Source organism: Nocardia sp. NPDC004123, from assembly GCF_053603795.1.
In genome coordinates, this window is record NZ_JBSGGG010000006.1 from 227,170 (window position 1) to 283,715 (window position 56,546).

53 protein-coding genes, 1 tRNA gene and 2 pseudogenes (2 of these 56 only partly in view) are annotated in these 56,546 nt (G+C 68.2%); 36 read left to right on the top strand and 20 right to left on the bottom strand.

Going from position 1 to position 56,546, the window contains the following annotated elements; all coding sequences use genetic code 11:
• The 4 genes in view from ACWEQQ_RS10955 to ACWEQQ_RS10970 are tightly spaced (at most 16 nt apart) and all read left to right on the top strand, a layout consistent with a single transcriptional unit that may run on beyond the window.
• Positions 1–788 carry the 3' end of a nitrate- and nitrite sensing domain-containing protein gene (locus tag ACWEQQ_RS10955; protein ID WP_452348070.1) on the top strand. The gene continues 1,735 nt to the left of window position 1, outside the view, so only the last 788 of its 2,523 coding nucleotides appear in the window; its start codon lies off the left edge, out of view; its stop codon occupies positions 786–788.
• Between the two features lie 11 nt (positions 789–799).
• Positions 800–1,228, top strand: a complete 429-nt coding sequence (locus tag ACWEQQ_RS10960; RefSeq protein WP_354834451.1) for a roadblock/LC7 domain-containing protein — start codon at positions 800–802, stop codon at positions 1,226–1,228.
• On the top strand, positions 1,225–1,662 hold the full coding sequence (locus ACWEQQ_RS10965) for a DUF742 domain-containing protein (RefSeq protein ID WP_379382751.1): 438 nt from the start codon (positions 1,225–1,227) through the stop codon (positions 1,660–1,662). Before ACWEQQ_RS10960 ends, ACWEQQ_RS10965 begins: the two co-directional genes overlap by 4 nt.
• Positions 1,663–1,678: 16 nt before the next feature.
• The gene (locus ACWEQQ_RS10970; protein WP_354835302.1) at positions 1,679–2,239 is read left to right on the top strand and encodes a GTP-binding protein; all 561 of its coding nucleotides are present in this window, start codon (positions 1,679–1,681) and stop codon (positions 2,237–2,239) included.
• Between the two features lie 340 nt (positions 2,240–2,579).
• Here ACWEQQ_RS10970 and ACWEQQ_RS10975 read toward each other — a convergent pair whose 3' ends face one another.
• Entirely contained in the window at positions 2,580–2,900 is a 321-nt protein-coding gene (locus ACWEQQ_RS10975) for a hypothetical protein (protein WP_379400928.1), read from the bottom strand.
• A 461-nt stretch (positions 2,901–3,361) separates the two neighbouring features.
• Here ACWEQQ_RS10975 and ACWEQQ_RS10980 point away from each other — a divergent pair, with 461 nt between their 5' ends.
• Positions 3,362–3,988 (top strand): DUF4254 domain-containing protein, encoded by a 627-nt coding sequence (locus tag ACWEQQ_RS10980; RefSeq protein WP_452341829.1) that lies wholly within the window; start codon positions 3,362–3,364, stop codon positions 3,986–3,988.
• A gap of 129 nt (positions 3,989–4,117) precedes the next feature.
• Here ACWEQQ_RS10980 and ACWEQQ_RS10985 read toward each other — a convergent pair.
• The 3 genes and pseudogenes from ACWEQQ_RS10985 to ACWEQQ_RS10995 all read right to left on the bottom strand — a co-directional run.
• A pseudogene (locus ACWEQQ_RS10985) lies at positions 4,118–4,345 on the bottom strand (hypothetical protein); the annotation flags it as partial.
• Positions 4,346–5,494 carry a fatty acid desaturase family protein gene (locus ACWEQQ_RS10990; protein ID WP_452341828.1) on the bottom strand — a complete coding sequence of 383 codons (1,149 nt, stop codon included), beginning with the start codon at positions 5,492–5,494 and terminating at the stop codon, positions 4,346–4,348.
• 30 nt (positions 5,495–5,524) lie between these two features.
• Entirely contained in the window at positions 5,525–6,715 is a 1,191-nt protein-coding gene (locus ACWEQQ_RS10995) for a ferredoxin reductase (RefSeq protein ID WP_452348071.1), read from the bottom strand.
• Positions 6,716–6,937: 222 nt separating this feature from the next.
• Here ACWEQQ_RS10995 and ACWEQQ_RS11000 point away from each other — a divergent pair, with 222 nt between their 5' ends.
• Positions 6,938–7,549, top strand: a complete 612-nt coding sequence (locus ACWEQQ_RS11000; protein WP_452341826.1) for a TetR family transcriptional regulator — start codon at positions 6,938–6,940, stop codon at positions 7,547–7,549.
• 19 nt (positions 7,550–7,568) lie between these two features.
• On the opposite strand, the gene ACWEQQ_RS11005 is transcribed toward ACWEQQ_RS11000, so the two are convergent.
• Together ACWEQQ_RS11005 and ACWEQQ_RS11010 are read right to left on the bottom strand one after the other, a co-directional pair.
• Complete coding sequence (locus ACWEQQ_RS11005; protein WP_452341825.1) at positions 7,569–8,903, bottom strand: MFS transporter; 1,335 nt, start codon at positions 8,901–8,903, stop codon at positions 7,569–7,571.
• Positions 8,904–8,982: 79 nt separating this feature from the next.
• Positions 8,983–9,963, bottom strand: a complete 981-nt coding sequence (locus ACWEQQ_RS11010; protein WP_452341824.1) for a helix-turn-helix transcriptional regulator — start codon at positions 9,961–9,963, stop codon at positions 8,983–8,985.
• A 102-nt stretch (positions 9,964–10,065) separates the two neighbouring features.
• Between ACWEQQ_RS11010 and ACWEQQ_RS11015 the strand changes: the two genes are divergently transcribed.
• Entirely contained in the window at positions 10,066–11,490 is a 1,425-nt protein-coding gene (locus ACWEQQ_RS11015) for an MFS transporter (RefSeq protein WP_452348072.1), read from the top strand.
• Between the two features lie 16 nt (positions 11,491–11,506).
• On the opposite strand, the gene ACWEQQ_RS11020 is transcribed toward ACWEQQ_RS11015, so the two are convergent.
• Both ACWEQQ_RS11020 and ACWEQQ_RS11025 read right to left on the bottom strand, forming a co-directional pair.
• Positions 11,507–12,154, bottom strand: a complete 648-nt coding sequence (locus tag ACWEQQ_RS11020; RefSeq protein WP_452348073.1) for a response regulator — start codon at positions 12,152–12,154, stop codon at positions 11,507–11,509.
• A gap of 4 nt (positions 12,155–12,158) precedes the next feature.
• Positions 12,159–13,331 (bottom strand): sensor histidine kinase, encoded by a 1,173-nt coding sequence (locus ACWEQQ_RS11025; RefSeq protein ID WP_452348074.1) that lies wholly within the window; start codon positions 13,329–13,331, stop codon positions 12,159–12,161.
• A 108-nt stretch (positions 13,332–13,439) separates the two neighbouring features.
• Between ACWEQQ_RS11025 and ACWEQQ_RS11030 the strand changes: the two genes are divergently transcribed.
• A complete protein-coding gene (locus ACWEQQ_RS11030; RefSeq protein ID WP_452341820.1) occupies positions 13,440–14,381 on the top strand; it encodes an ABC transporter ATP-binding protein in 942 nt (313 codons plus the stop codon).
• Positions 14,382–14,383: 2 nt separating this feature from the next.
• Positions 14,384–15,127, top strand: coding sequence for a hypothetical protein (locus ACWEQQ_RS11035; RefSeq protein ID WP_452348075.1), 744 nt, complete (start codon positions 14,384–14,386; stop codon positions 15,125–15,127).
• Between the two features lie 98 nt (positions 15,128–15,225).
• Here ACWEQQ_RS11035 and ACWEQQ_RS11040 read toward each other — a convergent pair whose 3' ends face one another.
• Positions 15,226–15,429: a cold-shock protein gene (locus ACWEQQ_RS11040; protein ID WP_040813159.1), complete on the bottom strand. Its 204-nt coding sequence runs from the start codon at positions 15,427–15,429 to the stop codon at positions 15,226–15,228.
• A 394-nt stretch (positions 15,430–15,823) separates the two neighbouring features.
• On the opposite strand from ACWEQQ_RS11040, the gene ACWEQQ_RS11045 reads away from it, so the two are divergent.
• The gene (locus tag ACWEQQ_RS11045) at positions 15,824–16,258 is read left to right on the top strand and encodes a flavodoxin family protein (RefSeq protein WP_452348076.1); all 435 of its coding nucleotides are present in this window, start codon (positions 15,824–15,826) and stop codon (positions 16,256–16,258) included.
• 69 nt (positions 16,259–16,327) lie between these two features.
• Here the strand turns inward: ACWEQQ_RS11045 and ACWEQQ_RS11050 are convergent, their stop codons facing one another.
• Positions 16,328–17,293, bottom strand: coding sequence for a hypothetical protein (locus ACWEQQ_RS11050; protein ID WP_452348077.1), 966 nt, complete (start codon positions 17,291–17,293; stop codon positions 16,328–16,330).
• Between the two features lie 166 nt (positions 17,294–17,459).
• Between ACWEQQ_RS11050 and ACWEQQ_RS11055 the strand changes: the two genes are divergently transcribed.
• The 6 genes from ACWEQQ_RS11055 (at position 17,460) to lysA (ending at position 23,645) form a co-directional block, all read left to right on the top strand.
• The gene (locus ACWEQQ_RS11055) at positions 17,460–18,038 is read left to right on the top strand and encodes a PadR family transcriptional regulator (RefSeq protein WP_452341816.1); all 579 of its coding nucleotides are present in this window, start codon (positions 17,460–17,462) and stop codon (positions 18,036–18,038) included.
• Positions 18,035–20,062: an oxidoreductase gene (locus ACWEQQ_RS11060; RefSeq protein WP_452341815.1), complete on the top strand. Its 2,028-nt coding sequence runs from the start codon at positions 18,035–18,037 to the stop codon at positions 20,060–20,062. The genes ACWEQQ_RS11055 and ACWEQQ_RS11060 overlap by 4 nt, the downstream gene beginning before the upstream one ends.
• Positions 20,062–20,652 carry a VOC family protein gene (locus tag ACWEQQ_RS11065; RefSeq protein ID WP_452348078.1) on the top strand — a complete coding sequence of 197 codons (591 nt, stop codon included), beginning with the start codon at positions 20,062–20,064 and terminating at the stop codon, positions 20,650–20,652. Before ACWEQQ_RS11060 ends, ACWEQQ_RS11065 begins: the two co-directional genes overlap by 1 nt.
• 131 nt (positions 20,653–20,783) lie before the next feature.
• On the top strand, positions 20,784–21,206 hold the full coding sequence (locus ACWEQQ_RS11070) for a DUF4189 domain-containing protein (protein WP_452341813.1): 423 nt from the start codon (positions 20,784–20,786) through the stop codon (positions 21,204–21,206).
• Between the two features lie 165 nt (positions 21,207–21,371).
• The gene (cmrA, locus tag ACWEQQ_RS11075; protein ID WP_452348079.1) at positions 21,372–22,166 is read left to right on the top strand and encodes a mycolate reductase; all 795 of its coding nucleotides are present in this window, start codon (positions 21,372–21,374) and stop codon (positions 22,164–22,166) included.
• Positions 22,167–22,298: 132 nt separating this feature from the next.
• Positions 22,299–23,645, top strand: a complete 1,347-nt coding sequence (gene lysA, locus ACWEQQ_RS11080) for a diaminopimelate decarboxylase (RefSeq protein ID WP_452348080.1) — start codon at positions 22,299–22,301, stop codon at positions 23,643–23,645.
• A gap of 6 nt (positions 23,646–23,651) precedes the next feature.
• Here the strand turns inward: lysA and ACWEQQ_RS11085 are convergent, their stop codons facing one another.
• Positions 23,652–25,388, bottom strand: coding sequence for a helicase HerA-like domain-containing protein (locus ACWEQQ_RS11085; protein WP_452348081.1), 1,737 nt, complete (start codon positions 25,386–25,388; stop codon positions 23,652–23,654).
• 191 nt (positions 25,389–25,579) lie between these two features.
• On the opposite strand from ACWEQQ_RS11085, the gene orn reads away from it, so the two are divergent.
• The 4 genes from orn to ACWEQQ_RS11105 all read left to right on the top strand — a co-directional run bounded on the left by orn (position 25,580) and on the right by ACWEQQ_RS11105 (position 27,649).
• The gene (orn, locus tag ACWEQQ_RS11090; protein WP_452348082.1) at positions 25,580–26,203 is read left to right on the top strand and encodes an oligoribonuclease; all 624 of its coding nucleotides are present in this window, start codon (positions 25,580–25,582) and stop codon (positions 26,201–26,203) included.
• 66 nt (positions 26,204–26,269) lie between these two features.
• Positions 26,270–26,342: transfer RNA gene (locus tag ACWEQQ_RS11095), tRNA-His, on the top strand.
• A gap of 272 nt (positions 26,343–26,614) precedes the next feature.
• The gene (locus tag ACWEQQ_RS11100; protein ID WP_452348083.1) at positions 26,615–27,085 is read left to right on the top strand and encodes an excisionase family DNA-binding protein; all 471 of its coding nucleotides are present in this window, start codon (positions 26,615–26,617) and stop codon (positions 27,083–27,085) included.
• 3 nt (positions 27,086–27,088) lie between these two features.
• The gene (locus ACWEQQ_RS11105) at positions 27,089–27,649 is read left to right on the top strand and encodes a PIN domain-containing protein (protein ID WP_452348084.1); all 561 of its coding nucleotides are present in this window, start codon (positions 27,089–27,091) and stop codon (positions 27,647–27,649) included.
• A gap of 212 nt (positions 27,650–27,861) precedes the next feature.
• Here the strand turns inward: ACWEQQ_RS11105 and ACWEQQ_RS11110 are convergent, their stop codons facing one another.
• On the bottom strand, positions 27,862–28,797 hold the full coding sequence (locus tag ACWEQQ_RS11110; protein WP_452344059.1) for an undecaprenyl-diphosphate phosphatase: 936 nt from the start codon (positions 28,795–28,797) through the stop codon (positions 27,862–27,864).
• A gap of 393 nt (positions 28,798–29,190) precedes the next feature.
• Between ACWEQQ_RS11110 and ACWEQQ_RS11115 the strand changes: the two genes are divergently transcribed.
• The 3 genes from ACWEQQ_RS11115 to ACWEQQ_RS11125 are packed head-to-tail and all read left to right on the top strand — an operon-like array spanning position 29,191 to position 32,846.
• Positions 29,191–30,189: an SGNH/GDSL hydrolase family protein gene (locus ACWEQQ_RS11115; protein WP_452348085.1), complete on the top strand. Its 999-nt coding sequence runs from the start codon at positions 29,191–29,193 to the stop codon at positions 30,187–30,189.
• A gap of 58 nt (positions 30,190–30,247) precedes the next feature.
• Positions 30,248–31,804 (top strand): ArnT family glycosyltransferase, encoded by a 1,557-nt coding sequence (locus ACWEQQ_RS11120; protein WP_452348086.1) that lies wholly within the window; start codon positions 30,248–30,250, stop codon positions 31,802–31,804.
• 31 nt (positions 31,805–31,835) lie between these two features.
• Positions 31,836–32,846 carry an SGNH/GDSL hydrolase family protein gene (locus ACWEQQ_RS11125; protein ID WP_452348087.1) on the top strand — a complete coding sequence of 337 codons (1,011 nt, stop codon included), beginning with the start codon at positions 31,836–31,838 and terminating at the stop codon, positions 32,844–32,846.
• Positions 32,847–32,859: 13 nt separating this feature from the next.
• Here ACWEQQ_RS11125 and ACWEQQ_RS11130 read toward each other — a convergent pair whose 3' ends face one another.
• The 5 genes and pseudogenes from ACWEQQ_RS11130 to ACWEQQ_RS11150 form a co-directional block, all read right to left on the bottom strand.
• Positions 32,860–33,828 carry an SDR family NAD(P)-dependent oxidoreductase gene (locus ACWEQQ_RS11130; protein ID WP_452344063.1) on the bottom strand — a complete coding sequence of 323 codons (969 nt, stop codon included), beginning with the start codon at positions 33,826–33,828 and terminating at the stop codon, positions 32,860–32,862.
• 34 nt (positions 33,829–33,862) lie between these two features.
• Complete coding sequence (locus ACWEQQ_RS11135; protein ID WP_452348088.1) at positions 33,863–35,278, bottom strand: glycoside hydrolase family 27 protein; 1,416 nt, start codon at positions 35,276–35,278, stop codon at positions 33,863–33,865.
• A gap of 29 nt (positions 35,279–35,307) precedes the next feature.
• The gene (locus ACWEQQ_RS11140) at positions 35,308–35,892 is read right to left on the bottom strand and encodes an LppP/LprE family lipoprotein (protein WP_452348089.1); all 585 of its coding nucleotides are present in this window, start codon (positions 35,890–35,892) and stop codon (positions 35,308–35,310) included.
• Positions 35,893–36,014: 122 nt separating this feature from the next.
• Positions 36,015–36,284, bottom strand: a pseudogene (locus tag ACWEQQ_RS11145) (indolepyruvate ferredoxin oxidoreductase subunit alpha); the annotation flags it as partial.
• A gap of 44 nt (positions 36,285–36,328) precedes the next feature.
• Positions 36,329–37,360, bottom strand: a complete 1,032-nt coding sequence (locus ACWEQQ_RS11150) for a LacI family DNA-binding transcriptional regulator (protein ID WP_452348090.1) — start codon at positions 37,358–37,360, stop codon at positions 36,329–36,331.
• A gap of 141 nt (positions 37,361–37,501) precedes the next feature.
• Between ACWEQQ_RS11150 and ACWEQQ_RS11155 the strand changes: the two genes are divergently transcribed.
• The 10 genes from ACWEQQ_RS11155 (at position 37,502) to ACWEQQ_RS11200 (ending at position 50,764) form a co-directional block, all read left to right on the top strand.
• A complete protein-coding gene (locus tag ACWEQQ_RS11155) occupies positions 37,502–38,872 on the top strand; it encodes an MFS transporter (RefSeq protein ID WP_452348091.1) in 1,371 nt (456 codons plus the stop codon).
• 4 nt (positions 38,873–38,876) lie between these two features.
• Positions 38,877–40,562 (top strand): hypothetical protein, encoded by a 1,686-nt coding sequence (locus ACWEQQ_RS11160; RefSeq protein WP_452348092.1) that lies wholly within the window; start codon positions 38,877–38,879, stop codon positions 40,560–40,562.
• Between the two features lie 71 nt (positions 40,563–40,633).
• Positions 40,634–41,116, top strand: coding sequence for an Lrp/AsnC family transcriptional regulator (locus ACWEQQ_RS11165; protein ID WP_452344071.1), 483 nt, complete (start codon positions 40,634–40,636; stop codon positions 41,114–41,116).
• Between the two features lie 244 nt (positions 41,117–41,360).
• Positions 41,361–44,855, top strand: a complete 3,495-nt coding sequence (locus ACWEQQ_RS11170) for an indolepyruvate ferredoxin oxidoreductase family protein (RefSeq protein ID WP_452348093.1) — start codon at positions 41,361–41,363, stop codon at positions 44,853–44,855.
• 175 nt (positions 44,856–45,030) lie between these two features.
• A complete protein-coding gene (locus ACWEQQ_RS11175; RefSeq protein ID WP_452344117.1) occupies positions 45,031–46,101 on the top strand; it encodes a Glu/Leu/Phe/Val family dehydrogenase in 1,071 nt (356 codons plus the stop codon).
• A 34-nt stretch (positions 46,102–46,135) separates the two neighbouring features.
• Positions 46,136–47,662, top strand: a complete 1,527-nt coding sequence (locus ACWEQQ_RS11180) for an amino acid permease (protein WP_452344073.1) — start codon at positions 46,136–46,138, stop codon at positions 47,660–47,662.
• 110 nt (positions 47,663–47,772) lie between these two features.
• Positions 47,773–48,255, top strand: a complete 483-nt coding sequence (locus ACWEQQ_RS11185; RefSeq protein ID WP_354834347.1) for an adenosine-specific kinase — start codon at positions 47,773–47,775, stop codon at positions 48,253–48,255.
• An 81-nt stretch (positions 48,256–48,336) separates the two neighbouring features.
• On the top strand, positions 48,337–48,837 hold the full coding sequence (locus ACWEQQ_RS11190) for a hypothetical protein (RefSeq protein WP_452348094.1): 501 nt from the start codon (positions 48,337–48,339) through the stop codon (positions 48,835–48,837).
• An 88-nt stretch (positions 48,838–48,925) separates the two neighbouring features.
• Complete coding sequence (locus tag ACWEQQ_RS11195) at positions 48,926–49,777, top strand: thioesterase family protein (RefSeq protein WP_452348135.1); 852 nt, start codon at positions 48,926–48,928, stop codon at positions 49,775–49,777.
• Positions 49,778–49,810: 33 nt separating this feature from the next.
• Positions 49,811–50,764 (top strand): LysR family transcriptional regulator, encoded by a 954-nt coding sequence (locus tag ACWEQQ_RS11200; protein WP_452344074.1) that lies wholly within the window; start codon positions 49,811–49,813, stop codon positions 50,762–50,764.
• On the opposite strand, the gene ACWEQQ_RS11205 is transcribed toward ACWEQQ_RS11200, so the two are convergent.
• Positions 50,713–51,618 (bottom strand): serine hydrolase, encoded by a 906-nt coding sequence (locus ACWEQQ_RS11205; protein WP_452348095.1) that lies wholly within the window; start codon positions 51,616–51,618, stop codon positions 50,713–50,715. The two genes, ACWEQQ_RS11200 and ACWEQQ_RS11205, sit on opposite strands and share 52 nt — an antisense overlap.
• A 154-nt stretch (positions 51,619–51,772) precedes the next feature.
• Between ACWEQQ_RS11205 and ACWEQQ_RS11210 the strand changes: the two genes are divergently transcribed.
• Both ACWEQQ_RS11210 and bla read left to right on the top strand, forming a co-directional pair.
• The gene (locus tag ACWEQQ_RS11210) at positions 51,773–53,551 is read left to right on the top strand and encodes a penicillin-binding transpeptidase domain-containing protein (protein WP_452348096.1); all 1,779 of its coding nucleotides are present in this window, start codon (positions 51,773–51,775) and stop codon (positions 53,549–53,551) included.
• Positions 53,552–53,647: 96 nt separating this feature from the next.
• Positions 53,648–54,556, top strand: a complete 909-nt coding sequence (gene bla / locus ACWEQQ_RS11215; RefSeq protein ID WP_452348097.1) for a class A beta-lactamase — start codon at positions 53,648–53,650, stop codon at positions 54,554–54,556.
• A 27-nt stretch (positions 54,557–54,583) separates the two neighbouring features.
• On the opposite strand, the gene ACWEQQ_RS11220 is transcribed toward bla, so the two are convergent.
• Entirely contained in the window at positions 54,584–55,453 is an 870-nt protein-coding gene (locus tag ACWEQQ_RS11220) for a hypothetical protein (protein WP_452348098.1), read from the bottom strand.
• Between the two features lie 35 nt (positions 55,454–55,488).
• Complete coding sequence (gene sigI, locus ACWEQQ_RS11225) at positions 55,489–56,355, bottom strand: RNA polymerase sigma factor SigI (RefSeq protein ID WP_452348099.1); 867 nt, start codon at positions 56,353–56,355, stop codon at positions 55,489–55,491.
• A 16-nt stretch (positions 56,356–56,371) separates the two neighbouring features.
• Between sigI and ACWEQQ_RS11230 the strand changes: the two genes are divergently transcribed.
• A protein-coding gene (locus tag ACWEQQ_RS11230; protein WP_452348100.1) for a hypothetical protein crosses the window boundary here: on the top strand, positions 56,372–56,546 show its 5' portion. Its footprint extends 50 nt past the window's final position; 175 of the gene's 225 nt are visible here — the first part of the coding sequence; its start codon is at positions 56,372–56,374; its stop codon lies off the right edge, out of view.

Sequence of the window (56,546 nt, forward strand, 5' to 3'; positions counted from 1 at the left end):
AAGCCGACTTCCTCGTCGCACCCACCCGCTTCCTGGGCCACTACGTGGTCGGCCGGCTGGCCCGGCGCCTGGGGATCGAGGTCGAGCTCACCGTGTCCCCGACCAGTGGCGTGGTGGCCCGGCTGCTGCTGCCGGACGACCTGCTCGGCGACCCCGGGGCGGAACTTCCCGCCCCGCCCGAGGATTCGAAACACGCTGCGGGCGCGCAGCTTCCGACGGTCGCCGACACCATGCCGGACCCGAAACCGGGCCGCCACAGCTCGGGGCACACCCCCGGCTCCGGCGACACGGAACGCCCGCAGCGTGCGACACCCGTCCACGACGCCGCCGCCAATGGCGCACCCGCGAGCCCGAACTCGATCAAGCTCGTCCCGCTGCCCACCCCCACCCTGACCGTTGCGCCGCACACCCCGGCGGTGCCACCGCACGCCACCGCCGCCGAGCGTCTCTTCGGCGGGCCGACCACAGGTTCGTTCGCCATTCCGCTAGCGGCGGCGGGGCCCCCGGCGGGCCCGGTTCCAGCGAGCTCACCGGGAGCGGCGACCGAGGTTTCGGGAGCTGTCCCGGAGGTGCAACGTACGCGAAACGGTCTCGTCAAGCGGAACCGGAAGACTCGCGAGAATCCGGGCGTCACACCGGGCGGCGCCCAACCGGCGGCCGCACGGCCGGCCGCCCCGCCGGTCGCGGACCGCTCCCCCGACGAGATACGCAGCATGCTCGCCGGATTCCGGTCCGGCCATCAGCGCGGGCAGGCCGGCGAACCGCCGCGGCCCGGATCGACAGCATAGGAGGACACCGGGTGACGACCCACTACACCGACACCGATCCGCACACTTTCAACTGGCTGCTGGCCGACTTCGTGCGTACCACCGACGGGGTGCGCGACGCCGTGGCGGTGTCCTCCGACGGCCTACTCATGGCCATGTCCCAGGGCCTGGACCGGACCGCGGGCGACCGGCTCGCCGCGATCGTCTCCGGGCTCACCAGCCTGGGCCGAAGTGCCTCGCGCAGTTACGATTTCGACGGCCTGCGGCTGATCATGATCGAGATGGGGCGCGGATTCCTGCTGGTCTCGGCCATGAGCAATGGCAGCTGCATCGGCGTGATCGCCGACAACGGCGCCGATGTGGGGCTGGTCGGCTATCAGATGGCCGTGCTGGCCGACCGCGCCGGCGCGCTGCTGACCCCGGCCCTGATCACCGAATTGCGGGAGTCCTTGAGCCGATGAATGATTCGCATCGGCTGCCGGACGCGCGCATGATCGCGCCCGGCCGCCCGCGCGGCTGGTCCGGTGCCGCCGCGTCCGAAAAACCCACGCGAGATACGAGATTGGCCGACGATGAGGAACAGGTGGTGCGACCGTTCATGATGACCTCGGGGCGCACCACGCCGGTAGTCGACGGCCTGCGCATCGAAACCCTGGTGCGCGCCACCCCCGCAGCACTGTCCGCGCCGCTGCGGTTCGAGCTGGAACGGGTGGTGCGACTGTGCCAGCGCCCGCACTCCATCGCCGAAATCGGTGCGGCCCTGCGAGTTCCGATCGGGGTGGCGCGAGTGCTGGTGAGCGATCTGGTATCCGAAGGACATGTCTCGGTCGGCCGGACCGATGAACTCTCCACCGCTGCTCTGGAAAGGATCCGGGACCTTGTTCGGAACCTCTGACCCCGCCGACGTACCGCTGGCCTCCTCGGTGAAAATCGTGACCAGCGGTGGATTCGGCGTCGGCAAGACCACTTTCATCGGAGCGATCTCGGAGATCGAGCCGCTCGCCACCGAAGCCGCCATGACCGAAGTGTCGGTGGGACTGGACGATCCGGGCCTGGCCACCGGCAAGACGACCACCACCGTGGCCCTCGACTTCGGCCGCATCACCCTCGACCCCAGCCTGGTGCTCTACCTGTTCGGCACCCCCGGCCAGGAGCGGTTCGAATTCCTCTGGGACGACCTGCTCGACGGCGCGCTCGGCGGCGTCATCCTGGTCGACACCGGCCGCGTCGAGGACTGCTACCCCGTGCTGGACTTCTTCGAGCAGCGCGGCACCCCGTTCGTGGTGGCGGTCAACCGATTCGAGGCCGGACCGCGCTTCGCGCTCGACGAGGTCCGCGAGGCGCTGGACCTCTCGCCCACCATCCACCTCATGGATTGCGATGCCCGCGACCGGGAGTCGGTGAAACTCGTCCTGGTAGCCCTGCTCGAGCAGATCCTCCAGGCCCGCCGGGCTCCCGCCCTGGCCGTCTGACAAAAAATCGCCCCGGATGCGAACGCACCCGGGGCGATTGCCCGAAAACCCTTCGCTCTATTGCGAATTAACGGCCGAAGGATCCCGTCCACAGGGTGTTGAGCAGACCACCCAGGGCCGCACTACCGGTGTTCAGCACGCCGTTCAGCGCAGCGGAACCAGTCTGGATGATAACCGGGATCATGTTTCAACCTCTCTCTAGTGGACGCCGCCGCCCGGGATTTCCGTTCGGCGACCGGACCCACACTGCCGAGGGACACTGAGGCGAACCTTGCCGGTAGCTGAGAGGTCGCTGAGACGGGTTGTGCGACCCGTCACAAGGGAGAGGACCGTCCAGTTCCTACTGCGGCGGCGCCGCGCCCGCCGAATACAGGCTCACCTCGCCGTCCTCCCCCAGAAACGCGTTGACCAGCATCGTTCCGCTGGAACGCAATTCGTCGGGGTCCGGCGCCGCGGTCGTGACGGAGACCTGCGGCAGCGCGCCCCAGTTCACGACAAACCGATCGGGCGGTCCGTTGTCGCTGGACAGATGCGCGAGACGGAACACCGACACCGTCCGGCGAACAATCAGATTACGGACGACTTCGGCAATTCGCTCGGGGTCTTCCAGCGCGAACATGAAGCCGAATCGCAGTTCCGGCGACGACGCATAGGCGGGCACGAATATCGAGGCTAACGGACTACGGCGCGTCGCGCCCTCGGCACGCCGCACAGATAGCTATTCATAAGCCTTGGTAACCGACCCGCCGACGGGAAGCCTCGCCCCGGTCGAGCCCAGCCCTCGAACCTGTCTCACCCACCGCCCGCCGAGGTGTCGATCGGCCTTCAACCGCCGCGGCCATGTGACCGTCTTGTAATGCTGTATAACGATTTTCAGGCAGCTTCGCCGATCACGCGCCGGATGGTTGCGCCCCTCCAACTATCGCGCTTTCCTGAATATGTCCCGCATTATCGGACAGTCTTCTCATCGCATCGTCGCGGATTTCCCGGTTACTTCACCGTGTCGCTGGTGGTGGGCTGTTGCGTTCCGGGTGCGGGGCTGCGCCGGAGCCGAGGGGAGCCCCTCCCCGAAACCCCCTCGGCCCTGGCGCATCCACGCATGCGACGCCGAGGGTGGGAATCATGGCAATCGACTACACCGGAGCGGGTTTCGGGGCCGAGCTCCCATCGCCATCAACGCTGTTGCGCGCCTTCCGGGAACCGGTCAGCTCCGATCGTCGCGATCGCGACGTCCTCGAATCAGCCCACGAACTGGTGCGATGCCATGAGCATCGATCTCGCGCCCTGGACACGGCGCATGCCGCCGACGCCACCCCCGACGATGTCGCCGACAGCACTCACCGCGTCGACCGGATCGACGAGCGCCGGGCCGAACTGGTGGCCCGCATCGACGACTGGGTGGCGGTGAACATTCCGCACCGCGCCGGGGCCTCGCTGCACACCGAGACCCTCGGCGCGGTCATCGACCGCATGGCCGCGAAATGGGTTGCCGCACAACGGGCTCTGGGCAATACCGAGTCCGAGCCGGCACGGGCTCCGAAAGCAGGCGACGGGCGAGCGCGGCCCCACCATGGGGTGGAGAAGGAGAACCACCGCGCGGTGGCGCATCGCATCAGCGAGGACCGGCCCCGCCGCGGGGTGGATACGGAGGCCCACCTGCAGTGGTACCGGCTCGCCGAGCTCGCCGACGGCTATCGGGATCTGATCACGGAGGTCGCCCAGCATCGCCGGCGACTGCCGACCTGGTGAGGAGCCCAGCTAACGCGGGTCGATGACCTCTGCGTCGATGACGCCGGAATCGGTCACGCGCTCGCCATGGACCGGCATCGTCGCCGAATTATCCTGCGCGGGTGCGGGTTCCGGGGCTTCGTCGACCTCGTCGTCGAGGTCGTCGGTCAGGTTCGCGGCACGCTGGGCGGCCGCGTCCTGCGCGGCAGCGGCGGCGGCCTCACGCATCTCGATCGCGTCGGTGATCCAGTCACCGATCTCGCGGGTCACCTCGGCGACGGTGCCGGTGATGATCGAGGCGATATTGCCGACGTGTCGTGCTCCCGACGACGTCAATTCCTGGATCAGATCCTTGTTGCTCTCGAATTTGGAAATCATTTACACGCCCACTTCGCTCGCCTGCCCCCGGCGCATCACGATAACACCGGCCTGTGCTGAATTCTTGACCAGGAACGGCGGCAGCGCCAGCTTGAACAGCTTCAACCACACCGAACCGATCTGCCGGGAGAAGCGTCCGGTGTTGTAGGGCAGGCCGTGCTTTTCGCACAGCGCCTTCACCTCGGGGGCGATTTCCGGGTACCGGTTGGCCGGCAGATCGGGGAACAGGTGATGCTCGATCTGGTGCGACAGGTTGCCGGACATGATGTGGAAGAGCTTGCCGCCCTCGATATTGGCCGAGCCCAGCATCTGGCGCACATACCACTCGCCCTGGGTCTCCTCGGCGCACTCCTCCTGGGTGAACGTCTGTACGCCGGTCGGGAAGTGGCCGCAGAAGATGATCGAGAACGTCCACAGGTTGCGCACGATATTGGCGGTGAAGTTGGCCGCCAGCGTGGACAGGAACAGCGGTCCGGTCAGCGCCGGGAAGACCACGTAATCCTTGAGCACCTGCCGGCTGGCCTTGCGCCACTGGCCCTTGACCAGCGTCTTGACCTCCTGCCAGGACTTCTTGCCCCGGACGATGTTCTCGACCTCGAGGTCGTGGCCCATCACGCCCCACTCGAACGCGACCATTAGCGCGAAGGCGTAGAGCGGGTTGCCCAGCCGCAGCACATTCCAGCTCTGCGCCTCGTCCACGCGCAGGATGCCGTAACCGATGTCGCGGTCCATATCGAGGATGTTGGTGTAGGTGTGGTGCATGTAGTTGTGCGAGTGCCGCCACTGGTCGCCCGGGCAGACCGTATCCCATTCGAAGACACGGGAATTCAGGGTCGGCTCACGCATCCAGTCCCACTGGCCGTGCATGACGTTGTGGCCGATCTCCATATTGTCGAGAATCTTCGACACGCTCAGCGCGGCCACGCCGGCCAGCCAGAACGGCGGCAGGAAGCCCAGGTAGAGCAGGCCGCGACCGGCGATCTCCAGGCCGCGCTGGGCCTTGATCACCTGGTAGATGTACTCGCGGTCCCGGTCGCCCAGGTCCGTGGTGATGCGGGCGCGCAGCGCGTCGAGCTCGCGGCCGATCTCCTCGACCTGATCGACGCTGAGCACCAGCGGGCCCTCGGTGGTTTCGGTGAGGATCGCCATGATCCCTCCTGTTCAGATGGCAGAAATGAGTCAGAGAGCGAGGTCGACGTCCCCGACGGGGGCGTTGATGCAGATCTGGATGGGCTGATCCGGGTCGCTGTCGAGCTCCCCGGTGCGCAGGTTGCGGGTGCAGCCGCTGCGCTTGACGGCCGTGCAGGAGAAGCAGATGCCCATGCGGCAGCCGTACTCCGGGCTCAGGCCCGCAGATTCGGCCTGCTCGAGCAGGCTTTCGCCGGTGTTCTCGGCGACCACGCCGCTGCCGGAGAAGGTCACCTTCCCCTCGGCGTCGGCCGGGTCCACGACCGCGGTGGCGAGGGTGAACTCCTCGCTGTGCAGCCGATCGCCGAGCTGTTCGGCCTCGTAGACGGTGCGCACCGCGGCCATCAGGCCGGGCGGTCCGCACAGGTAGGTCTGCGCGGACGGGAACCAGGGCGCGAGGGACTCCAGCTCGTCGTAGCCGAAGCCGGCGTCGCGCTCTGCCTGATTCGCCCTACGCTTCGCTCCGGGCGGGTTCGCGGCCCCGAAGTCTCGATTCTTCCCTCCCTCCGCTCCTCCGCTTCGCTCCCCCGCTCCACTCAGTCCAGAATCGCGACGGCCGCGGACGGTCTCCGGGTAGCGGAATTCGATGCGGACATTGCCGTGCTGCATGGCGATCGCCTCGAGTTCCTGGCGATGCGGCACCCATTCCGGAGAACGGTTGTAATGCAGGAACAGGATGCGGCCACGGTAGCCCTCGTTGGCGAGGGTGCGCAGCATGGACAGCACCGGCGTGATGCCGCTGCCGCCGCTGATCAGCACGATCTGCTCGGGCCGCGGCTCGGGCAGGTGGAACGCGCCGGCGGCGGGCTCCAGGTCCACCACCATGCCGGGAATCGCGTTCTCGTGCAGGTGGTTCGAGACCAAGCCGTGCGGGTGGGCCTTGACGGTGAGTTCGATGTGCCGGTCGCGGCGTCCCTCGGCATTGACCGGTGAATAGCAGCGGGTGTGGCGGACGCCGTCGATCACGACGCCGATCTGCACGTATTGTCCCGCCACGTGCCCGGACCACTGCCGGGCGGGCTCGAGGGTGAGGGTGACCGAGCCGACCGCGCTGCGCCGCACGTGGGTGATCTCCGCGCGCATCGAGCGCCGGGTCAGGGTCGGGCGCACCAGCTCGAGGTAGCGATCCAGCGGGTGCGGGGTGGTCATTGTCTTCTGCACCAGGTCGAATAGTCCGACCATGTGAGCCTCCTGTCGCGTCGCCGGGCTGAGCGACGCCTCTTCGCAGTCGATGCGCCTCCGGCGTGACCTCGATGTCATACCGGACCCCGAAGGAATTTCGGTGCACATCTGTACACTGAGATAGTGTGCCGGGCGAAGCCACTCCAGTTCAACCGGCAGTTCGTGTGACCCACACGACATCTTGCGAATGGAACGAATGTGAACGCATGTATGGTGATCGAGATGAGCGAGCAGGCAGCTACCCGAGTCGAGCGCAAGGAACGCACCCGCGCGGCGCTACTCGACGGCACCCTCGCCCTGGCCGCGGACCGCGGCTTCGCGGCGCTGTCCCTGCGTGAGATCGCACGCTCGGCCGGCATCGTGCCCACCGCCTTCTACCGGCACTTCGCCTCGCTCGACGAACTCGGCACCACCCTGGTCGAGGAGGGCGTGCGCCAATTGCGCCTGGCGCTACGGGAAATGCGGCGCACCCCGAACGCGACGCTGGCGCAGACCGTGCGCTTCGTCTTCGATCAGGTCGACGGGAAGCGCGACCTGTGGGGCTTCCTGATTCGCGAACGCCACGGCGGCTCGGCCGCGCTGCGCGGGGCCATCGCGGTCGAAATGCAGCTCATCGAACGGGAATTGGTGGTCGACCTGTCGCGGGTGCGGGCGCTGGACGCATGGTCGCCCGACGATCTGGAGCTGGCCGCGGATCTCATCGTGTCCACGGTCGCCGACCGGATCGCCGACTACCTGATGGCCGAATCCCGGGAGAGCATACGGACCGTGGAGCGTGCGGTACTGCAGGTGCGGCTCATCGCGCTCGGCATGGGCGCGTGGCGGCCCGCCTAGGGATGGGTCGCCCCTGAAATCAGCGGCCGCGCACATCATCTCCGCGCACCGGCAGCAAGAGCATCAGGCCGACGATCAAGACGAGTAGCAGGCCAACGATTCCCGCCCGCTCGGCGTCGAACGCCCAGACGAAGAATCCGAAAAGGGTTGGGGCCAGGAAGGATACGGCGCGACCCGTGGTGGCGTAGAGCCCGAACATCTGCCCCTCGCGGCCGGGCGGGGACACCCGGGCCAGGAACGAACGTGCGGAAGCCTGTGCGGGGCCGACGAATACGGTCAGCGCCAGGCCGAAGATCCAGAACATGAGCGGACCGGACAGCACCAGCAGGAACGCTCCGCATACGATCATGCCCGCCAGCGAGGTGACGATCACCGGCTTCGGGCCGGTGCGGTCGTCGAACCGGCCGCCGACCAACGCACCCAGGGCCGCAACCACATTCGCGGCAATGCCGAACAGCAGCACATCCGAGTCCGCGATGCCGTACACCCGCACCGCCAGGATCGCGCCGAAGGTGAACACGCCGGCCAGGCCGTCCCGGAACACCGCGCTGGCCAGCAGGAACGCCACGGTGCGCCGATCGACGCGCCACAGTTCCCGGATGTCGCGGAAGAGCACCCCGTACGAGCGCAGGAACGACCGGCCCCGCACCGCCGCACCGGGGTCGGCCGTGGTGCGCGGCACCTCGGGAACGAACAGGAACAGCGGCACCGCGAATCCGGCGAACCAGACCGCCGCCAGCACGGCGACCAGTCGGATGTTCAGCCCATCCTCGATCGGCACGCCGAGCAGTCCGCGATAGTCGCCCTTGCCCGCGATGAAGCCGACATAGCTGATCAGCAGCAGGATGATCCCGCCGAAATAGCCCATGGCCCAGCCGAACCCGGACACCCGCCCGACATTGGCGGGCGTGGACACCTGCCGCAGCATGGCGAAGTACGGCACATGCGAGAGCTCGAAGGCGGCCGAGCCCACGCCCAGCAGGGCCAATCCCAGCCACAGGTAGTGGTGGTCGGCGTGCACGAAGAACATGGCCGCCATCACCAGCACCGTCAGCGAGGTCAGCAGTCCCAGCGCCAGCTTGCGTCTGGCGGTGGCGTCGAACCACTGCCCGGCCACCGGCGCGGTCACCGCCACCACCAGCCCTGCCGCTCCCAGCGCCCACCCGAGCCAGGCACTGGGCGAGATCCCGCCCGGCAGATCCTTGCCCACCTTGTCGGTCAGATACACCGAGAACACGAAGGTCAGGATCACCGCGTTGAACGCCGCGCCCGCCCAGTCCCAGAACCCCCACGCCAGCACCGTCGCCCGCCCGGTCGCCTGACCCACGGTGACGTCTCCCGAGCGCTCGCTCATGCAGCGCAGACTAGGCGACCCCACGGGCCTCCCGCGCGACATCCGCGCACCCCGCGCGTCCCGCACATGCGAGAATCGCTCACGCCCAGGCGCGGTCGTCGATCGTGAGGGTTCGGCCGTGAACTTGCTCGACGTGTTCGGACCAGGGGCGATGGCGCTCTTCGGTCGTCATGGACAGCAGGGCGTGGAGTTTGCCCCAGGCTTCGGGATCGGACGGCGTCCAGACCTGCATCCACGCGCCGGCGATCGAAGGCAGGGACATGCTGGTCATGTACATCTCGAGTTCGCCGACGGCGAGGTTGCGGATGATGCGGGTGCGGCCCAGCGGGAGGGCGACGTCGTTCCGCGCCCAGAGTTCCGCGAAATGCGGGCTCGCCGAGACCATGTCGTCGATGAACTCCACCCATTCGGGGTCGGCGAGGTTGCGGGCGTACGCGGAGCGCAGGTAGCCGACCATGCGGGCCAGGTGGTCCGGCTCCGAGTGGGGCGGGTAGGGCGTGCAGCACTCGTCGGCCAGGAAGACCTTGCGCAGCACGTTCCGGGAGCCGCTCATGAACATCGGATACATCGTCGCGTAGGCGGTATTGCGGGCCAGCACATCGTATTTGGCGCTGAACAGGGCCGCGGGCAGCGGATGCATGTGGTCGAGGATGATCTGCACCTCCTCGGGCACCAGCTCCTCGGTGATCGGCGTCGGCGCGGTGGGAACGTCGGCGAGCCGGTACAGGTGCGCGTGCTCCGCGCCGTCCAGGCACAGCGCCCGGGCGATCGCATCCAGCACCTGGACACTGCAATTGATGTCGCGCCCCTGCTCGAGCCAGGTGTACCAGGTGATTCCCACCCCGGCCAGCTGCGCCACCTCCTCACGCCGCAGCCCCGGGGTGCGCCGGCGCGCGCCCACGGGCAGGCCGACATCCTCCGGGCGGATGCGCGCCCGCCGCGACTTCAGGAAGGTCGACATCTCCTCGCGCCGGGCCTTGCGCACCGACCGCGAATTGCCGTTGCGCACGGCCGCTTCCGTAACCGTCTCGACGCCGCTGAAACCCGAGGCTGACACCATGACTCCATGGTGACGGTATTCGCTAGGGGTATCCAGGTGGTGCCAGTACCCGTATAAACAGACTCCTGTCCGCCGCTTCGGCCGCCGCGCACGCTGATTCCCATGACACAGAGCCTGACCCAGTCTCCCCCCGCGGCGGCTCCCGCCCCGGTAGCCGTCCGTCGACCCCTCGCAGTCCTGACCGTCATCCTGCTCGGCCAGTTCATGGCGGTACTCGACGCCTCCATCGTGAACGTCGCCATCCCCTCCATCCGAACCTCCCTGCACGCCACCGGTTCCGGGCTGCAGCTCATCGTCTCCGGGTACGTGATCGCGTACGCGGTGCTGCTGGTGACCGGCGCGCGGCTGGGTGACCGGTTCGGGCAGCGCACCCTGTTCGTCACCGGGCTGGCGCTGTTCACCCTCGCCTCGCTGGCGTGCGGGCTGGCCTGGAACTCCGGGGCGCTCATCGTCTTCCGGTTCCTGCAGGGCGTCGGATCGGCGGCCATGGTGCCGCAGGTGATGACCATCCTGCAGCGCTCCTTCACCGGACCCGCCCGGGCGCGGGCGCTGTCGGCCTACGCGACCGTCATCTCCGGCGGCATGGTCGTCGGCCAGATCCTCGGCGGCCTCATCGTGAGCAGCGATATCGCCGGAACCGGCTGGCGCGGTGTGTTTCTGGTGAATGTGCCGATCGGCCTGGCCCTGCTCGCCGCCGCCCCGCGCATCCTGCCGGCCGTCACCACCGGCGTGGACCGCAAACTCGACCTGGCCGGTCTGGCCGTTCTGACCGCCTCGGTACTGGCGCTGGTCGTGCCGCTGGTGCTCGGGCACGAACAGGATTGGCCGCTGTGGACCCGAATCGCCCTGGGCGCGTCCGCTTTCGGCTTCGCAGCCTTCGCCCTGGTCGAGCGCTGGGTGCACCGCCGCGGCGGGGAACCGCTCTTCGCCGACCGCGTGCTACGGGCCCCCGGCCTGGTGCTCACCGCGGCCACCCTGTTCCTGGTCATGTGCACCTTCGGCGGCTGGGTCTTCGTCCTCACCATCCATCTCCAGTCCACCCTCGGCTACAGCGCTCTGCACGCCGGACTCCTGTTCCTCCCCAATGGCGTGACTTTCGGCCTGGTGAGCCTGAATTGGACCCGCATCCCCGCCCGCTTCCACCGCGCGATGATCCCCACCGGCCTGCTGATCGCCGCGCTGACCACCATCGTCATGGGCCTGCAGATGCGCGGCGGCCGCGACATCGGCCCGCTCGAACTGACCGTCTTCGGCGTGATGGGCATCGGCTACGGCCTCGCCTTCAGCCCCCTCATGGCCCGCGCTACCAGCAGGATCCCCCTCGCCCTGGCCGCCGACGCCAGCGGCATACTCGTCACCTGCGTCCAATTGGGCGTCGTGATCGGCGTGGCTGCCTTCGGCACCGCATTCCTCACCCTCGCCGGTTCCACCGCCCTCTCCGCTGCCTACGCCGTCGGCGCCACCGCCACGGCCGAGGGCATCACCGTCCTGGTCGCCGCGGCCCTCGCGGTCAGGGCCGCCCGCTGACGGCTCGGGATTCGAATCAGCGCTCGACGAAGCCGGATTCGTAGGCCAGGATCACCGCCTGGGTGCGGTCCCGGGCGTCGAGTTTGGTGAGGATCCCACTGACGTGGGTCTTGACGGTCTCGGCTCCGATGTGGAGTTGGTCGGCGATTTCCCGGTTCGACAGTCCGCGGGTCATCAGCAGGAGGACGGTTTCCTCACGGTCGGTGAGACCGGCGCGATCGAGTTGCTCACGGGCGCGGGGATTCCCGCGCCCGTGAGCGAGCGCGCGGACGGCGGCGGGGTACAACAGCGAATCCCCGGTTGCGACAGTCCGTACCGCGTTGGCGATTTCGGCCGGGCGGGCACGTTTGAGAAGGAACCCGTCGGCGCCGGCGCGCAGGGCGGCGTAGACATAATCGTCGTTCTCGTACGTGGTGATCACCAGGATCTTCGGTGGCCGCGCCGTGGAACGCAGGATCGCGCGGGTGGTCTCGATGCCGTCCAGCAACGGCATTCGCACATCCATGGCGATCACATCGGGGTTCAGCTGTCTGCACAGCGAAACGACGGTCACGCCGTCGGCGGCCTCGCCGATCACCTCGATGTCGGGCTGAGCGTCGAGGATCGCGCGCAGGCCCGCGCGAGCGAGTGGTTCATCGTCGACGAGCAGAACTGTCACCGGCATTCGATCACCCTCGAGCCTGGACCGGTAGCTCGACCCGTACCCGCCACCTGCCGCCCTCGGCGCCGAGCCGCACCGATCCGCCCAGCAGTTCGGCACGCTCGCGAATGCCGCGGAGCCCGGTTCCGGCGCCGGCGGATATCGGGCCGATCAGCTCGTTGGCGATATCGAGGTCGAGCCGATCCGGCCCGGACAGCACCCGAACCTCGATCGGCACCCGTCCGGCGTGGCGCATGGCATTGGTGATGGCCTCCTGCAGGATTCGGTAGCCCTCCCGCGAGACCGGACCCGGAATCCGATGCAGCGGACCGATTACCGCGGCGTCGACCGTCGCACCTGCGGACCGGGCTGCTTCGAACAGCCGCTCGGCGTCCGCGAGGGTCGGTCTCTCATGGATCGGACGGTGGGGCTCGCGCAGCACGAGCAGGACCCGATCCAGATCCTCCAGTGCGGCGCGCCCGGTGTCCTCGATGGCGGTCAGAGCGCGTTCGGTGAACTCGGGGTCACCGGCCGCTCGCGCGGCGCCGGCCTGCAGGACCGCAGCGGTCAGGGCATGGCCGATCGAATCGTGCAGTTCGCGCGCGATCCGATTGTGTTCCAGCAGTCGCTCGGTGCTCTCCTCCAGGGCTCGCAGCCGCTGCGCGGCGGACGGCGCCAGCAGCGTGCGCGCCGCGACGGTGACCAGGTCGCCCAGGCCGATGACGACGATGCCGAGCAGGGCGATGGTCACCGGTATCAGCAGCCCGAACCACCAGTGCGGGTGCGTGATTCGCACGATGGCGTCGTGGGCGGGCTGGCTCCCGGTCGCCGCGCGCACCAGGTCCCGGGTGAGCAGCACGACCGGCACACACGTTGCCAGCAGGATCACACTCAGCCCCAGCCGGACTTCCAGCCACAACACGGTCCGCCATCGATCCGACCGGTCCACCGAACGGGCGGCCGTGATCGAACGCTGGGGCGCACCGTGTTCGCGGTTTATCAGGAACAGCTGTGCCTGCAGACCCTCCGCCAAGCGTGTCGCAGGGATCAGCCCGACCGGCACGGCGAGCGCCGCAGGCAGGTACCAGTGGGTGCGGTCGATGTACAGCCACAGTGCCACGATGGCGAGCGGCAGCGCCAGATGCAGCCCGCGCGAGTACGTCACCGGATCGGAAAACCGTGACACGACCGAACTGATCATGGCTTCATCGTGCCAGCCGCCTCCCGAGCCTCGGCTCCCCCGAATTGGGGAGACGGTTCACCCGGCAGCGGGAGGACACGATCCCCATACGAAACCAGGCTGAGGTCCATGACCACCATCGACCTTCACGAGCTCACCAAGGACTACGGCCCGAAGCGGGCGCTGGACCGGGTCACCTGCTCGGTGCGGCCGGGCCGGGTCACCGGTTTCCTCGGTCCCAATGGCGCAGGCAAGTCCACCACGATGCGGCTCGTGCTCGGCCTGGATCGGCCGACCTCGGGCCGTGCGACAGTGGCCGGTCACCCATTCACCGCCGCGCGCCGGCCACAGCGTCTGATCGGCGCACTCCTCGACCCCTTCGCGATGCATTCGAGCCGGACCGCGTTCGCACACCTGTCGGCACTCGCCGCCGCGGAAAGGATTCCCCGGCGGCGCGTGGACGACGTGCTGGGAGCCGTCGGTCTCGAGACGGTGGCCGGCAAACGGATCAAGACATTCTCGCTGGGTATGCGTCAGCGGCTCGGGATCGCCGCCGCCCTGCTGGGCGATCCGCCGGTGCTGATGCTCGACGAGCCGTCCAACGGGCTCGACCCGGAGGGCATCATCTGGCTGCGCAGTACGCTGCGCAGCTTTGCCGACGAGGGCCGGACAGTGTTCGTCTCCAGCCATCTGATGAACGAAACCGCTTCCTTCGCAGACCATCTCGTGGTGCTGGGTCGGGGCAGGGTCCTCGCCGACACCGGCCTCGACAACTTCATCGATCGCCATGCCCGGCCGCGGGTCCGGATTCGTACCGACTCCCCCGAAATGTTGCGCACCGTGTTGACCGATGCGGGCTTCGATTCGGTCGCGGGCGATTCGGGGCGCTGGTATGTCGAGGGGACCCGGGTCGGCACCGTCGGCCCACTGCTCGTCCGAGCCGGCGTTCCGGTCCTCGAACTTGCCGACGAGTCGGGAACTTTGGAGCAGGCATACCTCGCTCTGACCACGGACGCCGCCGAGTTCGCGTCCGCCACTTCGACCCCGACGACACCGGAAAAGGTGATGTGACAATGTCTTTCACAGCAATCCTGCGCTCCGAATGGATCAAGGCCCGATCGCTGCCGGTGCTGAGTGGCCTGGTCGCACTGATGTTCGCGGCCACCGTGGGATTTTCACTGACCGGGACCGTCAGCCTCGGCAGGCACGATGCGGGCAAACCGGGTTTCGATGCGCTGCTGATCTCGTTCTACGGAATCAATTTCGGTCAGCTCGCCGCTATCTGTGTCGGAGCCGTCTGTGCGGCAGCACAGTTCAGGAGCAACGGAGCGCGCATCTGGTTCGCGGCGGTACCGCGCCGGGGCCTGGTGTATTCGGCGAACCTCCTGGTGATCGGCGCCGGCACGCTACTGGCCGGTCTGCCGACCGCGGCGCTGTGTTTCTTCGTCGGGCAACCACTGCTGGGGGAGCAGCGGGTGCGGGCCGAGGATCCGGCGGCGTGGCGCGCGATCATCGGCTGCGCACTCTATCTCGCACTGATCGCCCTGTTCGCCGCCGGCCTGGCGACCGTATTCCGAAACGCCATGGCAGCCATGGGAATTCTCGTACCCGTGGTCCTGCTGCTGTCGTTCACTCTCGGCGACGTCACCCACGACGGCGGCCTCATCCAGTTTCTCCCCGACCGGGCGGGCAGACAGGCACTCGTCCACAACCCGTCGGGAACCCTCGGCCCCTGGACCGGCCTCGCCGTCACCGCCATCTGGGCGGCCGCTGCGATGTGGGCCGGATGGGAAAGCCTGCGCCGCAGAGATTTCTGACTTCGCCAAGTCTCCGGAAGTGCGCGAGCAACAACGCAACGCCTCCGAAAAGCACGAAACCCGCGCCGGTCGGCGCGGGTTAGGTGTTGTGTCGGCTCCTAGATGGCGCGGACGTTCTGCGCCTGCGGACCCTTCTGGCCCTGGCCGATCTCGAACTCGACTCGCTGGCCCTCGTCGAGGGACTTGAAACCGGAGCCGGCAATCTCGGAGTAGTGGACGAAAACGTCGGGACCGCCGCCGTCCTGCGCAATGAACCCGAAGCCCTTTTCGCCGTTAAACCACTTCACACTGCCTTGCGACATTCTTTTTAAATCTCCCTGTTGCGAGCCGAGCGATCACATCAACAACCCGTGCTCGCTACCAGCATGTCACACTCCCGCAAGCTGGTCAGCAACGCCCCGATCAGCTGCGTCCCGCGTGCCGACGGCGACGGCCTCCGCACCCGGCACGGGAAGCAACATGACAGTGCACTCGACCTGCGGTCCGCTCCGAATTGACATCCCGACATATATGAAATGCCATAGTTTCAAAGTGATCGACGGAACCATGACCACCGGAATTGGCCGTCGCCACACCGACACCGGTCCAAGAGTGCGAGCCCTATGACGGCCGACACAGCGCTTCGATGTCACGGTCGAGACTCGGGTGGTGTCTCCGGGCATGTCCGATCGATGCGGGTAGCGAAGGAGCGTTGTGATGAAGGTCCTGATCGTGTGTGTTTCGGTGTTACATGGCAATACGCGGCGGGTGGCGGAGGCCATGGGCGAGGTGCTGGAGGCCACGGTCCTGGAGCCCGAGCAGGTCGAGGTGAGCTCGCTCGGGGAGTACGACCTGGTGGGGTTCGGATCGGGGATCTTCAACCAGATGTTCCACCCCCGGCTGCGCGGGTTCGTGCGGTCGCTGCCGAAAGCGGAGCGCGGCAGGGCCTTCGTGTTCGCCACCAGTGGGTTTCCGCCGCAACTGTGGCCGATGGCACGGCTGGTCCGGCGCGCGGGGTTCGAGGTGGTCGATACCTTCTCGGTTCGCGCGTTCGACACCTGGGCGCCGCTGCGAGTGGTGGGCGGCGTCAACAAGGGGCGGCCGGATGCCGGTGATCTCGAGGCGGCGCGGGTCTTCGCCGCCGGGCTGTGAGCACGACAACGCTGAACACGCGCGCCCGAGTGGCTGCCGGATCTGGAGAGACCGGGCGCGCAGGAGTTTTCAGCTGACCGTGAAGGAGTAGGTGGGGGCAGTGCTCGCACCCTTGGTCGCGTCGTAGCTGACGACGTAGGAGCCGGTGGCCGGCGCGGGAACCACGAACACGACGACATTGTCCGCCTTGTCGATGGTTTGGTCGCGGTTGAGCAATTCGTCGATGGGGCCGCGGATATCGGCCACCACGTTCTGGCCGTCCGGCGTCTTGATGCTGAAGTACTCGTAGAAGACGTTCAGTCCGCCCGCGGCGATGCCGGAGCCGCCGACCAGCCTGATGTGCAGGGCGAGATCCATCTTGTTGCGCTCACCCTTGGTGTAGCTGGGTGTCAGTGTGCCGCCGGTGATTTCGACGGTGGTCTGGTCCTGCACCAGCTTGCCCGAGACGTTCAGCGTCCCGGGAGCGACGCTGTCGGCCTTCGCGTCGGTCTTCAGTGGGATCAGGGTCTGATTGTCCGCGGAGGTGCCGTAGACGATGGTGATGGTGTCGAGCAGGTGCTCGGCATTGTCCAGCTTCTTCACCGAGGTGGTGACATCGCCTGCGGCCGAGCCCTTTCCGGGCACATCCGGATTGTCGAATCCGGCCCCGGCATCGAGTGCGCCGTCGATCTGCACGCCGGGAACGGTGCTGAGCGTCTGGTCCTTCGTGGTGGTGTTCTTGTAGGTGATGTCCACCCGCACCTTCGCGCCGCCGAATTCGTCCGGCGTGACGGTGGCCTTGTCGACGGTGATCTCGAAGCCCTCGTACCAACCGGTCTTGCCGATAGTGCGCACGGTCGCCTGGGAGTTCGTGCCGCCGGGCCCGAGGGTGCCACCCGGAGCGGCAGTGTCATTCGGCTGCCCGGCGCCCTGTGCCGCGGCGCTCACCGAAGTCGGCGTGGCCCCGGTGGTGTCCTTGTCATTGCAGGCCGTCATCAGCACCGCGGATGTCGCGATGAGCACCGCGGCCCCCACCGTCGTGAATGCCGAACGCATGTTTCCTCCCCTGAGTCCACCCCCGCCCAGCACCCCGGGCGGGTGATTTGCTCTGAAATCCGGTTCGCTACCGGCCGCGTTAACCGACACACCGGCGAATCCGCACCACGCCGACACCTTATGCACTGAATTGCATAGTACGTCTCGTCTCAGTTACCCTGGCGGCATGGCCCTCGAACACGCGCTGCTGGTATCGCTGACCGAACGCGCCAGCTCGGGATACGACCTGGCGCGCCGTTTCGACAAATCCATCGGATTCTTCTGGAACGCTACCCACCAGCAGATCTATCGCGTGCTCAAGCGCATGGACGAGCAGGGCTGGGTCATCGCGGAGACCGTGCCCCAGGAGGGCCGCCCGGACAAGAAGGTCTACACCGTCTCCGACGCCGGCCGGGCCGAACTGATCCGCTGGATCGCCGAACCCGCCGATCTGGAACCCATGCGCAACGAACTCGGCGTGAAGCTGCGAGCCGCCTCCCTCGGCGATGTCGGCGCGCTCACCGCCGAGGTGCAGCGCCACCGCGACCAGCACGCGCACCGGCTCGACCTGTACCGCACCTTCGAGAAGAAGGACTACCCGGCGCCGGATCAGCTCACCGGCCCCAAGCTGCACCAGTACCTCGTCCTGCGCGGCGGCATCCGCGTCGAGGAGGGAATCGTCGACTGGTGCGAGGAAGTACTCGACGCCCTCGAGCGCGACTCAGCCCGGTCGCAGGCGTCCGAACCGAAAGGCACTCAGCGATGAGCGCGTACCCGCACCTGTTCGAACCCCTGGACCTGGGATTCACCACGCTGCGCAATCGCGTGGTCATGGGTTCCATGCACACCGGCCTCGAGGATCGGGCCTGGCACACCAACCGGCTGGCCGCCTACTTCGCCGAGCGGGCCAAAGGCGGTGTCGGGCTGATCATCACGGGCGGTTACGCCCCCAACCGCACCGGCTGGCTACTGCCCTTCGGCGCCAAGCTGACCAACAAGACCGAGGCCTACCGGCACCGTGCCATCACCAGGGCGGTGCACGCCGAGGGCGGCAAGATCGCGCTGCAGATCCTGCACGCGGGCCGCTACTCCTACATGCCGACCAGCGTGTCCGCCTCCGCCATCAAGGCCCCCATCAACCCGTTCAAGCCCCGCGCGCTCTCGTCCAAGGGCGTCGAGGACACCATCGACGACTACGCGCGCTGCGCCTACCTGGCCAAGTTCGCCGGGTACGACGGCGTCGAAATCATGGGTGGTGAAGGCTATTTCATCAACCAGTTCCTGGCCGAGCGCACCAACAAGCGCAAGGACAAGTGGGGCGGTTCGCCGGAGAACCGCCGCCGCATCGCGGGCGAGATCGTGCGCCGGGTGCGCAAGGCGGTCGGGCCGGACTTCATCATCGTCTTCCGACTGTCCATGGCCGACTTCGTGGAGAAGGGCCAGACCTGGGACGAAATCGCCGCCGTCGCACGGGATGTGGAAGCCGCCGGCGCCACCATCATCAATACCGACATCGGCTGGCACGAGGCCCGGGTGCCCACCATCGTCACCTCGGTGCCGCGTGCGGCGTTCGTGGAGTGGACCGCGAAGGTCAAGGACCTGGTGAGCATTCCGGTGTGCGCGTCCAACCGCATCAATATGCCGGAGACCGCCGAGGAGATCCTCATCCGCGGCGACTCCGACCTGGTGTCGCTGGCCCGCCCGCTGCTCGCCGACCCGGACTGGGCGCGCAAGGCCCAGGACGCGCGGGGGGACGAGATCAATACCTGCATCGCCTGCAACCAGGCCTGCCTGGACCACGCCTTCCAGGCCAAAACCGTGTCCTGCCTGCTGAATCCGCGCGCCGGCCACGAGACCGAGCTGAAGCTGCTGCCCACCCGCCGGACCCGGAAGTTCGCCGTGGTGGGCGCGGGACCGGCCGGGCTCTCGGCCGCGGTCAGCCTGGCCCAGCGCGGGCATCACGTGGACCTGTTCGAGTCCGACGACAAGATCGGCGGGCAGTTCGACATCGCCCGCCGGATCCCGGGCAAGGAAGAGTTCAACGAGACCCTGCGCTACTACACCCGGCAGCTCGAAATCACCGGTGTGCGTGTGCATCTCGAGACCCGGGCCACCGCCGAGCAGCTCATCGCGGGCGGTTACGCCGAGGTCATCCTGGCCACCGGCGTGAAGCCGCGCATCCCCGATATCCCCGGCATCGACCACCCGAAGGTGCTCACCTACGCCGAGCTGGTGCGCGACGGCAAGCCGGTGGGCAAGAAGGTGGCCGTCATCGGCGCCGGCGGCATCGGCTTCGACGTGAGCGAATTCCTCACCGTCGAAGGACATCCCAGCCTCAAGCTCGACGAGTGGAAGGAAGAGTGGGGCGTCTCCGACGATCCCACCGTCCCCGGCTTCGTCACCACCCCCAGGCCCTCCCCCGCCGCCCGGGAAGTCGTACTGCTGCAGCGCAAGTCGTCCTCCTTCGGCAAGGGACTGGGCAAGACCACCGGCTGGGTGCACCGGGCCGCGGTCAAGGCCAAGGGCGTCGAGCAGATCGGCGGCGTCAACTACGAGCGCATCGACGACCGGGGCCTGCACATCAGCTTCGGCGAGAAGCGCCAGCGCCCGCAGATCATCGAATGCGACAACGTGATCCTGTGCGCGGGCCAGGAATCCGTGCGCGACCTGCACGAGCCGCTGCAGAACGCGGGCGTGAAGGTGCACCTCATCGGCGGCGCCGACCTGGCCGCCGAACTCGACGCCAAGCGTGCCATCAACCAGGGCACCCGGCTGGCGGCGGCCCTGTAATGCCGAACCTCACCCGCCTGGGACTGCCCGGAGACGAGCAGTCCTGGGCGGCACTGGGTTTCACCGTCAGCGGCGGCCGAGTGCAGATCGGCCGCGTCGCCTGCACCCTGGGCGAGCCCGCCTGGGGCTTCGACGAAACCCATGCCGCCCCCGAATCACTCGGCATCCCGTACCTGGAATCGACGAGGCCCGAAGCTGATTCCATGCCGATGCATCCGAACGGCGTGATCACCGTCGATCACGTCGTCTACTGGGTGCCCGATCTGGACGACGCCGTCGCCGATCTGACCGCCGTCCTCGGCGTCCCGCCGCGCCGGCGCTTCTTCCCGCGCGGCCCGGAGGGACCTGAAATGGCCTTCTACCGGGTCGGCGAACCGTTCATCGAGGCCGTGTCCTCCGGCCGCGCGCCCGCCCTGACCGGCGTCGCCTTCCTGTCCCCCGACCTGGACGCCACCGTCGCCGCCGTCCGCGCCGCGGGCGGCCCGATCGGCGACCCCAAACCCGCCGTCCAGGGCGGCCGCATAGCCAGCGTCTGGCACGGCCACCTGAACTGGGGCATCGCCTTCATGGAGCCCAAGCCCGGCAATTGACCGGTCCCGACATTTCCGGCCGGAATCCGAAATGACCGATACACCAACCGATTCAGATGGTCGGGAATGTCGTACCACCCTGCCATGATCGCGGAGCACTTGCTTCAACGATCCTGGGGGAGAAATTCTCTATGCATCTGTCTCGTAAGGCCGCCGCCGGTGCGGCGGCCTCCGCCGCCGCCGCGCTGATGAGCACCGGCATGGGAACGGCGCACGCCGACTACGACTACTACGGCTCCTTCGCTGTCGCCGACCGGGGCGACCAGTGGTCCATCGGCTACGCCTACAACGCGCCCGACCAGGGCCGCGCCGACGCCGACGCCATGGACCAGTGCGGCTACTCCAACTGTGTGGTGGAGCTGCGCTGGAACAACGGCTGCGCCGCCCTCGTGGACCGCGACGGCCGCCTGTACACCGGCCTGGGCAACAACCTGGCCGCCGCCGAGCGCAATGCTCTCGCGGCCAGCGGCCCGGACCCGAACCCCCTGATGGTGAGCCTGGGCAGCGCGGATCCCTCCCAGGCCAGCGTCCTCATCTCGAAGTGCACCGCCTGATCTCGACGTGCACCGCCTGATCCGGGCAGGCACTTCCTGATCCGCCCGCCGGACACGCGCTGAACGGCGCGAACGCGGGCGTGCGGGTGGGGTGGTTTCCCTTTCGTGTACCCCACCCGCACGCCGAGCGCACCATCCGCGCGAACATCGGTAGGCTCGGGTCCCGTGAGCCTGCCTGTACCCACCGCCGACAATCGTGCCGTCGTCACCGGAGCCTCCTCCGGGATCGGCACCGCCCTCGCCGAAGAGCTTGCCTCGCGGGGCTACTCGCTGATCCTCGTCGCCCGCCGCGGCGACCTGCTGGCCGAGCTGGCACAGCGGCTGACCAAGCGGTACGGCATCACCGCCGAGGTGCGCGCGGTGGACCTGTCCGACCGCGATCAGCGCGCGCCGCTGGCCAAGGAGCTGGCCGCGCGGGACATCGCCATCCTCTGCAACAACGCCGGTGTCTCCACCTTCGGCCCGCTGGCCAAGCTGGACCTGGACTACGAGCGCGACATCATGGAACTGAATGCCGTTGCCGTGCATGATCTCACGCTGGCCGTGCTGCCGGGCATGCTGGAGCGCCGGGCGGGCGGCATCCTCGTCACCGGCTCGGCGGCGGGCAATATGCCGATTCCGAACAACACCACCTACTCCGCGAGCAAGGCGTTCGTGAACACCTTCTCCGAGTCGCTACGCGGTGAGCTCAAGGGCACCGGCATCAATGTCACCCTGCTGGCTCCCGGCCCGGTCCGTACCGACAACCCGGACCAGGAGGAGATGGGCAACAAGATCCCGGAGTTCATCTGGGTCACCGCCGCCCACACCGCCAAGATCACCATCGACGCGCTCGCCCGCAACAAGATGCGCGTGGTCCCGGGCCTGATCAGCAAGGGTATGAGCCTGGCCGGGCAGTTCGGCCCGCGCTCGATCACCTCGGTGGTGGCCGGCGCCGCCTACAAGAAGCTCGGCAGCTGATCAGCAAACCGTCAAGATCGGCGGGACGCTCGTAAAGGGGACGTTGCCGGACATTCCGGACCACGGAATCCGGCGTAGTCCTGGTGTCGGCCCCGCATGAGAGAAAGCGGGGAGCTCTCACCAGGAGACGTCTTGACGCTGCTCGAGATCTTCCCGTCGCTGCGTGACGGGGGCATGGTTCCCCGGCTCGATCCGGCGGTCTGGCCACGCGAAACCCACTACGACGCCGACGGGCGCATCACCGTCGGCGGCGTGGCGCTGGCCGACATCGCCGATCAATACGGCACGCCGACGTATGTGCTCGACGAGGGCGAGGTGCGCACCCGCTGTCAGGCCTACCGCACCCGGTTCCCCGACGCCGAGATCATCTATGCGGGCAAGGCACTGCTCACCCGCGCGGTGGCCGAATGGATCACCGACGAGGGACTGTCGCTGGACGTGTGCTCGGCCGGGGAACTGGCGGTGGCACTGTCCAGCTGGGCCGATCCGGAGCGGATCGTGCTGCACGGCAACGGGAAACCCTTCGCCGAACTGGAGACGGCGGTGAACTGCCGGGTCGGGCGCATCGTGATCGACTCGCTCACCGAGATCACGCTGCTCTCGGCGCTGGCCGAGCGGCCGCAGCGGGTGCTGCTGCGCGTCACCCCCGATATCGACATCGACGGACATCCGGCGGTCCGCACCGGCGTCACCGATCAGAAGTTCGGTTTCCCGATCGGCGGGCGGGCGGTGCTGGAAGCGGTGGATCGCATTGTGCGGCAACCGAATCTGACCCTGGCCGGGCTGCACTGCCATATCGGGTCGCAGATCTACAACACCTTCCCCTACGGCGAGGCGGTGCGGCGCATGATCGCCGAGATGGCCCGCATCCGCGACGAATTCGGCGTCACCCTGACCGACCTGGACCTCGGCGGCGGGCACGCGGTCGCCTACCGCAGCGGCGACGCCGAGATGAACCTGGCCGAACTGGCCGACATCATCGAGGATTCGCTGGACGCCGCCTGCGCCCGGCACGGCTTCCCGCGCCCCCGCATCGCCCTCGAACCCGGCCGCGCCATCGTGGCACGGGCGGGCGTCACGCTGTACCGCGTGCTGTCGGTCAAACACGTCGAGCACGGCCACACCTACGTGACCGTGGACGGCGGTATGAGCGACAACCCGCGGGTCGCCCTCTACGGCGCGCGCTACGACGCCGTGGTCGCCAACCGGCATCCCACCGGCCCGCACATGAGCGCCACCATCGCCGGACGCTACTGCGAGGCGGGCGACATCCTGGCCCGCGACGTCCGGCTGCCGGCCGACCTGCGGCCCGGCGAGGTGCTGGCCATGCCCTGCACCGGGGCGTACCACCACAGCCTGGCCTCGTCCTACAACGGCGTCGGCCGCCCGCCGATCGTCGCGGTCCGCGACGGCCGGTGCCGGGAGCTGGTCCGGCGCGAAACCATCGACGATCTGCTCAGCCGCGATATCGGGCGCTGAGCCGAGCTACCGCTTCCGGGTGCCGAAGATGCTGCGGCTGATCTCGCGCCCGGCGACGGTGGCCGCCGATCGCAGGAAGTTCTTGAAGGCGGGATTCTTGACGATCTTCTCGGCCATCGAATCCTCCTGCGGGGCGGGCCTGGCCGCGCGCGAGCCCTTGGCCGCCGCCTCGTCGGCCTGCCGCTGCGCGGTCGCCTGAATCTTCGCGGTCAGGATCTCATAGGCCGATTCCGCGTCGATGGTGGTCCCGTACTTGCCGTACAGCGCGGACTGCTGTGCGCGGGAACGGATTCCGTCGTCCCCGATGGTGTCCATGAGCGAGCGCGGCGGCTGCATGCGCGCCCAGGCGACCGGGGTGGGCGCGCCTTTCTCCGACAACACCGTCACCACGGCCTCACCGATACCCAGCGAGGTGAGCGCCTTTTCGAGATCATAGGTGGCGGTCTTGGGATAGGTGCGCACCGTCTTCGACAGTGCCGCTTGATCTTCCGGCGTGAATGCGCGCAGCGCGTGCTGGATGCGCGCACCCAGCTGGGAGAGCACCGGATTCGGGATGTCGGTGGGCAGCTGGGTGCAGAAGAAGACGCCGACGCCCTTGGAGCGGATCAGCTTGACCGTCTGCTCGACCTGGTTCAGGAACGCCTTGGAGGCGTCGTTGAACAGCAGGTGCGCCTCGTCGAAGATGAACACCAGCTTGGGCTTGTCCATATCGCCGACCTCGGGCAGGGTCTGGAACAGGTTGGCCAGCACCCACATCAGGAAGGTCGAGAACATCTGCGGCCGCGCGGCCTGCGCGCCCAGCTCGAACAGGGTGATGACGCCCTGCCCGCCCGCGGTGCGCATGAGATCGGCGGGCTCGAGCTCGGGCTCGCCGAAGAAGGTGTCACCGCCGTCGGCCTCCAGATTCACCAGTGCGCGCAGGATCACACCCGCGGTCTGCGCGGAGACCCCGCCGATGCCCTTGAGATCTTCCTTACCCTCCGGGCTGGTGAGGTATTGGATGACCGCGCGCAGATCCTTCAGATCCAGCAGCGCCAAGCCGTTCTGGTCGGCCCAGTGGAAGATCAGGCCGAGGGTGGATTCCTGGGTTTCGTTGAGCCCCAGCGCCTTACTGAGCAGGATCGGGCCGAACGAGGTGATGGTGGCGCGGATCGGCACGCCGATCCCCCCGGTGCCGAGGGAGACGAACTCACACGGGAAGCCCTGCGGCCTCCAGTCCGGATCGCCGGTCTCCCGGGCGCGGGCCAGCAGCTTGTCGTTCGCCTGCCCCGGCTGCGCCAGACCCGACAGGTCGCCCTTGATATCGGCCAGCACCACCGGCACGCCCGCCGCCGAGAGCTGCTCGGCGATGCCCTGCACGGTCTTGGTCTTACCGGTACCGGTGGCGCCCGCGACCAGGCCGTGGCGGTTCATGGTCTTCATCGGAATCCGCACCCGCGCATCGGGATGCACGCTGTCGCCGACGACCACGGTGCCCAGCTCCAGCGCCAGGCCCTCCATGGCGTATCCCGCCGCGATCTCCCGTGCGGCGGCCTCGTCCTCGGCGGCCTGATCAGATTCCGCGGCAGCGGTTTTCGTCATGCCGTTGCCCCCAGGAGCCGTCTCAGCGGCCTTGGCCGCCGCCTCCTGATCGGCGGCTTCCTTTTCCGCGGCCTCGGCGGCGGCCGCCGCCTCCGCCGCGATCCGCGCCGCCTCCTCCGCCGCCTTCCGTGCCGCCGCTGCCTTCTCCTGCGGGGTGGTCATCGCGCATCCTCCGTCTGCTCTGCCAACTGCGACTGCCCTGTGAACTACTGCCCTGGGAACTGCCCAACCAACATGCCGACCGCTCGTTATGCGGGACTGATGTGAACGATACTGCCCGGTCGGGCGGCCGAGCGGGCTCGACGCGGCCGGGCCTCCGGGTCGCGGAACGCCGAAGCGTTAGTGTTTGGCGGGTGGACAAGTACGTGGTGTGGATGGACTGCGAGATGACCGGCCTACAGCTCGACAGCGACAAGCTGATCGAGGTGGCCGCACTCGTGACCGACAGTGACCTCAATATCCTCGGCGAGGGCGTGGACATCGTGATCCACGCCGACGACGACGCGCTGGCCGCCATGCCGCCGGTGGTGGCCGAGATGCACGCCCGCTCCGGGCTCACCGAGGAGGTCCGCCGCTCCACCGTCTCCGTCGCCGAGGCCGAGCAGCAGATCCTCGACTACATCAAGCAGTACGTCCCCACCGCGCGCACGGTCCCGCTGGCCGGCAACTCCATCGCCACCGACCGCGGCTTCATCGCCCGCGACATGCCGGCCCTCGACGCCCACCTGCACTACCGCATGATCGACGTCAGCTCCATCAAGGAACTGACCCGCCGCTGGTACCCGCGCATCTACTTCGGCCAGCCCGAGAAGGGCCTCGCCCACCGCGCCCTCGCCGACATCAAGGAATCCATCCGCGAGCTCGAGTACTACCGCCGCACCGCCTTCGTCCCCGCCCCCGGCCCCTCCACCGCCGAGATCGCCGCCGTCGCCGCCGAACTCTCCACCCCCGCCGAACCCCCCGCAAACCCATCCTGAACAGCCGATTAGGTACTCACCGCGCGGACCGGTTAAGCTCTACCGCGCCGGAAGTTACCGGCAATGGTGGCTGTAGTTCAGCTGGTAGAGCACCAGGTTGTGATCCTGGGTGTCGCGGGTTCGAGTCCCGTCAGCCACCCTCATCGGCCCAGGTCAGAGAATTCTTTCTGACCTGGGCCGAACTCTTTACTCGAGTATTTCCCAACTTCTCACCAGGCTCCGGACGCAGTTCTGTCAACGTCGCTCCAACGGGCGGCCGGTCGAAGTCGTTCGGGCGCTTCGCATTCCAGCTCGCAAAGATCGAGCCGATGCGTCCATGGGTAGTCGAAACCATCCACCCGGACCAAGCAACTCCTTTCGAATTATTCGAAAGATCGGCATAATGGAGGCCGACCGCAGGAGGCCGACAGGATGACCGAGACACTGAACGAGCGCACGCTGCTGCCGGAGCATCCGGATCAGATCGCGGAGCTGCGCAGATTCCTGGACACGGCTCCCTCGGTCGAGGCGGCGATCCTACGCTCCTCGGAAGGCGCGGTCGTGGCCCTACCGAGAGAGGTATTCGAGGCATTGCGCCTGGTAGCCCACGCGCTGTCCGAGGGCAAGGCCGTGACCGTCGCACCGCTGCACACCACGCTGACCACACAGGAGGCGGCCGAATTGCTGGGCATGAGCAGGCCGACGTTCGTGAAGCTGCTGGACTCCGGTGCGATTCCGTTCACCCGGCCGGGTCGGCATCGCAGAGTACGTCTCACCGATGTCCTGGCGTTCCGCGAATACAGACGTGCCGAGCGCGCGGCGGGACTGTCCGAGATCACCAGGATCTCCGAGGATCTAGGACTGTACGACGAGACTCCCCCGGAGCCACTGAAACGGCACTGAGCCATGCAGCGAGTCTTCCTCGACACCTGTGTCCTGTATCCGGCGCATCTGCGCGACACGGTACTGCGCCTAGCCGAAGCAGATCTCATACAACCGCTGTGGTCAGCCGAGGTCCTGGCCGAGTTGCAACGCAATCTCGCAGCCGCGCATGGCGATGACGCCCGCCGGACCGCACAAGTAGACCGCTTGATCGACACATTGCGGACGTTCTTCCCCGACGCCATGGTCGAGGGTTATGAAGAGCTGACCGAACGAATGGAGAACCACCCCAAGGACAGACACGTCCTTGCGGCCGCGCTACAGGGAAATGCCGACGCGCTGCTGACCTTCAATATCAAAGACTTCAAGGTCAGACCCATCGGCGACGGATTCCCCGAACTGATGCATCCGGACGACTTCCTACTGGACATGCTGGATCTAGCCCCCGGGCAGGTAGTCCGATTGCTCCAAACGCAAGTCGCCCAACACAAGCGACCCCCGAAACACCTCCAGGGTCTGCTCGATGTCCTCGACCGATCCGGGGTATCGGGCTTCGCCGCCGAAGTACGCCGGCACCTGGACTGAATCCAAGGATTCAGCGAATACCTCCGGAGCAACATGGGATTGCGGATGCACTGACGGGATCGATCCACACCATCGGGCTCGAGGTCGGCCGAGCGCCCGTGGTCACTCGCTCCCGCCCCAACTTGCCCCCACGTTCACAGAATCTGCTCTGCAGCTGGGGATTTCACGTTCAATAGCGCCGCTGGAGAACGCGCTGGGGATTCGGTTCTGTCTCACATGAATCGGATGGTCGACAGGGTGCCCGCGATGATGCAGTAGGCCGCGAACGGGAGGAGGGTGCGGGTGCGGAAGTAGCGCTCGAGGTAGCGCACCGCCAACCATGAGCAGGTTCCGGAGACGAAGGCGCCGAGGAGTACCGGGCCGCGGATGGCGGCGATCCTCGGTTCGGCGAGCTCCGGCAACTCGACCAGGCCGGCGCCCAGAATCGTCGGAGTGGCGAGCAGGAAGGCGAATTTGGCGGCGTGCTCATTTTCCAGACCGCGCCACAGGCCACCGACCATGGTGAGTCCCGCGCGGCTGAAGCCGGTCAGCAGTGCGCCGGCTTGGGCGAAGCCGACACCGATGGCGTCCAGGGGGCTCAGGGCAGCCAGCGGGCGGTCGGTCTGACGGGGGCGCTTCGGTCCGGCGGGGTGAACGGACCGGTGGGCCTCACGGCGGCCGAACCGGCGACCGTATTCCGCCAATGTCGGTTCGTTGCGCCTGCGCAATCCCTCGCCGATGACGAGCACGACACCGTTCAAGGTCAGGAAGACACTGGTGTCGACGGGCGTGGTGAACAGCGCGTGCAGCGGGCGATCCAGGAAAGGGCCCAGGACCGCGACGGGAAGAGTGGCGAGAACGATCAGCCAGGCGAGTCGCTGCGGAACGGTTTCCGCGCGCCGGGTTCGCAACGTGGCCAGGAAACCGGCGATGATGGCCCGCCAGTCACGCCAGTAGTAGCCGAGCAACGCGATCGCCGTGGCCACGTGCAATGCCACCACGAAGGCCAGATAGGTCGCACCCCGGCCGGATCTTCCCACTGTCACCTGCTTCCAGCTACCACCGACCCAATCCGCGACCAGGACCGAGTGCCCCAGGCTCGAGATCGGGAACAGTTCGGTGACACCCTGTACGGCGCCGATGACAGCGGCTTGCAAGTAGGTGATCATCGGCTCGAGTTTCGCACGGGTGTTTCGCCGCAACCCTGAGACCCCAATCGATGGGCAGTTTGTCCGAATCCACCACTCCGCCAATCACTTACGGGAACTGAGCACCGGACGCCGCACGCATCATTCGGCCTGTTCGAATGGCCGCCACGAGGCGAAAAACAGTATGAGGACACCAGATTCGCTGCCCGAAACCCGAATCAGGCGTCGACTGAGTGAATTTCGGGTCACCCCACCCCGTGAGCCGGAGCACCCCCCGGCGAGTCCGACAGTCCACCAGCCGCTTGCTTGCCGAGAAAGTGAAAAGGAGATACTTTGCTTTATCTGTCAGACGCTGTGACCTGCGTCATGGTCGACACCCTATGCGGGCTGGCCGTGGCCCGATGAGGATTTGCATTGACCAGTTCCTGGACTACAGGCCGGGCCGTGCTCCGGCTCCGGCTGGGCGCCGCCGTCGGCGTGCTCGCCGCGGCCGTGTCGGTGAGCACGGCCGACGCCGAACCCGCACCGGCACCGGGCCGCGCGCTCGTCGTGCTCGGTGACTCGTACACCGCGAACCCACCGTGCGATGCGGTGCTGGTGAAGTGCGCGGACGAGAACAGCACCGGTCTGCAGGCCTGTTTACACGGCCCCACCTCGTGGCCCGTTCAACTGAGTGGGCTGATGGGCATCGCCGCCGAGGACGTCGAGAACAACTCGTGCTCCAGCGCGACCATCGATACCGGTCCGGTGACATCGACCGGGGAGAAGGTTCCCGGCCGGGACGGGTACACCCTGACGCAGGAGGTGCTCGAAGCCGCTCGGGACGGGTCGTTCGGGCCGCGGACCCAGGTGGTGGCGATCCAGCTGGGCTTCAACGACGCGTGGCCGAAGGATGACGCGATCACCGCCGACGCGACCAGGGTGTTCACCTGCGTGTTCAACCTGGTCGAGGGCTGCGACGAGAACGCGGTGGCCGAGGGCCGGTGGCCGGTGCTCGATGCGATCACCGGAGCGGCCTACGCCGACCGCATCCGCAAAGTCGTCGACTACGTGAAGTACTACGCGCCGAACGCGAGGATCGAACTGGTCGGCTATCCCGAGGTAGCGCCGGAGGGCGCCTCGGAGTGGTGCTTCGACTTCCTCGGCCTCGTCCGCTGGGTGCAGCCGCGGGCTCGCGCCATGGTCGAGTTCTGGAACCGGCTCCAGGATGCGCAACGCGACGCGGCCGGGATGCTCCAGATCGACTTCGTCGACGTGAAGCAGGCGACCGCGGGCCACGGATTGTGTTCTGCCGATCCGTGGTTCAACGGCTTCCTCGATCCGCAGATCAACCTGGCCGGCTTGCCCTTCCATCCCTCACCCCGCGGGGACGCCGTCGTGGCCGCCACCGTCTACAGCCACGTCGCGCACTGACACGGCCTCACCCTGCCAGCCGGACGAGTACCGCCGTGGCGCATCCATCGGAGAAGCAATGACGCTCACGTACACCCCAGAATCCGAATCGACCTCGGCACCACCCGAATTCGCGTGGCGCGGCGTCCTGCTGGTCTCGGGGTTGATCACGCTCGTCTGGTCCATCTCCGCGGCCCGGTTCCAGCTCGCCGGTGACGAGCTGTACTACCTCGCGTGTGGCCGGCGCCTGGCGGTCGATTACGTCGACAACGGACCGGTGATACCGCTGATCGCGCGGGCAGCCGACGTGATCGCCCCCGGATCGGTTCTCGCGCTGCGGATCCCGGGGTTGCTGCTGCTGATCGCGGTGTCCGTCCTCGCGGCGGCGGTGGCCCGCGAATGCGGTGCGCGGCCGCGCTACCAGATGCTCGCCGCGGCGGGGTACGCCGTCTCACCGTTCGTCGTCGCCTACACCGTGCTGGACAGCGTCGCATTCGACGTGGCGTTCCAGGCGCTGATCATCTGGCTGCTGGTTCGCTGGGTGCGCACCCGCCGGGACCGCTTGCTCATCGCCGCGGGTGTGGCGGCGGCGATCGACGTGCAGGACAAATGGCTGGTGCTGATGCTGGGGGCCTGTGTCGCCCTCGGCATTCTCGCCGTCGGACCCCGCGAGGTCTTGCGCCGCCCCGCACTGTGGGCAGGGCTGTCGATCTTCGCGGCCGCCATGACGCCCGCCCTGCTGTGGCAGGCCTCCCACCATTGGCCACAGCTGGCGACCAACAGCGCCATCGCCCAGGAAACGGCGGGGAGCGACGGCGGACAGCTGGGGACGGTCGTGGCGATCATGGTGGTCACCGGATTCCTCGGCGGCGGGCTGGGCGTGCTGGGCCTGTACGGCCTGGCTCGGGAGCCGAAGCTGCGGCCGTATCGGTTCGTGCTGATCGCCGCCTTGCTGATGGTGGTTCTGGTCGTCGTCGGACACGGCCGGTCCTATTACGTCGCCGGGATCGTTCCCGCGATCTTCGGCGCGGGCGCGTCGATCCTGTCCGGCTTCCTGGACGTCGCGGGTACCCGCGCCCTGCTGCTGCGGCGGTTGTTCACCGGCCTCACCGTCCTCTCGGCGGTGCTGACCGCCTGCTTGGCGCTGCTCCCCTACCCCAAGAGCTGGATCGACGTGCCGGACACCGGCTACTGGGGCTTTCTGCAGCACTACGGCAACGACAACTGGGAGGACCTGGCCGACGCGGTGCACAAGGTGGCGATCGGCCTGCCGGCCGAGGAACAGGCCGGCGCCGTCGTCGTCACCGAGGCCTATAACGAGGCCGGGGCGCTCGACCATTACGGCCGGTCCCAATGGATTCCGCCGGTCTACAGTCCCAATCGTGGCTTCGCCGAATGGGGTCCGCCGCCGGACTCGACCACGACCGTCATGTATGTCGGCTACAACGACGGACCGGAGCTGCGGGCCTTCCTGGCGAATTTCGCCCACACCACACCGGCTTTGCAGATGGACAACCCGCTCGGCATCCCCGGACAGAATCACCACGTGACCGTGTGGATCTGCCGCGAGCCCCTGGTTCCCATGTCCGTCGCCTGGCCGAAGTTGACCTATATGGTTGTCCCACCGGCCTCTTGAGCGAGAGTGCCGACGTCATCGAGGATTTGCATTGATCAGTTTCAGGACCAGCGGCGGGGCCGTGCTTCCACTCAGGCTGGCCGCCGCCGTCGCCGTTCTCGCCGCGGCCGGCTCGATAGGCACCGCCGCCGCCGACGAACCCGCTCCCGTCGAGGGCAAAACGCTTGTGGTCATGGGTGATTCGTTCGCCGCGAACCCGCCGTGCGATGGGGTCCTGGTGAAATGCGACGGCAACAACGACGTCGCGGCGCACGAATGCCTGCACCGCGACACGTCCTGGCCCGTCCAGCTGAGCGCGCTCATGGGCGTCGCCGGAACCTCGGACTTCGAGAACGCCACCTGCACCAATGCGTCGATCGACAGCGGCCCCGTGACCTCGAGCGGGCAGCAGGTTCCGGGCCGCGACGGCTACACCCTGGCGCAGCTGGCGATCAAGGCCGCCAAGAACGGGGCGTTCGGGCCACGCACCCAGGTGGTGGCGATCCAGCTGGGAGCCAACGACGAGTGGCCGCATGATTCGGCGACCACCGCCGATGCCCCCGCCCAATTGACCTGCGCGTTCAACATCTCTCAGGGTTGCGACGCCGACGCGGCGTCCCAGGGCCGATGGCCCGACCTCGACACGGTCAACGGACCGGCCTACGCCGACCGCATCCGCAAAGTCGTCGACTATGTGAAGTACTACGCCCCCAACGCCAAGATCGAACTGGTCGGCTATCCCGAACTGGCCCCGGCGAACTCGACCGCCTGGTGTCTCGACGTCCTTGGCGTCGTCCGCTACGTCCAGCCCCGAGCCACCGCTATCAACGAATTCTGGAACCGCCTGGACGACGCCGAACGCGATGCCGCCCAAGCCCTTTCCATCGACTTCGTCGACGCCCGGACCCCCACCGCCGGCCACGGCCTCTGCTCCCCCGACCCCTGGCTCCTCTCCGTCCTGGACCCCAAGGTGAACCTCGTCGGCCTCCCCTTCCACCCCACTCCCCGCGGCGACTCCGCGGTAGCCGCCGAGGTCCACAGCCGCATCACGCAGACCCGTTGATCCGAAGTCACGGCTATCCCGCGTAGGCGGTCTTGCCGCCGTCGATCACCATCTGGGCGGCGGTCATGTACGGGAAGTCGTCGGAGGCCAGGGCCAGGGCGAAGGCGGCTATCTCGTCGGGGGTGGCCATGCGGCGCAGGCCGGGGACGTGCTGTTTGCCGTAGACCTCGGTCATGGTCTTCCATACCTCGTCGGGGAGGTTCATCGCGCCTGCCGCGCGCCGGACCAGTTCGGTGTCGGTGGTGCCGGGGATGAGGGTGTTGATGCGAATGTTCTTGTCCGCGTAGTCGTAGGCGGCCGCTTGGACCATGCCGACCAGCCCGCGTTTGGCGGCGGTGTAGGCGGCCCGGCCCTCGGTGGTGGCGATGGCGTTGGACGAGGAGGTGACGACCACGACCCCGCCGCCGCGGGCGATCAGGTGCGGGATCTCGTATTTCAAGGCCAGGAAGTTGCCGCGCAGGTCGGTGTCGACGACGTCGTCCCATTCGGCGGAGCTGTACTCGTGCAAGGCTTTCTGCAGCGTGATGCCCGCATTGTTGAAGCAGACGTCGAGCCCGCCGTACTTGTCGGCGACCGCGTCCACGAACTGGCGCACATCGGATTCCACCCGGACATCGGCCCGGATGTAGGTGGCTTCCCCGCCCGCCGCCCGAATCTGCTGTTCGACCTGGCGGCCGAGTTGTTCTCTGCGGCCGCAGAATCCGACGTGCCCGCCCTCGGCGGCGAACATCAGGGCGGCCGAGCGGCCGATGCCGGAGGTGGCGCCGGTGATCAGCACTACCTTCCGGTCGAAACGCCGTGCGCCGGAAGGCTTTACCACGGGGGTCGGCGCCCCGCCCTGGACGAGGGCGATGCCGCCGGCCGCGCCCGCCGCCGCGGTGAGGGTCGCGGCGACTCCGGTGGTGGTGAGGAGCCGTCGCCTGCTGACCCCCGAGGCGGGGCCGGGTTCAGCGGCGGATTCGGGCTCAGTGCTGGCATCCATAATGGATAGCGTAACTATCGGATAGTTCTACTGTCTACTCTTCGGATGGGATTGCCGCGCAGCCGGAACCGACCTCGAACATGGCCACACCGTGCGCCGGAATATCGGCGGCGCTCAGCGCACCGGTGGTCGTGGTGTCGGTGTGCGTCCACAAATTGCGCACCGAGTAACACTCCGCCCGCCGCAATCCGGTTGCGGCCAGCCCGGTTTCGATGGTCGCCGCCCGATCGCCGGGATTGAACACGGCCACCGCCACCGCGCCGCCGGCGAGCGGCTTGACCAGAATCCGCCCGTCCCCCGGCAGCGGCGTCGCCTGCGCCACCCGCGAATCCTGGTCCACGGCAATGACATCGGCATTGGTCAGCAGGGCGCGGATCTGCTCGGACATCGCGCGCACATCGTTGCCGGCGATCAGCGGCGCCGCGAGCATGGCCCACAGCGAGAAGTGCGCGCGCTGCTCCTCGGGATCGAGGCTGAACTGCGGATCGCGCAGGCGGCCGACCACCTCGGGCGACAGATCGAACGACGTCTCGAGTTCCAGAATCTGGCGGGTCGTCAACGGCCCGGCCAGGACATCGGCGGGATAGCCCGCCAGATGCGCGCTGATGAACTCGGTCAGCGGCAGCCCGACCACCATCATGTCGGGATCGTTCCAGTAGCCGGGGCGGGCGCGGGTGGCCAGCGGTTCGGCGGCCCCCAGCTCGTCGGTAACACCGATCAGGCCGCGGCCGGATCTGGTGGCCAGGCGCTGATCCGGCGACCCGTTGTGCCACAGCGGAATCAGATCCGCGGTATTGCGGGTCATATCCGAGATGGTCGACCAGTCGTAGTCCCCGCCCGCGTGGAGGTTGCCCGAACTGTTCGGGTTGATGCTGTAGACGATCCGCCGCCCGCTGGCGCGCAGGGCATCCCGCATGGCGGTGAAGGCGGGCACCTGCTCGGCGAGGTCGGTGTCGGCCCGGCACCAGTCGTATTTGAGGAAGTCGACGCCCCAGCCCGCGAAGGTCCGCGCATCCGCGGTCTCGTGCCCGCGACCGGCATTGTCGGGCGTCTGCCCGCAGGTCTCGTTGTAGGGGCTCGAGTACAGGCCCAGATACATGCCGCGCGCGTGCGCGTAGTCGGCGAGCGCGGCCATGCCGTGCGGGAACCGCCGCGGATCGGCCCGCAGGTTCCCGGTGACGTCGCGTTTCGGGGCAGCCCATCCGGCATCCAGATTCACGTAGCGGTATCCGGCGTCGCGCATGCCGGATCCGACCATGGTGTCGATGACCTCGTGGATGTTCTGCTCGGTCAGCGGAATTCCGGAATTCCACGAATTCCAGCCCATGGGCGGGGTGAGCCGGCCGCCGACCGCCGCGATCGGGGCGGGACGCGGCGGCGCGGCCGCGGTGTCGGCGGTCAGCAGAGCGGTGGCGACGACCAGCGCGAAGGACAGGATTCCAACTCGCACGCGGGACGTCTCCTCGGGTGACGGACGGTTCAATTGTGCGGCGGGAGCTGGCCGTCGGCCTTCACAGTAGTGCCGGTGAGAGTAAAGGTGACCACGCTGGGTCCGCCCTGGGGACAGCACATGGGGTCGTTGCCGTTGAGCCAGTGGTAGGTGAGCGACAGCGAGGTGCGGGTCTTGCCGGTCACCATCGTGTACATGTACGGGTTGGGGGTGGCCGTCCCCAGATACGTGCCGTTGGTGAAGAACAGAACGTGGGTGTACGGGTGGTTGGTGTCGGAATTGACCGTCATCCAGGACAGCACCCCGGCACAACCCGCGGAGATCTGATCATCGGCGGCCTGACCTGTCTTCCACCCGCCGACCGGCGGCGGCGACAGCCGCGCGATGGCCTCCCGGGCCAGGTCGGAATTGATGTCGAGGCAGAGCCCGTGGCCGCTGCCCGCCGGGGCGTCGGACTGCTGGGCGGCGGCGGGAGCCGAAGTGGGGGCCGTGGAACTGGGGCCGGTCGAGGTGGTGGTGGTCCCGCAGCCGGTGGCCACCGCCGCGAGGGCAGCGCCCATCGCGAGAATCGCCACTGACCTGGCCTTGATGGCATCCCGCCGCGCACGTGTCACCTCTAGATCATCGGGGTGCCGGGAACTCGCGTTAGCGGCAGGGTCCCGATACGGGGGTCGCCGGCATGCCGTCGGCGGGTGCCGCGTTCTGCCACAGGCGATTCGCCGAACTGCCCCAGCCCCTACCTCCGATACGCCGCCACGAACGGCGTGTCGACGCCCGCCTTGCCGAATCGGAAGGCCCCGCCGGGCGCTCCGAGCGCCTCGGTGCGGCCCGGCAGCGGCTCGTCGAAGAACCGCCGATTCTCGGCGATGAACCCCTCCTGCCCATCCGGCATATCGTCCTCGTAGTAGATGGCCTCGACCGGGCAGACCGGTTCGCAGGCGCCGCAGTCGGTGCATTCGTCGGGGTTGATGTAGGCCATGCGGTCGCCGATGTAGACCGATCCGATCCGACGCAGCGGCGGCTGCCGGCCGAGCCGGGGCGCGGTGCGATCTAGGTGGGGCGGGGTGGCGGGGCGGTTGAGGATCGGGTCTCGAGGTGGACCGGGACGACGATGTTGGGCTGGTCGATCGGGCGGGAGTGGAGGGCGTCGATCAGGAGGGTGGCGGCGCGGCAGCCGATGGCGTGGCGGTCCACGGCGAGGGTGGTCAGGGCCGGGGACAGGGAGGGGGAGGTGGGGAGGTCGTCGTGGCCGATGACCGAAACGTCCTCGGGTACACGGAGTCCGCAGTCGGCGGCGGACAGGTAGACGGTGTGGGCGATGTAGTCGCTGTTGGTGATGAACGCGGTGGGCCGCTCGTCCGGGTGCACCCGCAGGGCCGCGGTGACGGCGGGGCGGGCCGCGTCGGCGGAGAGTTCGGTGGTCACGGGCAGGGCGGTGAAGCCGAGTTCGCCGCCGAGCCGCCGGAAGCGTTCCAGCCGTTCGGGATCCGGGGACTTCTCCGGTGGCGCCACCACCATGGCCAGCCGCCGGTGTCCCAGTCCGAGCAGATGCCGCACCGCGAGATCGACCGAGGTCTCCTGGTCCGAGCGCACGCTCATGGTGAGCCCGGGATGCTCGCGGTCGGCGGTGTCGAGCAGCACCACGGGCCGCCGGGTGACCGAATGCCATTCCCGCGCATGCGGACTCGTGCCGATGGGCGCGATGGCCAGCCCGTCCACGGCCCGATGCTGGAAAGCGTCGAGCAGCTGCCGCTCCCGGCCGGCGTCGTAGCGCGAGGAGCCGACCATGACGTCGTAGCCCGCGGCGGAACAAGTTTCGTCGAAGCCGTCGATCACATCCAGGAAGTGCGGGTTGCGCAGGTTGCGGATGAGCAGTCCCAGTACCCGGGTGCGCCGGGTGCGCAGGGCGACCGCGGAGGCATTGGGCCGGTAGCCGAGTTCGGCGGCGCGTTGGAGAATGCGCTCTCGCAGCTGGTCGCTGACGCCGGGCCGCCCGGCGAGTGCCAGGCTGACCGCCGAAATGGAGACTCCGAGCGATATCGCCACATCGCGCTGCGTGATCGGTTCGCTCCCGGCTACCACGGAGAGAAACACTAGCGAACGGAGGCTGAACTCGGATGACCGCGCTCTGAACTCTCGACAACGTCCGGGGCGAGCGCTCGCTTCGACGCCTCTACCTTTGCTAAAACGATTGAGCAATTCGATCTCCCAGGAAGGACCATCGTGTCCAGCGATGCCTTTTCAGTCCTCGACTCCACCGAGCTGACCGCCTTCCACCGCAAGGTGACCGTGCTCTCGGCCGCCGGCATGTTCCTCGACGGCTTCGACATCACGGTGATCGCGGTCGCGCTGCCGACCGTCACCAGGCAGTGGCACCTGTCCACCTTCATGGCCGGTGCGCTCTCCGCGGCCGCGGTGGTCGGAATGTTCTTGGGCGCGTTGGTCTTCGGCCGCCTCACCGACCGGCTGGGCCGCAAGAAGATGTACCTGGTGAACCTCATCGGGTTCGTCTTCTTCGCCCTGGTCGCCGCGCTGGCCCAGGACGTCTGGCAGCTGCTGGTCTGCCGCTTTCTGCTGGGCCTGGCCCTGGGCGCGGACTACACCATCTCCACCTCACTGCTCGCGGAATACGCGCCCGCCCAACGCCGCGGCAGCCTCATGTGCCGCCTCGGCGCCACCTGGTTCGTCGGCGCGGCGACCACATACGCCTTCGCGCTGGCCCTGCTCCCGCTCGGCGACGCCAGGTGGCGCGTGATGCTGGTCCTGGGTGCGATATTCGCGCTGATCGTGCTGTGGATGCGGCGCAGCATCCCGGAATCCCCGCGCTGGCTGGCCGCCCAGGGCCGTGGCGAGGAGGCGAACGCGGTGCTCACCGGACTCGGCGACGCCACCGCACCGCTGTCCGGACCCGCTGCGCCGCAGCATGATTCGTCGTGGCGCACGCTGCTGACCATGCCGCTGCTGCGCTACACGTTCTTCTGCTGCGGGTTCTGGTTCATGTACACGCTGTCTTACTACGGCATCACGCTGTATACGCCGACCATCCTCGAGCAGGTCACCACCAGTACGACCGGCACCTACACGGGTTCGCTGATCATCGCCCTGGTCGGCGTCGCGGGCGCTTTCACAGGTGTCGCCCTGGTGGATCGGGTGGGCCGCCGCCCGCTGCTGATCGTCGGCTTCATCGGCATGTTCCTCGCCCTGACGGTGCTGGCGCTGTGGCAGAACCCGGGACTGACCGGCCTGGTGGTGCTACTCGGCGCGGCGGTGCTGTTCGCCAATTCCGGGCCGGGCATCGTGAACCTGGTCTATCCGAGCGAGGTCTTCCCGACTGCCGTGCGCGCCACCGCCAATGGCCTGGGCACCGCGGTGTCGCGGATCGGCGCGATCATCGGCACCCTGTGGCTGCCCACGCTGATCAAGTCGTGGGGCCTGCACCACGTGCTGTGGCTGTTCGTGGGCGCGAGTGTCATCGGCCTGGCCATCGCGGCCACGCTGGCCCCGGAGACCAAGGGCCGCACGCTGGAAGAGCTCTCGGCGGAGATCTCCGGCCGGGCGCAATCCGATTCGGCCGCACCGGAATCCGTGGGCTGAACCGGTGACCTTTCCCGATCACACGATCCGGCCGGGCGCGGCACTCGACGCGGACGGCCGGTATCGGGGCCTGGAACGCGGTCCGGCCGAACCGCGGTCGGTCCGCACCGAACTCGCCCCCGGCGCCACCCTCGACCCGGGCGCGACCGTGGCGCGATTCGTCCAGCTGACCGACTTCCAGATCGCCGATCCCGTCTCCCCAGGCCGCCTCACCTTTCTGCACGGATTGGCGGGCCGGCCCGGGTGGGAGTTCATGTTCCCGGCCTACCGCCCGCAGGAACCGGTGGCGTTGCATGCCTTCGAGGCCACCATTCGCACACTGCGCGAACTCGGCACGGGCACCATCGATTTCGTCGTCACCACCGGCGACAATATCGACAGCGCGCAGTCCAACGAGCTGTCGGCCCTGCTCGCCCTGCTGGACGGCGACACCGTACTCGACCCGAACTTCGGTGCGGCCGAGACGAGAACGCTGCCCGCGTACGCCGTCTCGGCCGAGTTCTACAACCCGGAACCGGAATCCCGCGACGTCTACAAGCGCGAGCACGGATTCCCCGACGTCCGGGGCCTGCTGGCGGCCGCCGCCCGCCCCTTCCGCACCCGCGGCCTGGGCGTGCCCTGGCTGGCCTGCTTCGGCAACCACGACTGCCTGGTCCAGGGCCGCGCGCCCGTCACAGCGGAGTATCAGGCGCTGGTCACCGGCGACAGCGCACCGACTGCGCTGGGCATCGACCCGCCCGCCGATCCGATGCGGCGGTACCTGCCCGATCCGACCGTGCTCTCGCAGGGTCCGGCCGTACCCATCGCCGCCCGGGCCGACCGCCGGGTCATCAGCCCGGCCGAATACGTGCGCGCCCATCTGGACAGCCCCACCGAGCCGCGCGGCCACGGCTTCACCGAGCAGAACCTGATCGAGGGCACCACCTACTACAGCTACGACGCGGTCCCCGGCGTGCGGATGATCGTGCTGGACTCCACCCACCCCGCCGGGCACGTCACCGGCAGTATCGGTGCACGCCAATGGGATTGGCTGGTCGATCAGCTGATCGCGGCGCACTCGTCGTATCGCGGCGAGGACGGCGCGATCGTCCGGACCGGGAACCGGGACCGCGTCGTGATCATCGCCTCCCACCACGGTCTGGGCATGCTGACCAACACGACGCCCGACCCGCACGGCGAAACCCGCTATCTCGCCGCCGATCTGGAGGCGCTGCTGCACCGCTTCGGCAATGTGGCGCTGTGGATCGCCGGGCACGAGCATCGCAACGAGGTGACCCCGCGCCACCGTCCCGATCCGCAGGAGGACCCCGCGGGCGGATTCTGGCACGTACTCACCTCCGGCCTGTGCGAATGGCCCTGCCAGACCCGCCTACTGGAACTGGCCCTCCCCCAGCAGGATTCGAATCACCTGATCATCCGTTCCACCATGATCGATCACTCGGCCCCCGAACGCCCCGGCCCGGCCCTGGAACTGCTCGACCTCGCGTCCCTGCATCGCGAGCTGTCGTTCAACGAGCCCACCCGGGTCGGCGGACCGCACTCCGCGGGCACCCCGGCCGATCGCACCGTGGACCTGATCGTCCCCGTATCCCCCGCACTGCTCACCTCCCTGCGCGGTGCAATCGCGAGTAGCGAAAGACCCTCGACGGGCGATCACGACGGGAATGCCGTGGTCCTGGACCTGAGCTGAGCCACGACCGGCGGGCCGGAGCGACTTTTCCGGCCCACCGGCCCCGGCCTGCCGCTGTGCGACAATGCGGCATGAGCATCAAGATCGACGGTCTCGATTCCGCGCTGCTCGCGGAGTTGGCGGCCGATCCGCGGGTGCCGATTCTGGAGTTGGCGCAGCGGCTGGGGATCGCGCGCAACACCGTGCAGGCGCGGATGAAGCGGCTCGAGGCGTCCGGCGCGGTGCGCGGGTATCCGCCGGACGTGGATCTGCAGGCCATCGGGTTCGCGGTGCACGCGTTCCTGGGCATCGAGCTGAACCAGAACAAGATGAACGACATCGTCGAGGCGTTGCGGGAGTTCCCGAACGTGCTCGAGGTGCACGCGACGACCGGGCGCGGAGATCTGCTGGTGCGGATCGCGGCCCGGTCCCAGCCGGATCTGCTGTCCATCATCCAGCGCGTGCACGCGATTCCCGGCGTGAAGCACACCGAAACCATGCTGGCCCTCGCGACTCCGGTCGAGTACCGGTCGCTGCCGCTCGTCGAGCATCTGACGAGCCGGCCCGCCGAATGACGAGCCGGCCCCGGCGCATCAGGATGGGCCGGAGCCGGGGACACTCGAGCGGACTTCCGCGCGGACGCTCGAGCAAAATGCTACGTACGTCACAGTGTTCCAGATCACTTTTGAGCAGTCTGATCAACTTTTCGCGCATCTGTTGACACGGATCACACACCACGGCAGATTTCGCTGCACCGATCGCTTTGGTCCCTTGGTTTGCAGCTCACGATCTGGGCTGTGGAGAGTGTGGTGACTGTTCATGACCGACGTTGCCTGCGCGCCTGCCCGACAGGCCGAACCGGCTACGCCCTACGACCTCGCCGACCGCTACCGGTCCGGCGCAGGCCCGGTCCTTCTCACCGGTGTGCAGGCCATCGCCCGCCTGCTGGTGGAACAGCATGTCCGCGATATGCGCGCCGGCCACCGGGTCGCGACCTTCGTGTCCGGGTATCAGGGCAGCCCCCTGGGCGGGGTCGACAAGATGCTGCTGGGCATGCCGAATGTGCTGTCCGAACACGACATCGCCTTCGTGCCGGGCTTCAACGAGGAGCTCGCCGCCACCTCGGTGTGGGGTAGCCAGGCGGATCTGCCTGCCGGGACGGCGACGCACGACGGCGTCGTCGGTGTGTGGTACGGCAAGGGGCCCGGCGTCGACCGGGCCACCGACGCCATCCGGCACGCCAATATGTACGGGGTGAATCCGCGTGGCGGCGTGCTGCTGCTGGTGGGCGACGATCCGGCCTCGAAGTCCTCGACCGTGCCCGCGGTGAGCGAGCGGTCGCTGGCGGCCATGGGGGTGCCGGTGTTGTTCCCGCGCAATGCCCGCGAGATCATCACCATGGGCATGCAGGGGGTGGCGCTGTCGCGGGCCTCGGGCTGCATCGTGGCCCTGAAGATCGTGGCGGATGTCGCCGACGGCGCGTGGACGGTGGATTCCTCGGTCGCCGAGCTCCCCATCTCGGTACCCGAAGTGCAGTGGGAGGGAAAGACTTTCGCCTACCGGCAGCGGCCGATGGCGGCGCCCGCGGACAGTGTGCTGGCCGAGGCCGACCTGTACGGGCCGCGCTGGGCCACCGTGCGCGCCTTCGGGACGGCCAATGATCTCGACGTCATCGAGGTGGATCCGGCGCACGCGCGGATCGGTATCGCGGCCACCGGCACCACCTTCGACGCGGTGCGTCAGGCGCTGGTCGATCTGGGTGTGGACGAGGCGGCCATGCACCGCGCGGGCATTCGCCTGCTGCGCATCGGCATGCCGTATCCGGTTGGGGCACAGCGGGTCACCGAGTTCGCCCGGGGGCTGGAGCAGGTGATCGTGGTCGAGGACAAGACCGCGTTCATCGAGACCCAGATCCGCGAAATCCTGTACGGCACCGCCGATGCCCCGCGGATCCTCGGCAAGCTGGACGGAAACGGCCTGCCGCTCATGCCGTTCGACGGCGAGCTCACCGCGGGCCGGCTGCTGGCCCCGCTGCGGCGGGTGCTGCGCGAGCGGGTCGAGCTGAAGAAGGCTCCGCCGCCGGCGCTTTCGCTGGAGGTGCTGTCCGCCAAGCGCACCCCGTACTTCTGCAGCGGCTGCCCGCACAACCGCTCCACCGCCCTGCCCGAGGGCTCGATCGGCGGTGGCGGCATCGGCTGCCACACCCTGGTCACCCTGTCCGGGCGCAGCGACAGCGCGGTCACCGGCCTGACCCAGATGGGTGGTGAGGGCAGCCAGTGGATCGGGCAGGCGCCGTTCACCGATGTGCCGCACCTGTTCCAGAACATCGGCGACGGGACGTTCTTCCACTCCGGGCAGCTGGCCATCCAGGCGTGCGTCGCGGCGGGGGTGAACATCACCTACAAGCTGCTCTACAACGAGGTCGTCGCCATGACCGGCGCGCAGGATGTGGAGGGCGGGCTGACGGTCGCGAAGCTGACCCACAAGCTGACCGTCGAGGGTGTGAAGCAGATCGTCATCTGCGCCGACGATCCCAAGCGGCACAACAGGAAGGCGCTGGCCAAGGGCACGCTGCTGTGGCATCGCGACCGGCTCGACGAGGCGCAGAAGATGCTGCGCGAGATCGAGGGCGTCACCGTCCTGATCTACGACCAGCACTGCGCCGCCGACGCCCGCCGCCAGCGCAAGCGCGGCACGCTGCCGGTGCGCAATACCCGCGTCGTGATCAACGAGGCGGTGTGCGAGGGCTGCGGCGACTGCGGCACCAAGTCGAACTGCCTGTCGGTGCAGCCGGTGGAGACGGAGTTCGGGCGCAAGACGCGCATCGACCAGACCTCCTGCAATACCGACTACAGCTGCCTGGACGGCGACTGCCCGTCGTTCGTGACGGTGGAGTTGAACCCGGATGCCAAGGGACGCAAGGGTTCCAAGTCGACCGCTCCGAAGCGCCGGAAGGCGGCCGAGCCGCCCATGGTGGCCGATCCGGGGCTCGGCGCTCCAGTGGGTACACAGAACGTGCTGATCGCGGGCATCGGCGGCACCGGCATCGTGACGGTGAACCAGGTGCTGGCTACCGCCGCGCTGCGGGCCGGGTACGCGGTCGAGAGCCTGGACCAGATCGGGCTCAGCCAGAAGGCCGGGCCGGTGCTGTCCCACCTGCGGTTCTCCACAACGGAATTGGAGCCGTCCAACCGGCTCACCCCGGGCAGCGCGGACTGTATCATGGCCATCGATCTGCTGACCGCCGCCGATCCCAAGAACCTGCAGTACGGCAATCCGGCTGCGACGGTCGTGGTCGCCTCGACCAGCCAGACCCCGACCGGTGACATGGTCTACGACAAGTCGGTCACCTACCCGGAGACCAGGCCGCTGCTGGATCGGCTTGCGGCGGTGTCGGATTCGCAGTTCGGCTTCGATGCCCTGGCGGCCGCGCAGCAGCTGTTCGGGAACACCGCCGCCGCCAACTTCCTGATGGTCGGGGCGGCCTTCCAGACCGGCGGCCTGCGGCTACCCGCCGCGGCGATCGAAGAGGCGATCACCATCAACGGGGTCGCGGTGTCGGCCAATATCGCGGCATTCCGCTGGGGTCGCGTGGCCATCGCGGATCCGGCCGCCTTCGCGGCTGCCACCGATACTGCTGCGGCACAGCGCACTCCGCGCATCGCCCCCGCCGAGCTACTGGCCGGCACCAGCTTCGAGGGCGAGGTCCGGCGACTGGTGGAACTGCGGGCCGCCGAGCTGATCGGTTACCAGAACGCCACGGTCGCCCGCCGCTACATCGACACCGTCCAGGCCGCCTGGAGCGCCGAGCGTGCGGTCACCGGGCGCACCGAGTTCAGCGAGGCCGTGGCGCGCGGGCTGTACAAGTTCACCGCCTACAAGGACGAGTACGAGGTGGCCCGCCTGCTGGTCGACCCGGCCTTCCTCGACGAGGTGCGGGCCCAGGTCCCGGGCGGCGAGAACCTCACCTACAAGCTGCATCCCCCGGTGCTCCGCGCCCTCGGCCGAAAGAAGAAGATCGGCCTCACCCCCAAATCCCATGTGGCCCTGAAGCTGCTCGCCAAGGGCAAGTCCCTGCGCGGCACCAAGCTCGACCCCTTCGGCTACGCCCATGTCCGCAAGGTGGAGCGGGAGTTGCTGTCCCACTACACCGATATGGTCCGCCGCCTCGCGGCCGATCTCACCACCGACGGCTACGCCACCGCCACCGAGGCGGCGGCCCTGCCCGACCTGGTCCGCGGCTACGAGGACGTGAAGCTCGGCAATGTCGAGCTCTACCGCGCCCGCCTCCGCGAGCTCGGCCTCGACGGCTGACCCGGGCCGCTCACCCTTCCAACTCCACACCCGACGCAGTACGGCGGCATCGTTCCCGCCGCCGTACCGCGGTGACCTGTGCCCGGAATCCGGGCACGACACCCGGCCGCCCACCACGCGGCCACCACCCAGCCGCCACAAGCGGCGTCCACGAAAGGAATCGATTGTGACCGCAATGCACACCGACGCAGGGGTTTTCGGCCGCTCGCACGAGTTGAGCGCCCGGCGCCACGAGCAGGTGGTGTTCTGCGAGGACGACAAGAGCGGACTCAAGGCGATCATCGCGATTCACTCGACCACGCTGGGTCCGGCGCTCGGCGGCACCCGGATGTACCCCTACGCCTCGGAGGCCGCGGCGCTGGACGATGTGCTGCGACTGTCGTGGGGCATGACCTACAAGGCGGCCGCCGCCGGTCTGAACCTGGGCGGCGGCAAGGCCGTCATCATCGGCGATCCGGCCCTCGACAAGAGCGAGGAGCTGTTCGCGGCGTACGCGCGGTTCGTCGAATCCCTCGGCGGGCGCTACATCACCGCGGGCGATGTGGGCACCAATACCGATGATCTGGACGCCATCGGCCGCTACACCAGCCATGTCACCGGCCGCAGCACCGCGGCGGGCGGTTCCGGCGACAGCGCCCGGCTCACCGCGCTGGGCGTGTTCAACGCCATGCGCGCCGGCGCCGAATCCGTGTGGGGCGCACCCACACTGGCGGGTCGCACGGTCGGCGTCGAGGGTGTCGGCAAGGTCGGCCGCGAACTCATCCAGCTGCTGCTCGCCGACGGCGCGGAGGTCTGCGCGACCGACGTGAACGAGGCGGCGCTGGAACGCATTTCGAAGGACAATCCGTCGGTTCGACTGTTGAGCAACGTATCCACCGCTCCGGTCGACGTCTACGCCCCCTGCGCCCTCGGCGGCACGCTCACCGCGTCCAGCGCCGAGGCCATCGAGGCGAAACTCGTCTGCGGCGCCGCCAACAACCAGTTGGCGACGCCCGCAGTGGAATACGCCCTGAACGAGCGAGGCATCACCTGGGTCCCGGATTTCGTGGCCAATGGCGGTGGGCTCGTTCAGGTGGCCGGTGAACTGCGTCAGGCAGCACCGGCCGAGGTCGAAGATGCGGTGAGGGGCATCTTCGACCGCTGCCGCGACATCATCGCGGAATCCAAGGCCGAGGGAATCGGCACCGGAGCGGCGGCCAACAGGTTCGCGGAGCGGCGTCTCGACGCCATTCCGCGGGCACTCTGATCGCCGCACCGTAGTTTCAGAGAGGAGACGACAAGTGGCGTTCGCGAGCGGAGTGTTCCGCACCAAATCGGTCGAGCAGTCGATCCGGGATACCGATGAGCCGGATTCCAAGCTACGCAAGGATCTGACGGCGAGGGATCTCACCATCTTCGGTGTCGCGGTGGTCATCGGGGCGGGCATTTTCACGCTCACCGCCCGGACCGCGGGCACGGTCGCGGGACCCTCGGTCTCGCTGGCCTTCGTGTTCGCGGCCATCGCCTGCGGGCTGACGGCGTTGTGCTACGCCGAATTCGCCTCGACCGTGCCGGTGGCGGGCAGTGCGTACACGTTCGCGTACGCCACTTTCGGCGAGATCATCGCCTGGATCATCGGGTGGGACCTCATTCTCGAGTTCGCCCTTGCCGTTTCGGTGGTCGCCAAGGGGTGGTCGCAGTATCTCGGCGAGGTGCTCGGCAGCCTGGTGAATCCGGTCGCGCACGTCGGATCCATCTCGTTCGACTGGGGCGCGGTGGTCATCATCGCCATCGTCGGCGTGCTGCTGGCCACCGGCACCAAACTGTCCTCGCGGGTCTCGGCCGTGGCGGTGGCCATCAAGCTGGCCGTGATCGCGCTCGTGCTGGTGGTCGGCGCCACCTACTTCAAGGCGTCCAACCTCAGCCCCTACATCCCGCCGTCGCAGCCCTCCGCGCAGGCAGGTGGCGTGCACCAGTCGCTGTTCTCCTTCCTGACCGGTTCCGGCGGAACGAGTTTCGGCTGGTACGGCCTGCTGGCCGCGGCCTCGCTGGTGTTCTTCGCCTTCGTCGGCTTCGACGTGGTCGCCACCACCGCCGAGGAGACCCGCAACCCGCAGCGTGATGTCCCGCGCGGCATCTTCGGCTCGCTGGCCATCGTGACGGTGCTCTACGTCGCCGTCTCGCTGATCCTCACCGGCATGGTCCCCTACACCGAGCTCGCGAGCGGAAACGCCACCCTGGCAACCGCTTTCGCCCTGCACGGTGCGACCTGGGTGAAGAACATCATCTCCATCGGCGCGCTCGCGGGCCTCTCCACGGTCGTCATGGTCATGTTCCTCGGCCAGACCCGCGTCCTGTTCGCCATGGCCCGCGACGGCCTGCTCCCCCGCAGCCTCGCCCACACCGGCAAGCACGGCACCCCCGTCCGCCTGACCGTCATCGTCGGCGTCGTCTGCGCCCTCCTGGCCGGTTTCGTCGACTTCGGCACCCTCGAGGAAATGGTCAATATCGGCACCCTCGTGGCCTTCGTCCTCGTCTCCCTCGGCGTGCCCATCCTCCGCCGCACCCGCCCCGACCTGAAGCGCGGCTTCCGAGTCCCGCTCGTCCCCGTCATCCCCATCCTCGCCGCGCTGGCCTGCCTCTGGCTGATGCTGAACCTTTCCATCGAAACCTGGCTCCGCTTCGTCATCTGGATGGTCCTCGGCGTCGTCATCTACTTCACCTACAGCCGCCGCCACTCCATCCTCGGCAAGCGGCAGGCCCCCGCAGCCGAATCCATCCCTGCCGCCGAATCGATCCCCGCCGCCGAACCCGACCCCGTCCCCTAACCTGGCCCGAACAAGATCAGGGAGCTGTCACCGTGGGAATTCGCCCGAATTCCCACCCCGACAGCTCCCTGATCTTGTTCCCCGGCCGCGTGACGAGGGACGATAGCCCGATGGAACTGACAGCGGTGCCCATCGAGAATCCCGATGAGCTCAATGTCATCATCGGGCAATCCCACTTCATCAAGACCGTCGAGGACATGCACGAAGCCCTCGTCGGCACCGGCCCGCAACTCCGCTTCGGGCTGGCCTTCTGCGAAGCCTCCGGCCCCCGCCTGATCCGCTGGTCCGGAAACGACGACGACCTCGTCGACCTCGCCACCAAGAACGCAACAGCCCTAGCCGCCGGCCACTCCTTCATCGTCTTCCTCCGCGACGGCTACCCCGTGAACGTCCTCAACGCGATCCGCCACATCCCCGAGCTCTGCACCATCTTCTGCGCCACCGCCAACCCCGTCGAAGTCCTCATAGCCGAAACCTCCCTCGGCCGCGGCATCATCGGCGTCGTCGACGGTGCACCGCCCCTCGGGATCGAAACCGAAACCGACCGCACCGATCGCCACCACCTCCTCCGCGCCATCGGCTACAAACTCTGACCCGGATTCGGATCCCCACCCGGTTGCGCTGTATCCGAACGATATTCACGGGTTCCTTCTCTCCGGGTACCGTCCAGCGATATGAGCGTGCTGGTCGTTGTTCGCGGCAACTCGGCCTCGGGGAAGTCGACCGCTGCCCTCGCGGTTCAGCAGCGGTTCACACGGGGCGCATGCCTCGTCGTGCCCCAGGACGTGGTGCGCCGGCAGATGCTGCGGGAACCGGACGCGGCCGGGGCGGCCAATATCGAACTGCTGGAACACATCGCGACATTCGGTCTGGCTCGAGGACTGGTGGTGATCGTGGAGGGAATCCTGAACGCCGGGCGGTACGGCTCGATGCTCGAGCGCCTCACCGCCGCAGCGGACCACGCTCTGCACTACTGCTTCGACCTCACTTTGGAGGAGACCGTCGCCCGGCACCTCGGCAGCTACCGGGCGGCGGACTTCTCGCCGGAACAGATGGCCGAGTGGTACCACGGCTGGCAGCCCCTGCCCTTCGCCGATGAGACCCGCATCGACGCGAGCTGGAGTCCCGCGGCGATCGTCGACCGGATTCATCGCGACATCCTGGCCCTGCGGTGAGGACCCTGAATCGGTGGCCGAATCGGGTGTTTGTCGTACAGCGTCTAGTGGGTTGGACGTGGGCTGATACGTTGGCTGGGTGACGCAGATGCATGACGTGACAGTGGTGGAGCGGGCGGAGTTGGAGGAGGCGGGGACCAAGGCCTATTACGTCGCGCAGGGGGTGGGGGATGAGGGGTTCGAGCGGTTTGGGGCTACTGGGTCGACGGTGAGTGTGTGGGCGGCTTCCATGCAGCATGGGGCGCCGCCTTCGGCGTTGCTGGCTCGGGCGGTGGAACGGTGTGCGCCTCGGGAGGGGGCGCGGGTTGCCCGGTTGACGATGGAGATTTTGGGGCCGGTGCCGGTGGGGGAGGTCGAGGTGCGGGCGTGGGTGGAGCGGCCGGGGCGGCGGGTCGAGTTGGTGGGGGCGGAGTTGGTGGCGACGCAGGCGGATGGGAGCCGGCGGGCGGTGGCCAAGGCTTCGGCGTGGCGGATTGCCACGTCGGACAGTTCGTCGGTGGTGCATACGGCCGACGCGCCGCTGCCGGCGGTGCCGGAGGCGTCCGAGATCGGGTGGGGCGTGCCGGACGGGTGGGATGTCGGGTATGTGAAGTCGGTGGACATCCGGGCGGTGGAGAGTGACGACGTCACCCGGCGGGTGTGGGTGCGGCCCCTGGTCGAGGTGGTCGAGGGGGAGGAGATCTCACCGCTGGTGCGGGTGTTCTCGGTGGCGGATGTGGCCAATGGGATTGGGGCGCAGCTGGATCCGTATCAGTGGACGTTCCTGAACACCGACCTGACGATCGACCTGTTCCGGCTACCGGAGGGCGAGTGGATCGGGCTCGCGGTGCAGACGTCGATCGGGCCGGACGGGGTCGGGATGTGCTCGACCGTGCTGCACGACGAGCGCGGGCCGATCGGGCGGTGCCTGCAGATTCTCGAGGTGCGCGCCCGGGCCTGACCCGGCGATAAGGAAACCGATATCGTCGGTCGGGTGGATCCGCTGCGTCAGTTGCGCTACTTCATCGCCGTGGCCGAGGAGTTGCACTTCGGCCGGGCGGCCGAGCGGCTGCGGATCGCCCAGCCGGCGCTGAGCCAGCGAATCCGCAAGCTGGAGACCGATATCGGGGCCCGGCTGCTGGAACGCGACAGCCGGCGGGTGGAGCTCACCGAGGCGGGACAGATCCTGCTGGTGGAGGCGCGGGACCTGATCGCACGCTGGGAGCGGGCGAAATCGCTGGTCGGCAAGGCGCATCGGGGTGAGATCGACGCACTGCGGGTGGGCGTGCCGCCCGAACTGGCGGGCCGCGTGCTGGCCGCCATCCTCACCGCGTTCGAGAGCCGCCAGGTGCGGGTCGACCTCCAGGAACTGACCACCGCCGAACAGGTGCGGCTGCTGGCCGATCGGCAACTGGACGCGGGGCTGCTGCAATACCCGGTGGATGTGGTCGGCCTGGAATCGGGTCCGGCGGTGGAGACCCCGCTGGGCGTGGTGCTGCCGCGCGATTCCCCGCTGGCCGCGCGGGCCGCCCTCACCCTGGCCGATCTGGCCGGGCACGGACTGGTGATCTTCCCGCGCGCCGCCGCGCCCGGCCTCTACGACGCCACCCTGCGCACCTGCTGGGAGCACGGTTTCCGCCCCACCTCGGTGCAGCACGCCCGCAATCCCGAATTCGTGCTCGGCATGGTGCTTTCCGGCCGCGGCGTCGCCTTCGACCAGGGCCTGGTGGCGCAGAAGGAGCCGCGCGTGGTGTGGCGGCCACTGCCCGAGGGCACGCTGACCTGGCGGCTCGCCCTGACCTGGCCCGCCGCCGCCCCGCACCCGCTGGTCCGGGAACTCGCCGACCTCATCGTCGCGGTCGTGCAGGGTGACGGCGCGTCCCGACCGGCCCCGATTCAAGACAGGACGCAACGCCGGCCGTGGGATGTGGTCGCGGGCCGGCCGTGATCGATGCGCTCGACGGCCAGCCGCGCCGCCGCGCCGATCGCCCGATCGACCGCGGGCTGCCGCCCCGCCAGGCTGTGCGACACGGTGAATACCGCGACCGCGTACCGGCTGCCATCCGGATACCCGACCACCCCGATCTCATTGCGGATCCCGGGCAGCGTCCCGGTCTTGGACCAGATGTCGGTGCCCGGCGGAAACGCCGACGGCAGCCGATGCCCGTACACCTGCTGCCGCATCAGATCCCGCACGAACCGGCACGCCTCGGGCGAACCCGCGCGATCCTCGCCGATGAGCCACAGCAGCCGGGTCATATCCCGCGCGGTCCCGGCCGTGGTGCGCAACGGATCCACCGCGCGCGAGCCGAACACCTCCGCTGCGCTGGATTCCGGGTAGCGCCGGGCGAATTCGTGCAGGTCACGCGCACCGATGTCCTCGGCCATGCTGTAGAGGATGTCGCGCAGCGAGCCCATGATCCGAGTGCCGATGAGCCCGAGCTCGCGCGCCAGCGACCGCACATTCTCCACGCCGACCCGATCGAACAGCAGGTCGGCGGCGGTATTGTCGCTCACGGTGAGCGCGAAGTAGGCGGCGTCGCGCAGGCTGAATTCGACATCGTCGTGGCAGCCCGCGGTGCCGACCCCGCCCAGCCGGTCCGCCGCCGTGGCCCGCACCCGATCGGCCGGATCGAGCTGCCCCGCCGCCACCTGCCGCGCGAACTCCAGCACCAGCGGCACTTTCACCACCGAGGACAACACCACCGGTTCGTCGGCGCCCCAGCCGAATTCGCCGTCACAGTCGAAACAACGGGCATGCACCCGGCCCTCGACACCCGCCGTCCGGAAGATCTCGTCCACTCCCCCAGCATTCCCGGTGCCCCGATCGGCCCGTCAACCGCCCGTGACGCCGCCGCTCGACACCCCGCACGCTGCGACGATATCGATTGCTATATCGGTTCTCATCCGTGTTGGTCTTGGACAGCCACCGGTGATCCATGTTGGGGTGGCTGTCATGGCAGAGTTCAGCAGGAAGGCCCTCACCGGTGTCTGCGCCGCGGCCATGCTGGTCACGGCGACGGCATGCTCCGGATCGGATGCCACGTCCGGACTGTCCAAGACGGTCGACGGCTTCGCGGACGCTCTGAACCGCGACGACGTACCGGCGGCCGCCAACGCCACCAGTGACCCGGCCAAGGCCTCCGCCGCGCTCGGCCCGCTCTACGACAGCCTGGGCAAGCAGGTGCATTTCGCGGCGAGCAAGGTCGAGAAGACCGACGACGGCGGCACCTTCACGCTGGCCGCCACTTGGAAGCTGGGCAAGGACGGCACGAACGAGTGGACGTACACCAGCTCGGGCCGGGCCACGCAGTCCAGCGGCGACTGGAAGATCCGGTGGGATCCCGCGACCGTCGCGCCCGGCCTCGATGTCGGCCCGCTGTCCTACAGCCTCGTCTACCCCGACCCCGCCAAGGTCCTCGACAGCGCCGGCGGCGATCTGCTCACCCAGCAGGTGGTGACGCTGGTCAACGTCGCGCCCGGAGCCGATCCGGCGGCCGTCGCGGCAGCCCTGCAACCGGTCGCACCGGATGTCACGGCCGCGAGCCTGCAATCGGATCTGGCCGCGGCCCAGGGCAAACCGATCACGGCGGTCACCCTGCGCGAATCCGATTACGCCACCGTCCAAGCCGCCCTCACGAACCTCGCGAATGTGACCACCGCCCAGCAGACCCGGCTGCTGGCCGTCGACAAGGCCCTGTCCTCCCCGACCTTCTCGGGTCTCTCCGACCTGTGGCAGCAGCGGGCCGACGCCGCCGCCGGCTGGGCCGTGCGCGCCCAGGGCAGCGACGGCACGCAGCGGGTGGGCGGCCCGGATCCCAAGCCGGTCACCGATATTCACACCACCCTCGATATCGGTTTGCAGCGGGCCGCCGAGGCCGCGCTGGCTCCGATCACCACTCCGGCGGCCATTGTCGCGGTGCAACCGTCGACCGGAAACGTGCTGGCCATGGCGCAGAACGCGGCCGGTGACGCGCAGGGACCGATCGGGCTGACCGGGCTGTACCCGCCGGGCTCGACCTTCAAGACGGTCACCGTCTCGGCCGCGCTGCAGGCCGGCCAGGTCACTCCCGACTCCATGGTCGCCTGCCCCGGCAAGGAGAACATCGAGGGCCGGGAGATCCCCAATGACAACAACTTCGACCTCGGCCAGGTGCCGCTGCACACCGCCTTCGCCAAGTCCTGCAACACCACCATGGGCCGGCTGGCGGTCCAGCTCGCACCGGACGGGCTGACCAATGCCGCCGCCCAGCTCGGGCTCGGCATCGACTATGTGACGCCCGGACTGACCACCGTCACCGGCAAGGTGCCCACCGCCGACACGCCCGCACTGCGGGTGGAGGAGGGCATCGGGCAGGGCAAGGTGACCGCCTCGCCGTTCGGCATGGCGCTGCTGGCCGGCGCGCTGGCGCAGGGCACGGTCCAACCGCCGACGGTAGTCCAGGGCCAGCCCGGCAAGCCCGACAGGCAGCCGCCCGCGCTGCCGCCGGGGATTGCCGATCAGGTGAAATCCATGATGCGGGAAACGATTACGGGCGGCACCGCCACGGAACTGCGTGATATTCCCGGTCTGCTCGGCAAGACCGGCACCGCCGAGTACATCGACGACAAGCACGCGCACGGCTGGTTCGTCGGCATCGACGGGGATCTCGCGTTCGCCGTCTTCATCAGTGACGCGGGCAGCTCCGAGCCCGCCGTGCAGGCCGCCGGCCGCATGCTGCGCGCCCCGCACTGACTCCCCCGACACCGATTCCGTTTCCCCACGACACCAATTCCGTACGGCGCGAGCCGAATACACCTTCAGCACTCGAAACAGATTGAGAGGCTTGTTTTGTCGACCCTGAAATACCATGCGCTGATTTCGCTCCTCTTGCTGGCGCCGCTCGCCGCCGGCTGCACGTCGGCGACGAAAAGCGGATCCGCCCCGAGCAATTCCACCTCGATCACCAGCACCGACACGGCGATCGAGACGCTCGAGCGCGACCACGGCGCCCGCGCGGGTGTATTCGTCACCGACACCGGCACCGGGAAATCCTTCGGCCATCGCCAGGACGAGCGCTTCGGCTTCGACTCGACGTTCAAGGGTCTGGCCTGCGGCGCGCTCTTGCACGCGCACCCACTCGCCAGCGGATTCCTGGACCAGGTCATCCATTTCACCGCCGACGACGTGATCGGCGGCAGCGCCATCAGCAAGACCCGGGTCGACTCCGGCATGACGGTGCGCGAGCTCTGCCACGCGGCCATCACGATCAGCGACAATACGGCGGGCAACCAGGTGCTGAAGCTGATCGGCGGCCCGGAGGGTCTCAATACCTTCCTGCGGTCGATCGGCGATCAGGTCACCCACATGGATCGGTGGGAACCGGACCTGAACTCCAATATCCCAGGCGACCAACGCGATACCAGCACCCCTGCCGCCCTGGCCGCCGACTATCGCGCCCTGGTGCTGGGTGACGCGCTCGCGGCACCCGAGCGTGCCCAGCTCACCGACTGGCTGCTGGCCACCACCACCGGCAAGGAACGCATCCGGGCCGGAGTCCCCGCCGACTGGAAGACCGCCGACAAGACCGGCACCAGCGACGGCTACGGAGCAGCCAACGACGTCGCCGTCACCTGGCCCGCAGGCAGTTCCGCACCGCTGGTCATCGCCGTCCTGACCGACAAACCGGAGCAGACCGCCACTCCGGACAGTTCGCTGGTCGCAGCCGTCACCAAGGCGGCCGTCGGGGCCGTCCGCTAGCCCCGCGGGCCCGGCAGCCGCCGCGGGTCAGGGCTGCCGGGTCGAGCTGCCGCTGGCGAGGAAGGACGAATCGCCGTGCGGGTCGGTGCTGTTCATGATGGAGATCAGGTGTGTGCCATCGCTGGCCATCGACCAGAACGACATGGTGACGGTGCCGCCGGGGGTTCGGCAGGTCTGGCCGGCGGGTGCGAGTTCGGCGGTGTTGCCGTGGGCGTCCAGGGTCCACGAGCAGCCGTCGCCGGTGTGGGCGGTCAGCGGTCCGGCACTCGAATCGATCTGCACCACACCTGTTTTCGGCTGATATCCCGGGGAGGTGAGGTTGTTCAGGTAGGCGAGATTCACGGGGTCGTACGCCCAGGAGCCGGTGAACAACCGTGCCGCGTCTCCCGGATCGGCGGCGTCGGCTCTGGTCCGCCTGCCGTTGGCGAGTTCGAAATCGAAAGTGCCGTACGGGAGATAGCTGTTGGCGCGGATCACCTCCTGCTCACGCCCGTCGCGCACGGTGACGTGCCAGTAGTAGATGTTGTAGCCCGAGCCGATCACCGAGTTGAAGCAGTACTGGTCGGTGCTGGTCAGATCCAGGGCGTCGCCGTTCACCCGGAAGTGCCATGTGCAGCCCTGATCGGTGTGGCCGGTGATGTCCCCATCCGCACTCCTCGCGAACTCCACCGTCCCGACCTGCGGAAATGTCAGCAGCTCGAGGCCGAACTGCCCGACCGAGGCGATATCGGTGGCATCCGCGCGGTTGGGCTGGACGTAGTTCCAGACGCCGAGGTACCGGTCCGCATCGGCCGCCCGATCGGCGTGCGCGGCCGGCGCGCTCCAGGTCAGCATCATCCCGAACAGCGCCGCTACCGCGAGTTTTTCGTGTCGTGCACGAAACCTGTTGTGAGTCATGAATTCAAGACGGGACGCCCGCCCGGAAAGTTACCTCACACATCCACCGTCGCCTCGATGCTCACGATCCGATCGCCCGCAATCGTCAGCACGAGCACGCCGAACAGCTCCCGGTCCCGATAGGCCAGCAGGGCGGGCCGCCCGAACGCCGAATGCGTGACCAGCGTGACCCCGGGCCCCCAGAACGCGATCATATTGGCGGCCACCGTCTCCGGCCCGCGGCTCGGCCGCGCCACGATCGGCGAGTCCGGCCGGAACGACGCGATGCCCCAGACCTCCGGATCCAGTACCGCCAGCAATTCGTCCAGATCCCCACCGGCACAGGCGGCGATGAACCGCTCGGTCACCGCGCGGTGCTCGGCCGGGGCCACCGGGCCGTCGGGCCGCCGCGCCTCCGACATCTTGATCCGTGCCCGGCGCGCGAGCTGCCGGCAGGTGCCGACGGGACGCCCGACGGTGTCGGCGACCAGCTCGAACGGCACCGCGAACACATCGTGCAGGATCAACACCACCCGCTCGGCGGGTGCGAGGCGTTGCAGCATGCGGTACAGCGCCAGCTGCACCTCCTCGTCGAGGGTGATGCGGTCGACCGGGTCGAGAGGCACAGCATGTGCGACCGGTGTCTCGGCCTCCAGCTGCCCCGGATCCCCGGCCTGCTCGCGACGCGCTCGCGCACTGCGCAATTCGTCGAGACACAGGCGGCTGGTGACGACGGTCAGCCAGGCGCGCTCGTCGCTCACCTCACCGGGTCGCATGCGGGCCAGCCGGGTGAACGCCTCCTGCGCGGCGTCCTCGGCCGCGCCGATATCGCCCAGTAGCCGGAAGGCCAGATCCACCACGTACGCGCGATGCCGCCGCCAGGCTCCGATGAACGCGTCGTCCGGCCGGTCTTCGGTGCTCATACCCATATGACGGGACATGCCCGCCGAAAGTTACCGGCCCCCGGAAACATTGAGCGGCGATGGCGCGGGCCAGTTCCGGTGCGGAGGCATCGTTCAGCCGCCCGCCGGCCCAGGAGAACAGGGCGCTGAAGGTGAGCCCGCCGGCGGCGAGCGCACCGCCGATGGTGGCGATGGACGGACCGCGCAGTACC

Excerpts from the sequence above, each read along its gene's own strand:
- sigI (WP_452348099.1), bottom strand. The coding sequence starts at position 56,355 with ATGAGCACCGAAGACCGGCCGGACGACGCGTTCATCGGAGCCTGGCGG.
- ACWEQQ_RS11170 (WP_452348093.1), top strand. The coding sequence starts at position 41,361 with ATGACCGACGTTGCCTGCGCGCCTGCCCGACAGGCCGAACCGGCTACG.
- ACWEQQ_RS11060 (WP_452341815.1), top strand. The coding sequence starts at position 18,035 with ATGAGCGCGTACCCGCACCTGTTCGAACCCCTGGACCTGGGATTCACC.
- ACWEQQ_RS11220 (WP_452348098.1), bottom strand. The coding sequence starts at position 55,453 with ATGACTCACAACAGGTTTCGTGCACGACACGAAAAACTCGCGGTAGCG.
- ACWEQQ_RS11210 (WP_452348096.1), top strand. The coding sequence starts at position 51,773 with ATGGCAGAGTTCAGCAGGAAGGCCCTCACCGGTGTCTGCGCCGCGGCC.
- ACWEQQ_RS11130 (WP_452344063.1), bottom strand. The coding sequence starts at position 33,828 with ATGGATGCCAGCACTGAGCCCGAATCCGCCGCTGAACCCGGCCCCGCC.
- ACWEQQ_RS10990 (WP_452341828.1), bottom strand. The coding sequence starts at position 5,494 with ATGGCGATCCTCACCGAAACCACCGAGGGCCCGCTGGTGCTCAGCGTC.
- ACWEQQ_RS11020 (WP_452348073.1), bottom strand. The coding sequence starts at position 12,154 with ATGCCGGTGACAGTTCTGCTCGTCGACGATGAACCACTCGCTCGCGCG.
- ACWEQQ_RS11030 (WP_452341820.1), top strand. The coding sequence starts at position 13,440 with ATGACCACCATCGACCTTCACGAGCTCACCAAGGACTACGGCCCGAAG.
- ACWEQQ_RS11005 (WP_452341825.1), bottom strand. The coding sequence starts at position 8,903 with ATGAGCGAGCGCTCGGGAGACGTCACCGTGGGTCAGGCGACCGGGCGG.
- ACWEQQ_RS11085 (WP_452348081.1), bottom strand. The coding sequence starts at position 25,388 with ATGACCACCCCGCAGGAGAAGGCAGCGGCGGCACGGAAGGCGGCGGAG.
- ACWEQQ_RS11025 (WP_452348074.1), bottom strand. The coding sequence starts at position 13,331 with ATGATCAGTTCGGTCGTGTCACGGTTTTCCGATCCGGTGACGTACTCG.
- ACWEQQ_RS11040 (WP_040813159.1), bottom strand. The coding sequence starts at position 15,429 with ATGTCGCAAGGCAGTGTGAAGTGGTTTAACGGCGAAAAGGGCTTCGGG.
- ACWEQQ_RS11010 (WP_452341824.1), bottom strand. The coding sequence starts at position 9,963 with ATGGTGTCAGCCTCGGGTTTCAGCGGCGTCGAGACGGTTACGGAAGCG.
- ACWEQQ_RS11070 (WP_452341813.1), top strand. The coding sequence starts at position 20,784 with ATGCATCTGTCTCGTAAGGCCGCCGCCGGTGCGGCGGCCTCCGCCGCC.
- ACWEQQ_RS11175 (WP_452344117.1), top strand. The coding sequence starts at position 45,031 with ATGCACACCGACGCAGGGGTTTTCGGCCGCTCGCACGAGTTGAGCGCC.
- ACWEQQ_RS11015 (WP_452348072.1), top strand. The coding sequence starts at position 10,066 with ATGACACAGAGCCTGACCCAGTCTCCCCCCGCGGCGGCTCCCGCCCCG.
- ACWEQQ_RS11055 (WP_452341816.1), top strand. The coding sequence starts at position 17,460 with ATGGCCCTCGAACACGCGCTGCTGGTATCGCTGACCGAACGCGCCAGC.
- ACWEQQ_RS11120 (WP_452348086.1), top strand. The coding sequence starts at position 30,248 with ATGACGCTCACGTACACCCCAGAATCCGAATCGACCTCGGCACCACCC.
- ACWEQQ_RS11100 (WP_452348083.1), top strand. The coding sequence starts at position 26,615 with ATGACCGAGACACTGAACGAGCGCACGCTGCTGCCGGAGCATCCGGAT.
- ACWEQQ_RS11050 (WP_452348077.1), bottom strand. The coding sequence starts at position 17,293 with ATGCGTTCGGCATTCACGACGGTGGGGGCCGCGGTGCTCATCGCGACA.
- ACWEQQ_RS11045 (WP_452348076.1), top strand. The coding sequence starts at position 15,824 with ATGAAGGTCCTGATCGTGTGTGTTTCGGTGTTACATGGCAATACGCGG.
- ACWEQQ_RS11105 (WP_452348084.1), top strand. The coding sequence starts at position 27,089 with ATGCAGCGAGTCTTCCTCGACACCTGTGTCCTGTATCCGGCGCATCTG.
- ACWEQQ_RS11165 (WP_452344071.1), top strand. The coding sequence starts at position 40,634 with ATGAGCATCAAGATCGACGGTCTCGATTCCGCGCTGCTCGCGGAGTTG.
- ACWEQQ_RS11190 (WP_452348094.1), top strand. The coding sequence starts at position 48,337 with ATGAGCGTGCTGGTCGTTGTTCGCGGCAACTCGGCCTCGGGGAAGTCG.
- ACWEQQ_RS11065 (WP_452348078.1), top strand. The coding sequence starts at position 20,062 with ATGCCGAACCTCACCCGCCTGGGACTGCCCGGAGACGAGCAGTCCTGG.
- ACWEQQ_RS10980 (WP_452341829.1), top strand. The coding sequence starts at position 3,362 with ATGGCAATCGACTACACCGGAGCGGGTTTCGGGGCCGAGCTCCCATCG.
- ACWEQQ_RS11000 (WP_452341826.1), top strand. The coding sequence starts at position 6,938 with ATGAGCGAGCAGGCAGCTACCCGAGTCGAGCGCAAGGAACGCACCCGC.
- ACWEQQ_RS11185 (WP_354834347.1), top strand. The coding sequence starts at position 47,773 with ATGGAACTGACAGCGGTGCCCATCGAGAATCCCGATGAGCTCAATGTC.
- ACWEQQ_RS10995 (WP_452348071.1), bottom strand. The coding sequence starts at position 6,715 with ATGGTCGGACTATTCGACCTGGTGCAGAAGACAATGACCACCCCGCAC.
- ACWEQQ_RS10965 (WP_379382751.1), top strand. The coding sequence starts at position 1,225 with ATGAATGATTCGCATCGGCTGCCGGACGCGCGCATGATCGCGCCCGGC.
- ACWEQQ_RS11110 (WP_452344059.1), bottom strand. The coding sequence starts at position 28,797 with ATGATCACCTACTTGCAAGCCGCTGTCATCGGCGCCGTACAGGGTGTC.
- ACWEQQ_RS11035 (WP_452348075.1), top strand. The coding sequence starts at position 14,384 with ATGTCTTTCACAGCAATCCTGCGCTCCGAATGGATCAAGGCCCGATCG.
- ACWEQQ_RS11195 (WP_452348135.1), top strand. The coding sequence starts at position 48,926 with ATGCATGACGTGACAGTGGTGGAGCGGGCGGAGTTGGAGGAGGCGGGG.